Source organism: Pseudomonas allii (genome assembly GCF_055380095.1).
The window spans coordinates 5753783-5810300 of record NZ_AP039450.1 but is presented as its reverse complement, the minus strand read 5'-3'; the positions used below and the strand labels follow the sequence as shown (position 1 = coordinate 5810300).

Below are 56518 nucleotides of genomic sequence, written 5' to 3'. Positions count from 1 at the left end.
CCCCAGGCGGGTGGTCTGGATGACCTGGGCCGGGGTCTGCCCCACATCCTCCACGTAGAGCCGTTCCTGATCGAAGCGCTTGGCATCCCACGCCGGCACCTTCAACCCCAGGGCCTTACACAGCAGGGTCTGGCCGGCGCATAGTTTTTGCGAGGCGCGGGGGCTGCCGTCCGGGTTCGGGTTGTTCAACAACATCTGCGCCAGACTGGCTGGGCCGGATAATTCATCGACCCATGGATAGGCCGATTTGATCAACACGGCATTGCCTGGCCCATGGGCGCTGAAGTTCAGCGAATCGCCACCGCGGGCGTAGTACATGTAGATATGCCCGCCGTCCAGAAACAAAGCCTTACGCTTTTCTGTGTAGCCCAATGAAGCGTGACTGCCTTTTTCCGCCACGTAATAGGCTTCGGTTTCAATAATCCGCGCCGAAAGCCAGGTTTCACCGACGCGATGGCGGATGACTTTCCCGAGCAATTCCTGCGCAAGTATTTGCGCGTCACGGTCGAAGAAGCAGTCGGGCAGGGCGCTGGCGGGGAGTCGGGGTGATGAACTGGGCATGGCGGTCAGGGTAAATACGGCTAAATGTGACGGAATCATAACAACTCCCGCCTTAATTACCGCTGAACCCCAGGTTTTTACAGTTCATTTCGACCATCCGCCCCTCACCGCTGTCAGTCGGGCGGCGTCACAGCTATAATCTGCCGCTTTCCTCCCTGCCAAGACTCCCTGACCATGACTGAGTCCGTTCTTGACTACATGACCCGCCTGGGTCGCGCTGCCCGTCAGGCCTCGCGGTTGATCGCCCGTGCGAGCACTGCGCAGAAGAACCGTGCCCTGCTGGCCGCCGCCGATGCTCTGGATGCTTCGCGCTCCGAGCTCAGCGCCGCCAACGAACTGGACCTGGCCAACGGCCGCGCCAATGGCCTGGAGCCGGCCCTGCTGGACCGCCTGGCCCTGACCCCGGCACGTATCGACGACATGATCGAAGGCCTGCGTCAGGTGGCCAAGCTGCCTGACCCCATCGGTGAAATCCGCGACATGCGTTACCTGCCGTCCGGCATCCAGGTCGGCAAGATGCGCGTGCCCCTGGGCGTGATCGGGATCATTTACGAGTCGCGTCCGAACGTGACCATCGACGCCGCGAGCCTGTGCCTCAAGTCCGGCAACGCCACCATCCTGCGCGGCGGTTCCGAGGCGATCAATTCCAACCGTGCCATCGCGGCCTGCATCCAGCAGGGCCTGGCCGTGGCCGAGTTGCCCGCCGAAGTGGTGCAAGTGGTGGAAACCACCGACCGCGCCGCCGTAGGCGCGTTGATCACCATGCCGGAATTCGTCGACGTGATCGTGCCGCGCGGTGGTAAGAGCCTGATCGAACGCGTCAGCCGCGATGCCAAGGTGCCAGTGATCAAGCACCTGGACGGCGTGTGCCACGTGTACATCGACATCGCCGCCGACATCGACAAGGCGATCCGCATCGCCGACAACGCCAAGACTCACCGCTACGCCCCGTGCAACACCATGGAAACCCTGCTGGTGCACGTCGGCATTGCCGAGCGCGTGCTGCCGCCGCTGGCTGCCATCTACCGCGACAAAGGCGTTGAACTGCGCGGTTGCGAGCGCACCCGTGCGCTGCTCGGGGCGGACGTGATCGAGGCGACCGAGCTGGACTGGTACACCGAATACACCGCGCCGATCCTGTCGATCAAGATCGTCGATGACCTCGACGAAGCCATCGAACACATCAACACCTACGGCTCCAAGCACACCGACGCCATCGTCTCCGAGCATTTCAGCGATGCGCGGCGCTTCCTCAACGAAGTGGACTCCGCTTCGGTGATGATCAACGCCTCGACGCGTTTTGCCGACGGCTTCGAATACGGCCTGGGCGCGGAGATCGGCATTTCCACCGACAAGCTCCACGCCCGTGGCCCGGTCGGGCTGGAAGGCCTGACCAGCGAGAAGTACGTGGTGTTCGGCGACGGTCATGTGCGCACTTGATGGGTAAACGCATCGGGCTGCTCGGCGGTACCTTCGACCCCGTGCACATCGGCCATTTGCGCAGTGCCCTGGAAGTCGCGGATGCCCTCGTGCTGGACGAGCTGCGCGTGATGCCCAACGCGCGCCCGCCCCATCGCGATACGCCGCAGGTGTCACCGCAGCAACGCCTGGAGATGGTGCGCCTGGCGGTGGAAGGCATAACGCCGCTGGTGGTGGACGACCGCGAGCTCAAGCGCGATAAACCGTCCTACACTGTTGACACCCTGGAGCTGATACGCGCCGAGTTGGCCGTAGATGACCAGTTGTTTTTGCTTCTGGGCTGGGACGCTTTTTGCGGCCTGCCCTCTTGGCATCGTTGGGAGGAACTCCTCCAGCATTGCCACATCCTGGTTCTGCAACGCCCGGATGCCGACAGCGAACCGCCGGATGCCTTGCGCAACCTGCTGGCCGCGCGGTCGGTAAGTGACCCCTTGGCCCTGACCGGGCCGAACGGGAATATTGCATTCGTCTGGCAGACCCCGCTTGCGGTGTCCGCCACCCAGATCCGTCAACTGCTGGCCAGCGGGAAGTCGGTACGTTTCCTGGTGCCTGACGCGGTCCTGGCCTACATCGATGCGCACGGGCTTTACCGTGCGTCGAACTGAAAAGGCGCGCTTGAACGCACGAAAATTCGTGCAGCAAGCGCCCGAACATACGAGCAAAACGAGTTTTATATGACGAACAAAGACGTAAGCAAAGTTAAGCGCAAAGGCACCTTCAAAAGCGCGCCGTTGCCGGTTGAAGCCCACGTAGGCCCGGAACTGGCCGGCGAAGAGCTGGTAAAGGTTGCCGTGGCCGCCCTGGAAGACGTTAAGGCCCAGGACATCCAGGTGCTGGACGTGCGCGACAAGCAAAGCATCACCGACTTCATGATCATCGCCACCGGTACCTCGAACCGTCAGATCGGCGCGATGCTCGATAAAGTCCGTGAAGCCGTCAAAGCCCAGGGCGTGAAGCCGCTGGGTGAAGAAGGCAAGGGCGACAGCGACTGGGTGCTGCTGGACATGGACGATGTGATCGTTCACATGATGACCTCCAACGCCCGCCAGTTCTACGACCTGGAACGCCTGTGGAAAGGCGCCGAGCAGAGCCGTGCCGCCGATGGCAAGCACCACAGCCCGGAAGTGGGCCACGCGCACTTCGACAAGCTGAACAAAGACCAGGAATAAGGAACGGCTGTGCGCCTGCGTCTGATTGCTGTCGGTTCACGCATGCCCAAGTGGGTGGAAGAAGGCTGGCACGAGTATGCCAAGCGTCTGCCCGCTGAGCTGTCGCTGGAACTGGTAGAGATACCGCTCAATACCCGGGGCAAGAATGCCGATGTGGCGCGCTTTATCCGTCAGGAAGGCGAAGCCATGTTGGCCAAGGTCGGCTCCAACGAGCGCATCGTCACCCTCGAAGTCCACGGCAAGCCCTGGAGCACCGAGCAACTGGCGGTGGAACTGGATCGCTGGCGCCTGGACTCGCGTACGGTCAACTTCATGGTCGGTGGCCCCGAAGGGCTGGCGCCGGAAGTCTGCGCGCGGGCGGACCAGCGCTGGTCGCTGTCGGCGTTGACGCTGCCGCACCCGTTGGTAAGGATCCTGATCGGTGAACAGCTGTATCGCGCCTGGACAGTCCTGTCCGGGCACCCTTACCACAAATAATCTGCGCCCCTCCCGATGACCCAACCGATCCGCATCAAGGACCACGAGAAAGACGCACGTCTCGTACGCGCACGCGTGGTGTTTGGCGCAATCCTGGTGGTGGCGTTGTTGGGTGTGCTGATCGCTCGCCTGTATTTCCTGCAGGTGATCCAGTACGACTATCACTCCACGCTGTCGGAGAACAACCGGGTGCATGTGCAGCCGATCCCGCCGACCCGTGGGCTGATTTTCGACCGTAATGGCGTGGTGGTGGCGGATAACCGGCCCAGCTTCAGCCTGAGCATGACCCGCGAGCGCTCCGGCGACTGGCAGCAGATCCTTGATGTGATCGTCGAGGTGCTGCAACTGACGCCGGAAGACCGGGTGATCTTCGAGAAGCGCATGAAACAGGGGCGCCGGCCTTTCGAGCCGGTGCCGATCCTGTTCGAGCTGACCGAAGAGCAGATCGCGCGGATCGCGGTGAACCAGTTCCGCCTGCCGGGTGTGGAAGTGGTGGCGCAGTTGGTGCGGCATTACCCGCAAGGGCCGCACTTTGCCCACTCCGTTGGCTACATGGGGCGGATCAACGAGAAAGAGCTGAAAACCCTTGATCCGGTGAATTACAGCGGCACCCACCATATCGGCAAGACCGGCATCGAGCGTTTCTACGAGCCCGAGTTGCACGGCCAGGTGGGTTACGAGGAAGTCGAGACCAACGCCCGTGGCCGTGTGCTGCGGGTGCTCAAGCGTACCGACCCGGTGCCGGGCAAGGACATCGTGCTGAGCCTGGACATCAAGTTGCAGGAAGCCGCGGAGATGGCCCTGGGCGGGCGTCGCGGCGCGGTGGTTGCCCTGGACCCGTCTACTGGCGAGGTTCTGGCGATGGTCAGCCAGCCGAGTTTCGACCCCAACCTGTTTGTGACCGGGATCAGCTTCAAGGCCTACGCCGAGTTGCGCGACTCCATTGATCGCCCGCTGTTCAACCGTGTTCTGCGCGGCCTGTATCCGCCGGGGTCGACCATCAAGCCGGCCGTGGCAATCGCAGGTTTGGACGCCGGCGTTGTCACGGCCTCCAGCCGTGTGTTCGACCCCGGCTACTACATGCTGCCCAACTACGATCACAAATACCGTAACTGGAACCGCACCGGTGACGGCTATGTCGACCTGGACACCGCGATCATGCGCTCCAACGACACCTATTTTTACGACCTGGCACACAAGCTCGGGATCGATCGCCTGTCCGCCTATATGGGCAAGTTCGGCCTCGGCCAGAAAGTCTCGCTGGATATGTTCGAAGAGTCCCCCGGCCTGATGCCTTCGCGGGAGTGGAAGCGCGCCACCCGCCGCCAGGCGTGGTTCCCAGGCGAAACCCTGATCCTCGGTATCGGCCAGGGCTACATGCAGGCCACGCCGCTGCAACTGGCGCAGGCCACGGCGTTGGTCGCCAACAAAGGCATCTGGAACCGTCCACACCTGGCCAAGACCATCGAGGGCGAGAAGCCTCTGGATGAAAACCCGATCCCCGACATCGTGCTGCGCGATCCGTCAGACTGGACCAAGGTCAACCATGGCATGCAGCAAGTGATGCACGGCGCCCGTGGCACCGCACGCAAGGCGGCCATCGGCGCGCAGTACCGCATTGCCGGCAAGAGCGGTACCGCCCAGGTGGTGGCGATCAAGCAGGGTGAAAAATACGACCGCTCCAAGGTTCAGGAGCGCCACCGCGACCACGCCTTGTTTGTCGGTTTTGCCCCGGCGGACGACCCGAAGATCGTGGTGGCGGTGATGGTCGAGAACGGCGAGTCCGGCTCCGGCGTCGCGGCGCCTGTGGTGCGCCAAGTGATGGACGCCTGGCTGTTGGCCGACGACGGCAGGCTCAAGCCCGAATACGGCGGCCCCCCTTCAAGCACCGAGGTTACGGCCCGTGAAGAGTAATTTTGACCGCATCCTCTCCAGTGAGGATGTGATGCGTCGCCGTGCGACGTTGCTGCAACGCATGCACATTGATGGCCCGTTGCTGATCCTGCTGCTGACCCTGGCGGCCGGTAGCCTGTTCGTGCTGTATTCGGCCAGCGGCAAGAACTGGGATCTGCTGATCAAGCAGGCGTCGTCGTTCGGCCTGGGCTTGTTGTCGATGGTGGTGATCGCCCAGTTGGAGCCGCGTTTCATGGCGCGCTGGGTGCCGTTGGGCTACGTCGCCGGGGTGTTGCTGCTGGTGGTGGTGGACGTGATGGGTCACAACGCCATGGGGGCGACCCGCTGGATCAACATTCCGGGGGTGATTCGCTTCCAACCCTCGGAATTCATGAAGATCCTGATGCCGGCGACCATCGCCTGGTACCTGTCCAAGCGCACCTTGCCGCCGCAGCTCAAGCACGTGGGGATCAGCCTGATCCTGATTGGCGTGCCGTTCATCCTGATTGTGCGCCAGCCGGACCTGGGCACCTCGCTGCTGATCCTGGCCGGTGGTGCGTTCGTGCTGTTCATGGGTGGCCTGCGCTGGCGCTGGATCCTCAGCGTGCTCGCCGCCGCCGTGCCGGTGGCCGTGGCCATGTGGTTCTTCTTTATGCACGACTACCAGAAGCAGCGAATTCTTACGTTTCTTGACCCGGAAAGCGATCCGCTGGGCACTGGCTGGAACATTATCCAGTCGAAAGCCGCCATCGGCTCCGGCGGCGTATTTGGTAAGGGCTGGTTACTGGGCACCCAGTCGCACCTGGACTTTTTGCCCGAGAGCCACACCGACTTCATCATTGCGGTGATGGGAGAAGAGTTCGGCCTGGTGGGCATTTGCGCGCTGTTGCTGATCTATCTGCTGTTGATTGGTCGCGGCCTGGTGATCACCGCGCAGGCGCAGACGCTGTTCGGCAAATTGCTCGCCGGCGCCTTGACCATGACTTTTTTTGTTTACGTTTTCGTCAACATCGGTATGGTCAGTGGCCTGCTGCCGGTGGTTGGGGTGCCGTTGCCATTCATTAGCTACGGCGGAACTTCGCTGGTGACATTGCTGTCAGCGTTTGGGGTTTTGATGTCGATTCATACGCATCGCAAATGGATCGCACAGGTTTGAATAAGGTGAAGATGTCAATGCAAGTAATGCGCGGCTGGGCGACTCGGCACGCGTCCTGGATGGGCCTGATTGGGCTGCTGGGCGCGACGCAAGAGGCGCAGGCCGGTGACTACGATGGTTCACCCCAGGTCGCCGAGTTTGTCGGTGAGATGACCCGCGACTATGGTTTCGCCGGTGAACAGCTGATGGGCGTGTTCCGCGAAGCCCAGAAAAAGCAGGCGATCCTCGACGCCATCTCGCGCCCCGCCGAACGTGTGAAGCAGTGGAAGGAATATCGCCCGATGTTCCTCACCGACGCCCGCGTGGCCCGTGGGGTGGACTTCTGGCGCCAGCACGAGGCAGTGCTGGCCCGCGCCGAGCAGGAATACGGCGTGCCGGCCCAGGTCATCGTTGCGATCATCGGCATTGAAACCTTCTACGGGCGCAATACCGGCAGCTACCGGGTCATCGACGCCTTGTCGACCCTGGGCTTCGATTACCCGCCCCGTGCCGAGTTCTTCCGCAAGGAGCTGCGCGAATTCCTGCTGCTGGCCCGCGAAGAACAGGTCGACCCGCTGACCCTCAAGGGCTCCTACGCTGGTGCGATGGGCTTGCCGCAGTTCATGCCAAGCAGCTTCCGCGCCTATGCGGTGGACTTTGACGGCGACGGGCATATCAATATCTGGAGCAACCCCGACGACGCCATCGGCAGCGTGGCCAGCTACTTCAAGCGCCATGGGTGGGTCGCCGGTGAACCGGTGGTGATCCGTGCCGATGTCAGTGGGGAGCTCGCCGATGAAGGCCTGACCCAGGGCATCGAACCGGCCAAGACGGTCGGGGAGTTGCGGGCGCTGGGCTGGTCGAGTCAGAATGCGCTGCCTGAGGATATGCCGGTCACGGCATTCCGCCTTGAGGGCGAAAACGGCCCGGAATACTGGATGGGCCTGAAGAATTTCTACGCAATCACGCGTTATAACCGCAGTGTGATGTACGCCATGGCCGTGCATCAGCTGTCAGACATGCTGGTCCAAGCACGGGGCACTAAGTAATGCGGGCATCGCCGTTCAATCAACCGCTCAAGCTGGTGGCGTTCGTCGCGTTTTCCCTGCTGGTCGTCAGTTGCTCCACCAGCCGCGGTCCGGCAAAGAAGTCCGGGGGCACGGCAGTTCGTTCCCAGCCGGGCCTGGACATCAACCGTGCGCACAAAGACGGCGCGCCGTGGTGGGATGTCGATGTGTCGAAGATCCCGGACGCCACGCCCACCTTGCACACCGGTGCCTACAAGGCCAACCCGTACACCGTGCTGGGCAAGACCTATTTCCCGCTGCAGGAATCCAAGACCTACGTGCAATCGGGCACGGCGTCCTGGTACGGCACCAAGTTCCACGGCCAGAACACCGCCAATGGCGAAGTGTATGACCTGTATGGCATGAGTGCCGCGCACAAGACCTTGCCGCTGCCAAGCTATGTGCGGGTGACCAACCTGGACAACAACCGCACGGTGATCCTGCGCGTCAACGACCGTGGCCCGTTTTACTCGGACCGCATCATCGACCTGTCCTACGCCGCCGCGAAGAAACTCGGCTACGCCGAAACCGGCACCGCGCGGGTCAAGGTCGAAGGCATCGACCCGGCGCAGTACTGGGCCCAGCGCGGCAAGCCGGCGCCGTTGATGCTCAACGAGCCGCAGACACCACAACCGCAAATCACCGCATCGGCGGGCAAGGTCGAGCAGTGGACGCCGCCGCCACAACAGCACGCCCCGGACACCGTGGCTGTGCCGCAGGCCGCCCAGGGTGCTTCGTTGGCCGGTGGCCAATACTTGCAGGTGGGCGCTTTCGCCAACCCGGATGCGGCAGAACTGTTAAGGTCCAAGCTCAGCAGCATGGTCAACGCGCCGGTGTTCATCAGCTCCATCGTGCGTAACCAGCAGACGTTGCACCGTGTGCGCATGGGCCCGATCGGCTCGCCGAGCGAAGTGGCGCAAGTGCAGAACAGCGTGCGCCTGGCCAATCTGGGTCAGCCTAGCGTGGTCACCGCTGAATAAAACAGAATTGATGGTTCTGGCCCGTGCGCGGGCTTGAACCCTGGTTGTTGGCTCGTTGAACAATAAAAACCCAGGGGCAAGGGGTGAGCGGGCAACCGAACACGTGACAGTCTGGTAGCGGGCTGTCTGAATAAGTTTTGCCCGCGAGGGCAAGTTTCCATAAGCAATTTCGAGAGACGGATGAACATCACCACCTTAGCCAAACGCACGTGCCTGCTTCTTTCGCTGATCATCACCCCGGCCGCCTGGGCGGTTGAAATGGTGCCGGCTTCCCCGCAACTGGCTGCCAAGGCCTGGGTCCTCATGGATGCCGCCAGCGGCAACGTGCTGGTCGAGAACAACGGTGACCAGCGCCTGCCACCGGCCAGCCTGACCAAACTGATGACCGCCTACATCGCGACCCTGGAAATCCGTCGCGGCCAGATCGGCGAGAACGACCCGGTCACCGTCAGCGAAAACGCCTGGCGTACCGGCGGTTCGCGGATGTTCATCAAGGTGGGTTCGCAGGTGACTGTGAGCGACCTGTTGCACGGCATCATCATCCAGTCCGGTAACGATGCCAGCGTCGCGCTGGCCGAGCACATCGCCGGCAGCGAAGATGCATTCGCCGACATGATGAACAAAACCGTGGCCGACCTGGGCATGACCAACAGCCACTTCATGAACCCGACCGGCCTGCCGAACCCGGAGCACTACTCGTCGGCTCACGACATGGCGATCCTGGCGCGCGCGATCATTCGTGTCGACCCGGTGCACTACGCGATCTACTCCCAGAAGGAATTCTTCTGGAACAACATCAAGCAGCCTAACCGCAACCTGCTGCTGTGGCGCGACAAGACCGTCGACGGTCTGAAAACCGGCCACACCGAAGAAGCCGGCTACTGCATGGTGTCGTCCGCTGTCCGTGACGGCCAGCGCCTGATTGCCGTAGTCTTCGGCACCAACAGCGAACAGGCCCGTGCGGCCGAGACGCAAAAACTGCTGACCTACGGTTTCCGTTTCTTCGAAACCCAGACCTTCTACCAGAAGGGTGCTGAACTGGCGACCGCGCCGGTGTGGAAGGGCGCTACCTCCCAAGTCAAGGCCGGCCTGGCTGAAGACCTGACCCTGACCATGCCTAAAGGCCAGCTGAAGAAGCTTGCTGCCAGCATGACCATGAACCCGCAACTGGTTGCGCCCATCGCCAAGGGCGACGTGATCGGTAAAGTCGAAGTGAAGCTGGACGACAAGGTGGTGCACAGCGCAGACCTGATCGCCCTGGACGCTGTCGACGAAGGTGGTATCTTCCGCCGCGTGTGGGATAGCATCCGTCTATTCTTCTACAGCCTGTTCAACTGATTGTGTGCACCTGCAAAGCCCCGTGTTGATCCGACACGGGGCTTTGCCCGTCGCCACGGCTTACGCTTACGAGGCCGTTACGCCATGACCGATAAAGAAGTAAAGGCGCCAAAGATCGAATTCCCGGTGGTGGACTATCCCATCAAGGTGATCAGCGATACCGGTGTCGGCCGTAAAGACCTGATCCTCGAGATCGTGCGTAAACACGCCACGATCAACGATCAGCGCGTGGATGAACGCTCCAGTTCAACCGGCAAATACACCACGATCCAGTTGCACATCGTAGCGACGGATCAGGACCAGCTCTACAACATCAACAGTGAACTGCGGGCCACCGGCTTCGTGCACATGGTGCTGTGATGTCACAGGTCCTGGGCTTTCGCGAGCTCGGCCGGATGGACTACGAGCCCGTCTGGCACGCCATGCAGCGCTTCACCAACGAGCGCGGCACCTCGGCCCCCGATGAAATCTGGCTGGTGGAACACCCGCCGGTGTTTACCCAGGGCCAGGCCGGCAAGGCCGAACATCTGCTGCTGCCGGGGGAAATTCCGGTGGTGCAGGTCGACCGAGGTGGCCAAGTGACTTACCATGGGCCGGGTCAACTGGTGGCCTACTTGCTGCTGGATGTGCGCAAGCTGGGGTTCGGCGTGCGCGATCTGGTCAGCCGCATGGAGGCTTGCCTGATCGAGCTGCTGGCCAGTTACGGCGTGAGCGCCGCAGCCAAGCCGGATGCGCCGGGTGTGTACGTTGATGGCGCGAAAATCGCCTCACTGGGGCTGCGGATTCGCCACGGTTGTTCCTTTCATGGCCTGGCCCTGAACGTGGACATGGACCTGGCGCCGTTTCGGCGGATCAACCCGTGTGGTTATGCCGGGTTGGCAATGACGCAACTGAGTGACCACGCCACACCGATTAAATTTGCCGAGGTAAGTGCCCGGCTGCGTGCGCAGCTCGTCAAACACCTCGACTATGCTGAGCAGACGACCCTTACGGGCGGAATCGACTGATTATGACTACTGATGCAGTGCAAACCATGATCCCGACGGTGGACGTTACCGAACGCCCAGCCCCGGCCCCGCGTGCCAAGGTGGAAGCCGGCGTCAAGCTGCGCGGCGCCGAGAAGGTTGCACGCATCCCGGTGAAGATCATTCCGACCACCGAACTGCCGAAGAAACCCGACTGGATCCGCGTGCGCATCCCGGTTTCGCCGGAAGTCGACCGTATCAAGGCGCTGCTGCGCAAGCACAAGCTGCACAGCGTGTGCGAAGAAGCCTCCTGCCCGAACCTGGGCGAGTGCTTCTCCGGCGGCACCGCCACCTTCATGATCATGGGTGACATCTGCACCCGTCGCTGCCCGTTCTGCGACGTCGGCCACGGCCGTCCGAAGCCACTGGACGTCAACGAGCCGGAAAGCCTGGCCATCGCCATCGCCGACCTGCGCCTCAAGTACGTGGTGATCACCTCGGTTGACCGTGACGACCTGCGTGACGGTGGTGCCCAGCACTTTGCCGACTGCATCCGCGAAATCCGTAAGCTGTCGCCGAACGTGATGCTCGAAACCCTGGTTCCGGACTACCGTGGCCGTATGGACGTGGCGCTGGAAATCACCGCCGCCGAGCCGCCGGATGTGTTCAACCACAACCTGGAAACCGTGCCACGCCTGTACAAGGCCGCGCGTCCAGGTTCGGATTACCAGTGGTCGCTGACCCTGCTGCAAAAATTCAAGCAGATGATGCCGCACATCCCGACCAAGTCTGGCCTGATGCTGGGCTTGGGCGAGACCGACGAAGAAGTCATCGAAGTCATGAAGCGCATGCGCGAACACGACATCGACATGCTGACCCTCGGTCAGTACCTGCAACCGTCCCGCAGCCACTTGCCGGTGCAGCGTTTCGTGCACCCGGACACCTTCGCCTGGTTCGCCGAGGAAGGCTACAAGATGGGCTTCAAGAACGTGGCGTCGGGCCCGTTGGTGCGCTCCTCGTACCATGCGGACGAGCAGGCCAAGCTGGTCAAGGCAAGCCTGGTTTCGTAATGCCGAACTGCGTTACACCGCAGGTCTAATGTGGGAGGGGGCTTGCCCCCGATTGCGGACTGTCAGTCAGCACATCTGATACTGATACACCGCTATCGGGGGCAAGCCCCCTCTCACATTCCGTTTTGCGCTTTATAAAGGGAGAACTGTGGATGACCGCTGCCGTACCTGCCCTTCGCTCCGAAGGCACCATCGCCCTGATCGCCCCCGCCGGCCCCGCCACCCTCGACGTCGAAAAAGCCGGCCAATGGATGCGCACCCGCGGCTACGACCTGCGCATTTTCCCGGGTGTCTACGAACGCGACGGCTACCTCGCCGGCAGCGATAAAACCCGCCTCAACGACCTGCACAAAGCTTTCGCCGACCCTGAAATCGACGCCATCTTCTGCCTGCGTGGTGGCTACGGCACGCCGCGTCTGCTCGATAGCCTGGACTTCGAACTGCTGCGCGCCAATGCCAAACCCTTCGTGGGTTACAGCGACATCACCGCGTTGCACCTGGCAATCAGCCGTTACGCCGGCTTCGTGACCTTCCACGGGCCGATGCTCAACGCCGACCTGTTGGGTGACAAGCAACCACCTACCGAGTCTTCATTGTTCGGCCTGCTGCGCGGCCAGCTGGGCGCTGGCAGCGAGTTGATGCACCCGGTGGCCTACCCGCTGACCACAATCGAGCCTGGCATTGCCTGTGGGCGCTTGCTGGGTGGCAACCTGTCGATGATCGCGGCAGTCATGGGCACACCCTTTGAGATCGACGCAGAAGGCATCATCCTGCTGATCGAGGACGTCAACGAGCCGATCTACCGCATCGACCGCCTGCTGACGCACCTGCGCCTGGCGGGCAAGCTGGCGCAGGTCGCCGGCGTACTGGTAGGGGACGTGGCGGGTGTGGATCAGGTTGCGCTGGAGCGCTTGCTCAAGCAGACCTTCGAGCCGTTGCGCATCCCGGTGTTGTCCGGTTGGCGCAGTGGGCATTGTGACCCGAACCTGACGTTGCCGATGGGCGCGTTGGTGCGGTTGGATGCGGGGGAGCAGTGGTTGGTGTTGGAGCAGGATGTAGTGTTCAAAGCCTGAGTTTTTGCGGCCTGTCAGGCCGTCATCGGGGGCAAGCCCCCTCCCAAAATGGAATGCTGTCGAAGTGTGGGAGGGGGCTTGCCCCCGATAGCAATAGCCGCCATAAGCCGATCTAGCGGCTCTGCAACGACTCCAGCAATTTCACTGTCGGATACCCATCCGCCGGCCAGCCCAAGGCCTGCTGCGCCGCACGAATCGCCTTGCGCGTATTGGCGCCGATAATCCCGTCAGGGTTGCCCGCGTCATAGCCATTTGCGCTCAAGGCCGTCTGCAAGTCGATGCGCTGCGAGCGGCTCAATGGCAGCTCATCTTTTGGCCAATCACCCCGAATCACACCACCGCCACCAAAGCGCTCCGACAACAAGCCAACCGCCAGTGCATAGGACGAGGAGTTGTTGTACTTGAGGATCGCACGGAAGTTATCCAGCACCAGGAATGCCGGGCCACGGTAACCGGCCGGTAACAGCAGCGCAGCGGAGAGTTGATCGACGTTGGGTGGCAGGCTGGCACCCGGTGGCAGTTGGATGCCCAGTTTCAGCCATTCTGCGACCGTCTTGCGGATGCCACCATCGGCCAGGGCGTAGTCGAAGTTCGCCGGCAATTGTTTCACCTCAAAACCCCACGGCTGGCCTTTCTGCCAGCCGGAGCTTTGCAGGTAGTGCGCGGTGGAGGCGAGTGCGTCTGCCGGGCTGTTCCAGATATCGCGGCGACCGTCGCCATCGAAGTCCACGGCGTGGGTGTTGTAGGTGGTCGGGATAAATTGGGTCTGGCCCATGGCGCCGGCCCAGGAGCCTTTCATCTGATCGGCCTGGATATCGCCGTGCTGGATGATCTGCAGCGCCGCCAGCAACTGTGCCTGGGCAAATGCCGGGCGACGGCCTTCGTAGGCCAGGGTCGCCAGGGAGCGGATCACCGAGTTGTTGCCCTGGAACTGGCCGAAGTTACTCTCCATGCCCCACACCGACACCAGCGCCTGGCGGTCGACGCCATAACGTTGTTCGATGCTTTGCAGGATGTCGGCGTACTTGACCAGCAACGCCTGGCCGTTGCGCACGCGCACGGGCGACAGGGCGCCGTCGAGGTATTCCCACACCGGGCGGGAAAATTCCGGCTGGCTGCGGTCGGCGCGGATCACCGCCATGTCGGGGGTAACGTTGGCAAATGCGGTGTCGAATACGGCGGCGGTGATGCCGGCCTGCAAGGCTTGCACTCGGAAGGCCGCTTGCCATTCGGCGAAGGTCTGGGTCGGCTGGATATCAAGATTGTCCACGGCCAGCGGGGCCACGACGGCGGGCGCAACCACAGGGGCGGTCTGGAGCTTGGGCAGCGGTTGAGCGTCGGCGGCGGTGGGTTTCTCCGCACAGGCGACAAGCAAAATGAGGCTGGAGGCAGCGATCAGTTGGCGAAGGTGCCAACGACGGGAAAGACTAGAGGGCATGCACAGGTCCAGGGATTACAAATCAGGTACAGACCTTATCATGCCAGAGGGCTGCTTGCCTTCAGGCAGCCAGAAAGTAAGAAGCCTCCCAGCTATTAGACTGGAAGGCTTCGCGGCGGTAGCTGCCTTTGCCCTTGCCGGCGCGTTCCTGACGGCTGCGGAACAGTGGCTGGGCGATGATGGATTTGGCCTTGTTGGGGCCATGCTTGGATGGCTTTTTGCTCATGGTCGTTACTCGCTTGGGATGGGTGGAGTGGCGCAAATGATCTGCCGAAGTTCTGCCGCTGTAAAGCCCGGCGAAGTGTAGGAAAAGTGGGCACGGTCAAAACTGTGGGAGCGGGCTTGCTCGCGAATGCGGTGCGTCAGACCCTGATGTGTTGAATGGCACACCGCCTTCGCGAGCAAGCCCACATTGGATTTGTGGTGTTTTTGAGAGAGGGTTTATTCGGCAGGCAGGGTCAGGCGCTGACCGGCCATCAACAGCGACAACCGGCTCAGGCTCATCCATGGCGAACCCGCCGCCTGGCCCTTGATCTGCGCGTCGATGCGCTGCGCTTCCAGCAGCAATTGTGCCCAGCGTTGCGCCGAGTGCCGTTGCAGCGCTTTGCTCATCAAGGGTTTGCGCTTGTCCCACACCGGTGGCTTGGCCTGGCTGAAGCATTTGTCCAGCGGCGTACCCTGGCTGTATTGCAGGGCAATATTGGCCAGCACCCGCAGTTCACGGGCCAGGGCCCAGAGAATCACTGGCGGTTCCACGCCTTCGCCGCGCAGGCCTTCGAGCATGCGCAGGGCGTGAGCGGGCTCACCGTTGAGGATCGCATCCACCAGCCCGAACACATCAAAGCGCGCGCTATCGGCCACAGCGCCCTGGACGGTCTCGACGGTAATCTGCCCGTCTTCGGCCATCAGCTTGAGCTTTTCGATCTCCTGGGCAGCGGCCAGCAAGTTGCCTTCAACCCGGGCGGCGATCAACTCGACCGCGTCCTGGGTTGCCGACAGCCCCGATTGGGACAGGCGTTGGCGAATCCATTGCGGCAACTGGCTGCTGTCCACCGGCCAGATCTGGATGAACTGGGTCTGTGCGCCTTCTACCAGGGCCTTGCCCCACTTGGTTTTCTGCGCGCTGCCATCAAGCTTGGGCAGGCTGATCAACAACACCGTGTCTTCGGCCGGTCGCGAGCAGTATTCCATCAGGGCGGCCGCGCCCTTGTCGCCAGGCTTGCCTGAAGGCAGGCGCAGTTCCAACAGGCGCTTCTCGGCAAACAGCGACATGCTCGCTCCGGCCTGCAGCAGCGTGCCCCAGTCGAAGCTGGCGTCGGCGCTGAAGACCTGGCGCTCGTCGAAACCTTGCTGGCGTGCCGCCGTGCGAATGGCGTCGGCGGCTTCCTGACACAGCAGCGGATCATCACCGCTGACAATGTAGACAGGCGCAAGGCCACCTTGCAGGTGTTTGGCGAGTTGGGCGGGGGCGAGTTTCATAGGCGGGGTAAACGGGGCGCTTGGGGCGCCCCGTCCGGCTTACTCGACAGGGACTTCAACAGGCGACTGTTTCGGCGTGTTGTCTTCGTACTCTTTGGCGGCTTTCAGCGCGTCGGCGTCGGCCTTGGCCTTGTTGTCAGCCTGTTGCTGCAGGGTCTCCAGTTGTTCCGGAGTCAGCATGGACAAGCGCAGCACCATGCGCTGTACCAGTTCGCGACGCATTTCCTTGCGCACCTGCTGGATTTCGGAGTCCGAACCCACCAGGTTGTTGCCATCGTGGCTGACCACTTTCTGCACCTGGATCTTGTCACCCATCAGCGGCAGATGATCGCGGCCCTGGATTTCGAAGTTGAGCGCAGTGTTCAGTTCGATGTCGGACGCACGCCCGGCGCTGGCGTAACTCAGGTTACGCTGGGTTTCTCTCTCGTCCACCAGGAACAGTTTGTACGTCGCGCCGGTATAGACGTGCACGCCGCTGTTTTCCAGCACCTGACGCAACTGCGTCACCGTATCGCCGTAGGCGTTGCGGGCGCTGACGTCGAGTTCCTTGATAGTCAGGTCATTGGTGCCGGTACCACGCAGCTGGAAGCCGCAAGCGCTCAGCAGCACGGCAAGGCCCATCACCAGCAAATTGCGTTTAATCATTTTGTTGCTCCCCTTGAAACCATGTGGGCCTTATCGAGGCCCTGAAGGCTTTGTTCGACGCAGGGTGTAAGCCCTGCGCCCGATCCGATTAGCTCGCGACGATATTGACCAGTTTGCCAGGCACCACGATCACTTTGCGGATCGTCAGGCCTTCGGTAAAGCGCAGCACGTTTTCGTTGACGCGGGCAGCCGCTTCAACGTCTTCGCGGCTGGCGGTGGCCGGCATGTCGATCTGGCCACGCAGTTTACCGTTGACCTGGATCACCAGTTGCAGCGTGTCCTGTACCAGGGCGCTGTCATCCTGCACCGGCCAGCGCGCATCGATGACGGCGTCGCTGTGGCCCAGACGGTTCCACAGGTCGTGGCTGATGTGCGGCGTGATCGGCGCGAGCAGCAGGGTGACCGTTTCCAGGCCTTCCTGTACCAGTGCGCGATCCTGCTCAGTGACTTGTGGGGCTTTTTCCAGCACGTTCATCAGCGTCATCACCTGGGCGATGGCGGTGTTGAACTTGTGGTTCTGGCCCACGTCCTGGCTGGCTTGCTTGATGGCCAGGTGGGTGCTGCGGCGAATGAGTTTCTGCTCGTCGCTCAAGGCGGCCACGTCCAGCTTGCCCGGCAGGCCCTGGCTGATGTGAGCGTGCGCCAGGCGCCAGACGCGCTTGAGGAAACGGTGCGAGCCTTCGACGCCGGAGTCGGACCATTCGGCGCTCATGTCAGGCGGCGAGGCGAACATCATGAACAGGCGGCAGGTGTCGGCACCGAACTGATCGATCATCGACTGCGGGTCAACGCCGTTGTTCTTCGACTTGGCCATCTTCTCGGTGCCGCCGATTTCCACCGGCAGGCCGTCGGCGATCAGCTTGGCGCTGATGACCTTGGCCTTGCTGTCGCGCTCAAGCTCGACGTCAGCCGGGTTGAACCAGGTGTAGGCGCCGTTGGCTTCACGGCGATAGTAGGTCTCGGCGACCACCATGCCCTGGGTCAGCAGGTTCTTGAACGGCTCGTCGGAGCTCACCAGGCCTTCGTCACGCATCAGCTTGTGGAAGAAGCGCGCGTACAGCAGGTGCAGGATGGCGTGCTCGATACCGCCGATGTACTGGTCAACAGGCAACCAGTGGTCGGCCGCGGATTTCTCTACCAGACCGCCTTCATAGTGCGGCGAGGCGTAGCGGGCGTAGTACCACGAGGACTCGACGAAGGTGTCCATGGTGTCGGTTTCACGCTTGGCAGGCGCGCCGCATTTCGGGCAGCTGCACTCGTAGAACTCGGGCATGCGCGCCAATGGCGAACCGGCCCCGTCCGGCACCACGTCTTCCGGCAGAACGACCGGCAGTTGGTCTTCCGGTACTGGCACGTCGCCACAGCTTTGGCAGTGGATGATCGGGATCGGGCAGCCCCAGTAGCGCTGGCGGCTGATGCCCCAGTCCCGCAGGCGGAACTGGGTGCGCGAGGCGCCGAGGTTTTTCTTGACCAAGGCGACTTCGATGGCGTCGAAAGCACCCTGGAAATCCAGGCCGTCGAACTCGCCGGAGTTGATCAGCGTGCCGTGCTCACCGTAGGCGTCCTGCCACGGGGCCGGGTTGCTGTCGCCCGAGCTGGTGCGCACCACGGACTTGATCGGCAGGCTGTACTTGGTGGCGAATTCGAAATCGCGCTCGTCGTGGGCCGGCACAGCCATTACCGCGCCATCGCCGTAGTGCATCAGCACGTAGTTGGCGACCCACACCGGCAACTTCTCGCCAGTCAATGGATGTTCAACAAACAGCCCGGTGGGCAGACCTTTTTTCTCTTGGGTGGCGACGTCGGCTTCAGCCACGCTGCCGCCTTTGCATTCGGCGATGAACGCCTGCAGCTCAGGGTTGTTCTGTGCAGCCTGGGTGGCCAGCGGGTGTTCGGCGGCCACGGCGACGTAGGTCGCGCCCATCAGGGTGTCCGGACGGGTGGTGAAGACTTTGAGTGCGCCCGCTTGGCCGATCGAGTCGACGTTGTAGGGGAACTGCACTTCCATGCCTTTGGACTTGCCGATCCAGTTGCGTTGCATGGTCTTGACCTGTTCCGGCCAGCCCGGCAGGTCGTCGAGGCTCGACAAGAGTTCATCCGCGTAGGCGGTGATCTTGAAGTAGTACATCGGGATTTCGCGCTTTTCGATCAGCGCGCCTGAGCGCCAGCCGCGACCGTCGATCACTTGCTCGTTGGCCAGGACGGTCTGGTCGATCGGGTCCCAGTTCACGGTGCCGCTCTTTTTGTAGATCACGCCTTTTTCGAACAGGCGGGTGAACAGCCATTGTTCCCAGCGGTAGTAGTCCGGCTTGCAGGTGGTGACTTCGCGGGACCAGTCCACCGCCAGACCCAGGCTGCGCAGCTGGGACTTCATGTAGGCGATGTTTTCGTAGGTCCACTTGGCGGGGGCCACGTTGTTTTTCATCGCGGCGTTTTCCGCCGGCATGCCGAAGGCATCCCAACCCATGGGTTGCAGGACGTTCTTGCCTTGCATGCGCTGGTAACGGGAAATCACGTCGCCGATGGTGTAGTTACGCACGTGCCCCATGTGTAGCTTGCCGCTGGGGTAAGGGAACATCGATAGGCAGTAGTAAGTCTCCTTGCCTGGCTGTTCACTGACTTCAAAGGACTTTTGCTCGTCCCAGAAGGTTTGGGCGGCATTTTCTATTTCACGGGGCTGATATTGTTCGTGCATGGCTACTTTTGAACTGAATAGGGGTGGCCTAATCCTCTTCGGTGCAACATTCAGGTTGATCGACACCAAAAAGCGGCGCGTCCGTGCCCAAACCCTGCGGGAAGTGGAGTTACAGGAAGCGCCGTAGCATACATGACCCCACTCTATCGAGGGAAACCCTGATTGCTCTGGCAGGGCCGTCTGTCGCGGCGCCGGGCAGGCGCAGCCACGGGGGCTACGCTGTTTATTGGGGAGCAAGTCTTTCTTCAATGAGGTGAGGGGATGGTTGAATCGCAGCGAATCGTAACGAAACCGGAAATCTACGAAGGACTGATCGACCGATTGGGTCGTGCATTGGATGCAGCAAGGACAGCGGGCCGATTGCGTGATGAACGGCCTGTGGAGTTGGAACTGCGCGGTTTGACCCGCGCGGAGCTGGAACTGATCAAGGCTTATCTGGAACGGAATGGGCGCGGTGCGCCTCCTCTGGTGGCAACCCCGCCACCCAAGGAGCCCACGCACTCTGCCAAGGTGGTGTGGCTCAAGGACTTGTCGGTCGGTCGCGGCCCGGAAAAGCGCCGCTTCGTACGCTACAAGTAGTTCACTCCCCCAGAGCAACACCTTCGCGTCATGTCACGGTAAAGATTGTCGCTAAACCCCGTTACACCTTAGGCTTCGGGCATCTTTGGAGATGCCCGATGCCTATTCGTTACTTGATCAAACAACTGCTCCTGCCGCCCGGCATCCTCTTGCTGCTGCTGGCCCTTGCCTGGTGGTTTCGGCGTAGTCGGCCACGCTTGGCGGGTTGCTGCTTTGCGCTGGGGTTTGGCGGTATGTGGCTGATCAGCCTGCCGGTGATGGTGGAGTGGGGTGCACGTGCCCTGGAGACCGAGCCGCCGTTGGCGCGGGAAGACTGGTCGACGCTGGCGCAGCGCGCCGATGCGATCGTGGTGTTGGGCTCCGGGCGTGAGCGCGGTGACCCGGCCTGGGGCACCGACCAGCCGACGGGTACCGGCCTGGAGCGCCAGCGCTACGCCGCACGATTGGCCAAGGCCTCCGGGCTGCCGGTGCTGACTACCGGCGGCCTGCATTACGGCACACCGCCCAGCGAGGCGGAGCTGATGGCGGTATCGATGCAGGATGATTTTGGTGTGACCGTACGCTGGAAGGAAGAACGCAGCCGAACCACCTGGGAGAACGCGCAGATGAGCGCAGAAATTCTCTTGCCCGAGGGCATCAAGCGCGTGGTGGTGGTGACCCAGGCCTGGCATATGCCGCGTTCGGTGTGGAGCTTCGAGAAAGCCGGTTTCACCGTGGTGCCTGCGCCGGTGGGCTTCCTGGGCGTGGACAACGCCCGGCCACTGGGTGGCTGGATGCCGGAGTTCGTCTCAGTGTGGCGCAGCGGGCAGTTGATCAACGAAGCGGTGGGGCAGGTGGGCTATCGGTTGTTCTACCGATAACGCGGCAGATCAACATGTGAGAGGGGGCTTGCCCCCGATAGCGGAGTGTCAGTCAGTACATCTGATACTGATACACAGCCATCGGGGGCAAGCCCCCTCCCACATTGGTTTTGGGTTGTCTGTCAGACGGTTTTGGACATGCGGCTCGCCAGCAGCGCCCAGCCGAACAGCCCCAGGCACAGGATGATCAGTGGCCACGAACGCCATTGCAGGTACGGCGTGAGGTTGTGCATCGGCACCACTTCGCCGTAGAGGATTCCACGTTCGAATTGCGGGATCTGCGCCGTGATCTGTCCAAACGGGTTGATCAGGCCGGTCACGCCATTGTTGGTGGCGCGGATCATCCAGCGCCCGGCTTCCAGCGCACGCATTTGCGCCATTTGCAGGTGCTGCAACGGGCCGATGGAGCGGCCGAACCAGGTGTCGTTGCTGATGGTCAGCAGCAGATCGCTCTGCGCCGACAGGCCAGCTGCGAATTCCGGGTAGACCACTTCGTAGCAAATGAACGGCGCAATCTGATAACCCTTGGCCTGCAGCATCGCCTGGTCCGAGGGGCCGCGGGCGAAGTCCGACATCGGCAGGTCGAAGAAAGCAATCAAGCCTCGCAGCATGTCTTGCAATGGCACGTACTCACCGAACGGCACCAGTTTCTGCTTGAGGTAGGTGCCGTCGCCTTCGCCGACTACGGTGATGCCATTGAAGTAGCGCTTCTGGTGGTGCACTTCCTGGCGGATCGGTACCCCGGTGATCAGTGCGGTGTGCCGGTCGGCGGCGAACTTGCCCATCATGCCCAGGTAGCCTTCGACAGACTCCTTGAGCACCGGCACCGCCGTTTCCGGCCATACCAGCAAATCGACACGCTTGGAACTGAAGCTCATGTCGCGGTACAGCGCGAGCTGCGCGTTGAGCTGCTCCGGGTCCCACTTCATGCTCTGTTCAACGTTGCCCTGGATGGCGGCCACGCTCAGCGGCGCGCCGGACGGACTGGTCCAGGCGTGATGCTTGAGCGCCAGGCCGATCGCCCAGGGCGCGACCAGCAACACCAGGCCCGCACCGATAAAGGCGTTGCGCTTGCCGGCCAGCAGGCGCGGCAGGTTGCACAGCAGGGCAGCGGTGAGTGCCAGGGCGAAGGAGATCAGCCACATTCCGCCCAGCGGCGCGAGGCCGGTGAGGGGGCCGTCGAGTTGGCTGTAGCCGGAGTACAGCCACGGGAAACCGGTAAGGAACCAGCCGCGAAACGCCTCCTGGCCGACCCACAACGCCGCGAAGGTCAAGGCGTCAGCCAGCGGCGCTTCATTGCGACGCAACCAACGCGCCCACAGCCAGGCGGGCAGGGCGAAGAACCAGGCGATGGCGGCGGTGAACAACAGCATCAGGAACCCCGCCAGCAACACCGAAGCGCCGCCGAAGTGGTGGATGCTGTAGTAGATCCAGCTGGTACCAGCACCGAACAGGCCGAAGCCGAAACACCAGCCACGGCCCAGGGCCTGGCGTGGCGTCAGTTCTCGCAGCCCGACATAGAACAACCCGACCGCCACCAGCGCAAACGGCCACAGGTCGAACGGCGCCAACGCCAGGGTAGTGATGGCGCCGGCCACCACGGCCAGCAAATTACCGGGCCAGCCGGGGCGGGTCAGACGGCGCATATCAATCCTTAGCGGGCAATAGGGGTCAAGCGGATCAAGTGGATGCGGCGGCTATCAGCATTCAGAATGCGGAAGCGATAGGCGCCGATCTCGGTGGTTTCGTTACGTTTTGGCAGGTGGCCAAACGCACTCATCACCAGGCCCCCGACGGTGTCGAACTCGTCGTCGGAGAATTCGCTGTCGAAGAACTCGTTGAAGTTCTCGATCGGCGTCAGCGCCTTGATCAGGAAGTCACCGCTGGGCAATGGCTTGATGTAGCTGTCTTCTTCGACGTCGTGTTCGTCTTCGATATCGCCGACGATCTGTTCCAGCACGTCTTCAATCGTCACAAGGCCAGCGACGCCGCCGTATTCGTCGATCACAATGGCCATGTGATTGTGGTTGGCGCGGAATTCGCGCAGCAGCACATTCAGGCGCTTGGATTCAGGCACGAAGGTGGCCGGGCGCAGCAAGTCCTTGATGTTGAAGCTGTCGCCGTTCTCCTTGAGGATCAGCGGCAGCAGGTCCTTGGCCAGCAGGACGCCCATGACATCGTCATGGCTTTCACCGATCACCGGGTAGCGCGAGTGCGCCGAGTCGATCACGGCCGGGAGGAACTCCCGTGGGGTCTGGGTCGCCTTGATGCTGATCATCTGCGAGCGCGGGACCATGATGTCCCGTACTTGCAGGTCAGCCACCTGGATGGCGCCCTCGACAATGGCCAGCGCTTCGCTGTCCAGCAACTTGTTCTGATGGGCCTCGCGCAGCAGCTCCAGCAGCTCCTGGCGGTTTTTCGGCTCGTGGGCAAAAGCCTGGGTCAGTTTACCCAGCCATGACTTCTGCCCGTTGCTCGATCGGTCTTCGCTCATAGCGATTACTCTGAATCCTTTATTGTTACAGTTGAGTGTTTTTAAGTTTCGTCGTCGGCATACGGGTCCGGATGACCCAATTCTGCAAGCAACGTTTGTTCCAGTGTTTCCATTTCCTCGGCTTCGTCATCGTCTATATGGTCGTAACCCAAGAGATGCAAGCAGCCGTGGATGACTAGATGGGCCCAGTGGGCTTCTAGTTCCTTGCCTTGTTCCTTCGCTTCGCGCTCCACCACCGCGACACAGATGACCAGGTCGCCCAGCAACGGGATATCCAGCAGCTCATCCGGCACGTCGGCGGGGAAGGACAGCACGTTGGTCGCGTAATCCTTCTGGCGCCAGGTGTGGTTCAGTTCGCGGCCTTCGGGCTCATCCACCAGGCGAATGGTCAGTTCCGAGTCGGCGATGCGCTGGCGCAGGGCCAGGGCGCACCATTGACGGAACTGGGCTTCGCTGGGGGCGGGCGCTTCGGTGGCCAGCTGCAGGTCTAGCTCAAGCATCGCGGCGAACGTCCTTGGACAGCCCATCGTCACGGTGTTCGAAACGCTCGTAAGCCTCGACGATGCGCTGTACCAGCGGGTGGCGCACCACATCCTTGGGCATGAAGTGCGTAAAGCTGATGCCCGGCACATCCTTGAGCACCTCGATTACCTGGCCCAGGCCCGACTTGGTGCCCTTGGGCAGGTCGACCTGGGTGATGTCACCGGTGATCACGGCGGTGGAGCCGAAACCGATGCGGGTGAGGAACATCTTCATCTGCTCGACCGTGGTGTTCTGGCTTTCGTCGAGGATGATGAAACTGTTGTTCAAGGTACGGCCACGCATGTAGGCCAGCGGGGCGATCTCGATCACCTGGCGTTCGATCAGCTTGGCCACGTATTCGAAGCCGAGCATCTCGTACAGTGCGTCGTAGAGCGGGCGCAGGTACGGGTCGATCTTCTGGGCCAGGTCGCCGGGCAGGAAGCCGAGCTTCTCGCCAGCCTCAACCGCCGGGCGCACCAGCAGGATGCGGCGTACTTGCTCGCGTTCCAGCGCATCGACCGCGCAGGCCACGGCCAGGTAGGTCTTGCCGGTACCGGCGGGGCCGATGCCGAAGTTGATGTCGTTGCCGAGGATTTCCTTGACGTACTTCTGCTGATTCAAGCCGCGCGGGCGAATCATGCCTTTTTTGGTACGCAGGGCCACGCTGGCTTCGGCCACAGGGTTGTTGGCCAGGTCTTCGACCGCCGACTCCTGCAGGTACAGGTGCACGGTTTCCGGCGACAGCTCGCTACCCTTGGTTTCGCGGTAGAGGCGGCGCAGCAGGTTTTCTGCAGACGTGGTGTGTTGGGGTTCACCAATGAGCTCGAACTGATTGCCGCGATTGCGGATCTCGATGCTCAGGCGTTGTTCGATCAGGCGCAAGTGCTCGTCGAACTGTCCGCACAGATTGGCGAAACGGCGAGCCTCAAACGGCTCGAGGAGAAAACGATGGGGTTCTGCGATGGGTGCGTTCAAGGTTGTTTTTAGCCGCCCTTTGGCTGTTGAGGTGAAATAGAGAATAACGCCAGCTGCCCGTGTGCGAAAGCACTTACGTCATCGGAATGTTGCACGGTCAAAATGTGGGAGGGGGCTTGCCCCCGATAGCGCCGGTTCAGATAAAACATCTGTGTCTGACACGCCGTCATCGGGGGCAAGCCCCCTCCCACATTGAGTCGGTGTTAATCAGGTCATTATTGCAACAGTGACCCACGCAACGAGTGCGGTTGCGCCGCATCGATATGCACATCGGCAAACTGGCCGATCAGGGTCGGATTATCGCAACGGAAGTTTACGATTCGGTTGTTCTCGGTACGCCCCTGCAATTCGCCCGGGTCTTTTTTCGAATAGTCGGTGACCAGGATGCGCTGGATGGACCCGACCATTTGTCGGCTGATCTCGAAACCCTGTTGGTTCAAGCGGTGTTGCAGCGCATTGAGGCGCTCTTTTTTCAGCGCTTCCGGGGTCTCGTCCGCCAGGTCGGCCGCCGGGGTGCCGGGGCGCTGGCTGTAGACGAACGAATAGGAGAAGTCGAAACCGACGTCTTCGATCAGCTTCATGGTCTGTTCGAAGTCTTTCTCGGTCTCGCCGGGGAATCCGACGATAAAGTCGGAACTGATGCAGATGCCCGGCACCGCTGCGCGCAATTTGCGCAGTTTGGATTTGTATTCCAGGGCGGTGTGGTTGCGCTTCATGGCCGCGAGGATGCGGTCCGAGCCCGATTGCACCGGCAGGTGCAGGTGCTTGACCAGTTCCGGCACTTCCGCGTGGGCCTGGATCAGGCTGTCGGAGAACTCCAGCGGGTGCGAAGTGGTGTAGCGAATTCGCTCGATACCGTCCACAGCGGCGACCACGCGGATCAGCTCCGCCAGGTCGGCCAGGCGGCCATCCTCGGTCAGGCCGCGGTAGCCATTGACGTTCTGGCCCAGCAGAGTCACTTCGCGCACGCCGTTTTCGGCCAGGTGGATGATTTCCGACAGCACGTCGTCAAACGGCCGGCTGACTTCTTCGCCGCGGGTGTAGGGCACCACGCAGAAGGTGCAGTACTTGCTGCAGCCTTCCATCACCGACACGTAGGCGCTTGGCCCGTCGATACGCGGCTCGGGCAAGTGGTCGAATTTTTCGATTTCCGGGAACGACACATCCACCTGCGGCAGCTTGGTGACGCGCGCGGCATCGATCATTTCCGGCAGGCGGTGCAGGGTCTGTGGGCCGAAAACTACGTCGACATAAGGTGCGCGGTCGCGGATCGCGGCACCTTCCTGACTGGCCACGCAACCGCCGACGGCGATCACCATGTCCGGGTTGGCCAGTTTCAATTCGCGCCAGCGGCCCAGCTGCGAGTACACACGGTCCTGGGCCCGCTCGCGGATCGAGCAGGTATTGAGCAGGATCACGTCGGCATCTTCGGCGCGGGCGGTGACTTCCAGGGCCTGGTGTTCGCCCAGCAGATCGACCATTCGCGAGCTGTCGTACTCGTTCATCTGGCAACCGTGGGTTTCGATGTAAAGCTTCTTGGCCATGGGAATCGTCAACTGGTGGTAAAGAACCGCGCATTATAGGGGGCATGCCCATTGGTTCCTAGCGTTGTGCATCGGGTGCCATGCTATAGTTCGCGCCCTCTTTTATATCCCCGATGTGTTGTTCGCCCACCATGACCAAACGTGAAGCTCCAATCTACAAGGTGATTTTCCTCAACCAGGGCCAGGTGTTCGAAATGTACGCCAAGCAGATCTATCAGAGCGATCTGTGGGGTTTCCTGGAGGTGGAAGAGTTCGTCTTTGGCGAGCGCACCCAGTTGGTCGTCGACCCGGGCGAAGAGAAGCTCAAGGCACAGTTCGAAGGCGTGGTGCGCAGTTTTGTGCCGATGCATTCGATTGTGCGCATCGATGAAGTCGAGCGCCTGGGCACGCCGAAGATCAGCGAGGCGCGGGGCACCAGCAATGTGATGCCATTCCCGATGCCAATGCCGGAGAAGTAAGGCGGCTGTCAGGGCAGGGGTGAGAAGGGCGAACGCCCATCGGCGCTCTGCAGTTCCAGAAGGTAATTGCGGAAAATCTGGCCCAGCACCTGGGTCGCCACTTCCAGTTCATCGCGCTGCATGTGCTCGGCGACTTCGTCGGCGGTGTCCAGCGCGTCTTCAGCGCCGTTGACCGCGGCCATTTTCAGCACGATATACGCCTGGACGTTATTGGCCGGCACGCCTTCGCCCTTGAAGAACATGTTGCCCAGTTGGAATTGCGCCTGGGCATGGCCCTGCAACGAGGCTTTCTCGAAGTAGCTCAAGGCCTTGTTGAGGTCGCGGGCAGGGTTCTTGCTGTCGTGGAAGTACTCGCCCAACTCGTATTGCGCCTGCGCATCCCCGCCGTCGGCCTGTTTCTGGCACGCGCTCAGGGCTTCGGCCTGGCTGTCTGGCTGGGTATTGAGGGTGCAACGACCCATCGCTGGGATTAACAACGAGTTGCCGCCTGCTTGTGCATGTGCCAGCAGCGGCTGAAGGAGCAACAGGCAGCCCAGAACCAGGGTGCGGCCGGTGCGTTTCATGGGAATCGACTTACCTCTGACGGGGCACGCGGACCCTCGGGGGATCCAATAAGCGCGCATTATGAAATAAGCAGGCCTCTGCTTACAAAGTCTTTACTCGTTTTTCTGCTGCTTGGGCAAGTTATCTGCCGGATTGCAGGTGAATTCTCGGAAAAACTCGGAAATATCTGTAGGCAAAGTAGCAAATCAGACACCGTTTGCGCGGTGCCTGATGTTCGCAGCCTATTACTTCAGTGCGGCGAAGGCGCGTTCGGCGGCGTCGAGGGTCAGTTTCAGCTCGGCGTCGCCATGGGCGATCGAGGTGAAGCCGGCTTCGAAAGCGCTCGGTGCCAGGTACACGCCGCCCTCCAGCATCAGGTGGAAGAAACGTTTGAACAGATCGGCATCGCTGCCCATCACGTCATCAAAGGTGACGATATCGTCGGCACCGCTGAAGTACAGGCCGAACATACCGCCGGCCTGGGTGGTGACAAACGGAATGCCAGCGGCATCGGCGCGCTGTTGCAGGCCGTCGAGCAGGCGTGTGGTGTAGTCGGTCAGCTCGGCGTGGAAGCCTGGGCGGCTGATCAGGCGCAGGGTGGTCAGGCCGGCGGCCATGGCCAGTGGGTTGCCCGACAGGGTGCCCGCCTGGTACACCGGACCCAGCGGCGCGATGTGCTGCATGATTTCGCGCTTGCCGCCGAAGCAGCCCACCGGCATGCCGCCGCCGATGATCTTGCCGAAGGTGCTCAGGTCCGGCGTGACGCCGTAATGCGCCTGGGCGCCGCCGAGGGCGACGCGGAAACCAGTCATCACTTCGTCGAAAATCAGCACCACACCGTGTTTGTCGCACTGCTCGCGCAGGCCTTCGAGAAAGCCCGGCGCCGGCGGTACGCAGTTCATGTTGCCGGCCACTGGCTCGACGATAATGCAGGCCACGTCCTGGCCCACTTCATTGAGCATCTGCTCGACGGCGGCGATGTCGTTGAACGGCAGGGTCAGGGTGTGCTTGGCGAACGCCGCCGGTACACCGGCCGAGCTTGGCACGCCCTGGGTCAGCAGGCCGGAGCCGGCCTTGACCAACAGGCTGTCGGAGTGGCCGTGGTAGCAACCTTCGAACTTGATGATGCTGTCGCGGCCGGTGAAACCACGGGCCAGTCGGATCGCGCTCATGGTGGCTTCGGTGCCGGAGCTGACCATGCGCACCATTTCCATCGACGGCACGATCGAGCAGACCAGGTCAGCCATCTCGGTTTCCATGGCGGTCGGCGCGCCGTAGGACAGGCCGTGTTCCAGCTGCTTGCGCACCGCGTCCAGCACGTCCGGGTGGCTGTGGCCGAGAATCATCGGGCCCCAGGAACCCACGTAGTCCACGTAGCGCTTGTCATCTTCGTCGGTGACGTAGGCGCCTTCGGCATGCTTGAAGAACAGCGGCGTGCCGCCCACGCTCTTGAACGCACGCACGGGGGAGTTCACACCGCCGGGGATGTGTTTCTGGGCATTGGCAAACAGCGTTTCGGAACGGGACATGATCGGGCTCTCTAAACTGAAATTCTAAGAAGGTCGTTGAACGCACGGGCTCGGCGCGTGACTTCCTGGGTTGTGTCGGCGCCAAACAGGCCGTGCACCACCGCCAGCAGGTCGGCACCGTGGGCCACCAGGGGCTCGGCGTTCTCCAGGGTGATGCCGCCGATCACGCAGATCGGCAGCTGCAGGCGCACACGGGCCTGGGCCAGCATTTCGACGGTGGCGGCCGGCGCGCCGGGCTTGGTACTGGAATTGAAGAAGCGACCGAAGGCGACGTAGCTCGCGCCTTCCCTGGCCGCCTGCTCGGCCAGTTCGATCTGGCTGTGGCAGGTGGAACCGATGATGGCCTTGGAGCCAAGCAGGGCGCGGGCCGGGGTCAGCGGGCCGTCGGTCTGGCCCAGGTGCACACCGACGCCGAGGCGCGCGGCGAGTTCGGCGTCGTCGTTGATAATGAGTTGGGTCTTGTAGCGCGAGCACAGCTCCCGCAGCTTTTCTGCTTCACGCAGGCGCCGGGCTTCGTCGCTGCTTTTGTCGCGGTACTGCAGCAGGGTCACGCCACCGTCCAGCGCCGCTTCGACGTAGGCGAGGAATTTGCCAGCCAACAGTTGGCTGTCGGTAATGGCGTAAAGGCCACGTAGTTTCATCAGGCAGGCCTCGTGCTGTTAAGAGCAGAAATCCAGCGGCAGGCGGCGCGGCACGAACTGGCCCTGGCCGAGTTGTTCAGCGTCACGCAGGGTGCGCCAAGTGTAGTTGAGGGCAGATTGCACGGCGCTCACCAGGCCTTCGCCCTGGGCGATGCGGCCCGCCAAGGCGCTGGCCAGCGTGCAGCCTGAACCGTGATAGCTGCCGGGCAGGCGCTGGCAGGTAAAGGTCTGGCGCGTGCCGTCGCGGCTGTAGAGGCGGTTGTGTACTTCGTGCTCGTCGCCATGCCCACCGGTGATCAGCAGGTGCTTTATAGAGGGCAGCAGCTTCTCGGCGCATTCGTCTGCGGTACCTTCGGGCAGTTCGGCGAGGATGCGCGCTTCAGGCAGGTTCGGCGTGGCGATCAGCGACAACGGCAACAGCCGCTCACGCATCGCATAACCGACCTCGTCCTTGCCCAGGCTGCCGCCGCCACCGGCGCGCAGCACCGGGTCGCACACCACCGGCAGGTGCGGATGCGCCTGCAGCAGTTCGACCACGGTGTCGACCATCGCGGTGGAGCCGAGCATGCCGAGCTTGACCGCCGCCACTTCGGAGTCGCCAAGCACGGCATTGGCCTGGGCCAGCACCCACTCGCGGTCGAGCACGCGGAAATCGCTGACGTTGACCGTGTTCTGCACAGTCAGCGCAGTGACGGCCGGAGCCGCATGGCAACCCTGGGCGAGCAGGGCTTCGATATCTGCCTGCAAGCCGGCGCCACCACTGGGATCATGGCCGGAGAGACAGAGGACAACGGGGCGAGAGCTGTAGATATTCATGGTGCGCGAGCTTACCACCAAACGCTTTTGGCGGGGCTGTTGCGCACAGGAGGATTTTCACCGCGGGTGGAAGGTTTCAGCAACCCAAATGAGTGCATGCGAATTGCTGAAAGCCCCGTTCTAGAGCCTTTCAAAAAATTATTTCAATGGTGTCTAATAGCCTTTAGTGGCTATGCTAGAGTGGATCCAAACGACTAACTGTATTGCCGGTATACGTCTTCTCAAAAGGAATGGGGGGCTTTTTGACATAATCGGACAGGCCACGCTGGGGCTCTATGCGCTATTTGCTGATTTTATTGTTGTGCGGGCTGCCGATGCTCGCCAGCGCCATCGAGTTCAACCAGGACACGCGAAGCCTGCCGTTGGGCCGAGCCCTGCAACTGCTCGAAGACCCGACCGGTGCCCTTACGATCGCCGATGTCAGCGCGCCCTCCGCCATCACGCAATTCAAGCCCCACGACAAAGACACCCTGAACGCCGGCTATTCACGCTCGGTGTTCTGGCTCAAGGTCAATCTGCACTACCTGCCCCAGAATCCTGAAGCCCAACGCACCTGGTTGCTGGAGCTGGCCTACCCGCCCCTCGACCATCTGGACCTGTACCTGCCCGACAGCACCGGCACCTACCGCCTCGCCGGGCGCACAGGGGATGCGCTGCCGTTTGCCGCCCGTGAGATCCGCCAGAATAACTACCTGTTCAAGCTCGACTTCACACCGGGCGAAGCGAAAACCGTCTACCTGCGCTTGCAAAGCGAAGGCTCGATCCAGGCGCCGTTGACGTTGTGGTCCAGTACCGCCTATCTGGAACAACAGCCGCTGCGCCTGTATGTGTTGGGCCTGATCTATGGCGTGTTGCTGGGCATGCTGGTGTACAACCTGTTCATCTATCTCAGCGTGCGCGACACCAGCTACCTCTATTACATCCTGTATATCGCTTCATTCGGCATGTACCAGCTGTCGGTCAATGGCGCGGCAGTGGAGTACTTCTGGCCGGACAACCCGTGGTGGGCGAATGCCGCGACGCCGTTCCTGATTGGCTCGGCAGCGTTGTTCGGCAGCCTGTTTGCGCGCAGCTTTCTGCACACGGCCCAGCACAGTCGCTGGATCAATCGTCTATTGCTGGCGCTGGTGGCCTGCGGTGGTGTGGTGATGCTGCTGTCGTTGATGACCAGCTATGCCCTGGCGCTGCGCCTGGCCACCGGCTTGGCACTGGTGTTTACCGTGACCATCTTTGTCGCGGCCATCAAGGCCTGGTATTGCGGGCAGCGGGTGGCGCGCTATTTCATCATTGCCTGGTCGGCGTTCCTGCTCGGCGGGGTGGTCAATACCCTGATGGTGCTGGGCTACCTGCCGAATGTGTTCCTGACCATGTACGCCAGCCAGATCGGTTCGGCGATCGAAGTGGCGCTGTTGTCCCTGGCCCTGGCCGACCGCATCAATTCCATGCGTGAGCAACAGGCGCAGATCCTGTTCGACGCCAGCCAGAAGCTCGAAGTACTCAACCTGCAATTGGCCCGCAGCAACCGCCTGAAGGATGAATTCCTCGCCACCCTGACCCACGAATTGCGCACCCCGATGAACGGCGTGATCGGCTCCCTCGAACTCATGCAGACGGTGCCGCTGGATGCGGACATGGCGCAATACCAGCAAACCGCCGCCGGCTCGGCGCGGGACATGATGCGCATGGTCAACGGTATCCTTACCCTCACCGAGTTGCAGGCCGGGCGCCTGGTTGCGCAGCCCAAGGTGTTCAGCCTGCGCGGTACGCTCGACACCTTGCGCCAGCAGTTCAGCGCCAGCGCCCAGAGCAAGGGCCTGGCGTTTTCCATCGACGTGGCGGACGAACTGCCGGACCGCGTGCTGGGCGATGCCGACAAACTGCTGCAGTGCCTCGATTGCTTGCTGGATAACGCCTTCAAGTTCACCCACGAAGGTTCGGTGCGCCTGCGAGTGGTTGGCGTGCCCCACAGCGACGGCCTCCTGCGCCTGAGCTTTATCGTCACCGACACCGGGATCGGCTTTGCTTTCCTCGACGAGGCCACGCTGTACCAGCACTTCTTCCAGCTGGATGGCTCCACCACCCGTGAATACGGCGGCCTGGGCATTGGCCTGGCCATCTGCCGGCAACTGATCGAGCTGCTGGGCGGGCGCCTTACCCATCATTCCGAACCGCGCAAAGGCAGCCGCTTCCAGCTGGAAGTGGAGGTCAGCCCGGTCGCGCCCGAGTCCAAGCCTGCGCCGGACAAGCAACGTGCGCCCCAGGAGTGCTCGGTGCTGCTGGTGGATGACAACAGCGTCGGCCAGTTGGCGGTGCGCGGCATGCTGCTCAAGCTCGGCTACCGGGTGAAAACCGTGGACAGCGGCCCGAACGCGCTGGCGGCTCTGCAGGCAGCGGAGTTCGACGCCGTGCTGTTGGATATTCCTGAAGGTGGTTTCTCGTTGTGCTGTCAGATACGTGCGCTGCCGGGCTGTGGCGAATTACCGGTGATTGCCTTGAGTACGTCGCTGAAGGTATCAGAGCGCGAGGGCTGCCATGGCATCGGGATTTCCGAGCGCCTGGCCAAGCCTGTGCGTTTCGAGGCGTTGCAGGCGGTGTTGGAGCGTCGGTTGTTGGGCCCTTTAGAGGGCAAAAGCGCCGGACAATCGGCGGGTATGCCACTTTTTTAAGGGGTATGACGGTGCTTAACTGAAATGCAGGCCTCAACTGAACGTGGCCTTTTTTCTTGGAGGCCCGTCATGAACCTGCATCAATTTGCCGAAACCCACGACGTCACCAACCAGCCGCCGTCCCTGGATGGCGCCAACCTGTACCGTATCGACTTGCCCCTGCAGGAATGGTCGCGCCGCTTTGGCGCCGGCTGGGCGCAGGCGCGTATCGATGCCTACGGTGCGTTGGCCGGCGGGCCATTGATGGACGCCGGGTTCCTGGCCAACCAGAACAAGCCGGTGTTCAACAGCCATGACCGTTATGGTCATCGCATCGACCTCGTGGAGTTTCATCCGGCTTATCACGAACTGATGCGCACCGCCGTCGAACACGGTTTGCCCTCATTGCCCTGGGCCCATCCGCAGTCCGGCGCCCACGTGGCCCGCGCCGCCATGACCTACCTGCACAGCCAGGCCGAAGCCGGCACCGGCTGTCCGCTGACCATGACCTTCGCCTGTGTGCCAGCGCTGCGTTTGCAGCCGGACCTGGCCGATATCTGGCTGCCGAAAGTTCTCAACACCCAATACGATTCGCGCAACGTTGGCATCGCCCACAAGGCCGGCGCCACCATTGGCATGGCCATGACCGAGAAGCAGGGCGGCACCGATGTGCGTGCCAACACCACCCGGGCATATCCGGTGGGCGCCGGCGGGCCAGGGCAGGCCTATGAACTGGTGGGCCACAAGTGGTTCTGTTCGGCTCCGATGTGCGACGCGTTTCTCACCTTGGCCCAGACCGACAAAGGTCTCACCTGCTTCCTGCTGCCCCGGCACCGTCCGGATGACACACGCAACGAGTTCTACATCCAGCGCCTGAAAAACAAACTCGGCAACTGCTCCAACGCTTCCAGCGAAGTGGAATTCCGTGGCGCCCTGGCCTGGATGATTGGCGAAGAAGGCCGTGGCGTGCCGACCATCATCGAGATGGTCGCCATGACCCGCTTCGATTGCATGGTCGGCTCCAGCGCCCTGATGCGCCAGGCGCTGACCCAGGCCAGCCATCATTGTGCCCATCGTTCGGTCGGCGGCCGCGTGCTCAGCGAGCAGCCCTTGATGCAGAACGTGCTGGCGGACCTGGCGCTGGAAAGCGAGTCCGCACTGGCCTTGAGCCTGCGCATGGGGCGGGCACTGGATCATCTGGACGATGAGCAGGAAGCCAAGTTCGCCCGGCTGGTAACGGCGGTAGGCAAATATTGGATCTGCAAGCGAGCGCCGGCGATGATCAACGAGGCCGCTGAGTGCATGGGCGGTGCCGGCTATGTCGAAGACAGCATTTTGCCGCGCCTGTACCGTGAGGCACCGGTGAACTCGACATGGGAAGGTTCCGGCAACGTGCAGTGCCTGGACGTGCTGCGGGCGTTGTCGAAAGAGCCGGGCGTGCTGGAGGCGTTGTTTATCGAATTGGGGGATGGGCATGGCGACACGCTGCTGGCGCGGCATATCGAACAGCTCAAGTCGGCATTCATGGACACCCAGGACATCCAGTACCGTGCGCGGCAACTCACCGAAGACATCGCCGTGGCATTGCAGGCCAAGTTGTTGCTGGAGGCGGGGAATGCGGCGGTCAGTGATGGGTTTATCGCCAGTCGGTTGGGCGAATCGTCCGGCCGGGTATACGGCACCTTGCCGCGTGGTGTGGATGTGGCGGCGCTCGTCGCCCGCGCCACCCCCAATCCATCGGACTAAATGCACTAAAAATGTGGGAGGGGGCTTGCCCCCGATAACGGTGTGTCAGCGATAGATGTGTTGGCTGACAGTCAGTTATCGGGGGCAAGCCCCCTCCCACATTATTGATCGCATTCCAATTCCTCTGTTTCGGTGAGGCCGGGATACAGGCAAGATAAAGGCCTGCAAGTCAGAACACAGGATGCTTACCGTGACCGAAGCTTTTGTTGTCGTTCAAACCGCCGAAGAAGCCGTGGACCGGCTGGCGGCCCTGCATGAGCGTGCCACTGGCGCGCTCAATCAAGCCCTCAAGCAATACCTCAAAGACCGCGTCGAGCCCGACGCCGAGCAACGTGCGCTGTTTCGCTACCCGGAACTGCGCCTGACCTACCACTGCCACGGCGAAGTCCCACAGACCACCCGGGCGTATGCCAAGGTCCAGTTGCCAGGAACCTACAGCGTCACCGTCACCCATCCTGCAGCGTTCCGTAAGTACCTGCTGGAGCAACTGGTGCCGCTGATGCACGACTTCACCGTGACCGTGGAAGTCGGCGTGAGCCAGCAGAACATCCCGTACCCCTACGTGGTGGAGCAGGGCGATGAGCTGGCGGGCTCCGGCGTTACCGCTGCGACCTTGGCTCGCGTATTCCCCAGCACCGACCTGTCGGCCGCCACCGATGGCATCGCCGATGGCCTGTACGACTGGGAAAACACCGACCCGCTGCCGCTTGCGCTGTTCGATGCGGCCCGCGTGGACTTCTCCCTGCGCCGCCTGGTGCACTACACCGGTAGCGACTGGCGCCATGTGCAGCCGTGGATCCTGCTGACCAACTACCACCGCTATGTCGACCAGTTCATCCTGCATGGCCTGGAGCAACTGCGCAGCGACCCGCGCTTTATCCGCATGGTGCTGCCGGGCAATGTGGTGATCGACAAGAGCATGGACCACGGTGAGGCCTCGGCGATTGCCGCCGGCGTGGTGTGGCACCGTTACCAGATGCCGGCCTACCACCTTCAGGCCACCGATGGCCACGGCGTGACCCTGGTGAACATCGGCGTCGGCCCGTCCAACGCCAAGAACATCACCGACCACCTGGCCGTACTGCGTCCACATTGCTGGCTGATGATCGGCCACTGTGGCGGCCTGCGCCAATCCCAGACCATTGGCGACTACGTACTGGCGCACGCTTATATGCGCCGCGACGGCATTCTCGACCGCGTGGTGCCGCCGAACATCCCGATCCCGGCGCTGGCTGAAGTGCAGCTTGCGTTGCAGCAAGCGGCCGCCAACGTTACCGGCGAAAAAGGCGAAGAGCTGAAAAAACGCCTGCGTACCGGCACTGTGTTGACCTACGACGACCGTAACTGGGAACTGCGCTGGGCCCAGGAACGCCCACTGATCAACCTGTCCCGCGCCGTGGCCGTGGACATGGAAAGCGGCACCATCGCCGCGCAAGGCTATCGTTTGCGTGTGCCGTACGGCACCTTGTTGTGCGTGTCGGACAAGCCGCTGCACAGCGAAATCAAGCTGCCGGGTTCGGCCAACGCGTTCTATGAGCGCGCGGTCAGCCAGCACTTGAAGATCGGTATCGAGGCGGTGGACCTGCTGCGCACCGAACTCAACTCGCTGCACTCGCGCAAACTGCGCAGCTTCGACGAGCCGCCGTTCCGCTAAGCGGTTGGGATGGTCATTTAACGGTCAGGCCACTAGCATTGTCGGTCCTGACCGTTAGATGTTCCTTTGCCATGTCCCGTCCCACCCGTCCCGATTCGCGCCGCCCTGGCGTGAAAACCCCGTATTCCGCTGCGCGGCGTGTCGCCAAGGCGCCTCCGGCCGAGCCGAAGTTGATCCTGTTCAATAAACCGTTCGATGTGCTGACCCAGTTCAGCGACGAAGGCGGGCGCGCGACCCTCAAGGATTTCATCGATATCCCCGGCATCTACCCGGCGGGCCGCCTGGACCGTGACAGCGAAGGCCTGTTGCTGCTGACCAACGATGGTCAGTTGCAGGCGCGCATCGCCGACCCCAAGCACAAGCTGGCGAAAACCTACTGGGTGCAGGTGGAAGGCGAACCCACCGAAGAACAGTTGCAACGCCTGCGCAAAGGCGTCGAACTGAACGACGGCATGACCTTGCCCGCCGAGGCTCGGCAGTTGGATGAGCCCGAGCTGTGGCCGCGCAACCCGCCCGTGCGCTTTCGCAAAAGCGTCCCGACGCACTGGCTGGAACTGATCATTCGTGAGGGGCGCAACCGCCAGGTACGGCGCATGACCGCTGCTGTCGGTTTGCCTACCTTGCGCCTGGTGCGCGTGCGGATTGGCGATTGGTCAATCGATGGCCTGGACCAAGGCCAGTGGAAGGAAGTACCGGCGCGCTTATAAGGCGCCGGACTCGATCAGGCCGATCACCACGCTCTTGATGATGAACGCGGCCACGCCCAGGCCCAGCACGAAGAACAGAATGAACGAGCCAAAGCGCCCGGCCTTGGACTTCTTCGCCAGGTCCCAGACGATAAAGCCCATGAAAATGATCAGGATCGTGACCAGGCCGGTCATCATCCATTCTTCGAAGAGGGCGGGGTCGATGTTGTTCATGGGGGATTTTTCCGACAGGGCAGGCGGGCAGTATACGGCAGCGTTACCGACGCAACATTGACCTGGATCGAAGTGCAATCCAAATGTGGGAGGGGGCTTGCCCCCGATAGCGGTGGGTCAGTTGATAAATAACTGGCTGACACTCAGCCATCGGGGGCAAGCCCCCTCCCACATTTGACCTTCACCGATCTTAAGTGCGCAGGTGGGTCAGGGGCAGTTCGGTGCTGTTCAATACCTGATTGAGCACAAAGCTGGAGCGCACGCTGGTTACGCCTTCGATGCGGGTCAGATGCCCCAGCAGCAATTTCTGGTAGTGGTCCATATCTGGCACCACCACCTTCAATTGATAGTCCGCATCCATACCCGTCACCAGGCTGCACTCCAGTACTTGCGGCAGGGTGCGAATGGCCGCCTCAAAATTCTCAAAGCGCTCCGGGGTGTGGCGGTCCATGCCGATCAGCACGTAGGCGGTCAGGCTCAGGCCGAGCATCTTGCGGTCGAGCAGGGCGACCTGGCGGGCGATGTAGCCGTCGTCCTCCAACTGCTTGACCCGGCGCGAGCACGGCGACGGCGACAAGCCGATGCGTTCGGCCAACTCCTGGTTGGAGATCCTCGCATCACGTTGCAATTCCGCCAAAATACTCAGGTCGTATCGGTCAAGCTTGCTCATTGGGTTGGCCTTTGTCGTAACTATTGCGGTGAATTATCCATGAAGGGTTAAAAATTGCGCAAGCACTGTTTATTGACGCAATCTTCGCAATCATCTGTCGGGCGCCTACGGGTATCTTTATCAACAGAATCACCGCCTGGACAACAGTCCACAGCAGCCCGCCCAATCAGGCCCGCTGCGGCCGCCACCCCAGCAGGGTTGAGCCGGCCTCCAGGCTGCACACTGTCCACAAGACGGCGTGAGGTGAGCCAACGTCAAAAGCGTTGAGCACGGACGAAGTTCTCAAGGGGTGGCCGACGGGTCACCCCTTTTCTTTTGCCTGCTGATAACCTGTCCGCGAACCGGGCCTGGCTTTTCCAGTCTCATGGACAGGCCCTAATCCGCAGTGAGGAATAGCATGAAGCGCATCTGGCGTATGGCAGGTGTAGGTTTGCTGATGGTCACCGTTGGCGCCCAGGCAGTGGCCGACGAACGTGACAACGGGCCGCGTGGTGAAGGCGGCGGCCAGCATGAAAGAGGGCCGGAGGGCGGGCGACCCGGGGGTGGGAATGAGCCGCCGCGCCCGCAGAACAATCAGCCTCGGCCGGAAAACAATCAACCACGCCCGCAGAATCAGCATTTTGATCGTGGTGGCCAAAACGGTGGTGGCCAATGGCAAGGGCGCCCTCAAGGTAACGAGCAGGGGCGACCGCAGCCTCAACCGCAGTCGCAGCCGTCGAACAACCTGCCGATCCAGAGTCGCCCCGACACCGTGCGCCAGACCCAGGAACCGCGTCAGGGCTACTACCGCGACATCCCGCGCCGTAATGACGGCAACCCGCATTGGGAAGCCGGCGGCCCCGGCTCGCGCCCCGGCGACAACCGCTGGCCAGGTCGCCCCGACGGTCACGGCAATGGCTGGGGGCCGGGCCCGCAACATCGCCCAGGCTATGTAATCGACCGCTTCCCTGATCGCAACTACCGTGTGCCTTACCGTGGTCAGGATTATTTCTACTCCGGCGGCTATTGGTATCGCCCGCAAGGCCCGCGTTATGTGGTGGTGACGCCACCGTATGGCATCCGCGTGCATTACCTGCCGGACTATGCGCGCGAAGTGTGGGTGGGCAGCGCGCTGTTCTTCCTCGCGGCCGGTGCGTATTACACCTACGAAAGCAGCTCCCAACAGTACGTGGTGGTGCAACCACCGACGCAGGTGCCAGCGCCGCCGCCCGCGCCGCAAGGCAATGGCTATGACGTGGTGGCGTATCCCGCCAATGGGCAGTCGCCGGCCCAGGTGCAGCAGGACGGTTATGACTGCTATCGCTGGGCGGTGCAGCAAAGCGGTTTCGACCCGCAGCAAGTGACCTACGCGCCTGACCCGGCGGTGGTGCAAACCTACCGCCAGGCCCAGGGCAACTGCCTGAGCAGTCGCGGCTATCAGGTGCAGTACTAGGGTTTATTGCCCGTGACCACTTCCCGTGGGTCGGCGTGTACCAGCACTTCGGCACGCGGGTAGGCTTTGTGAATGGCGTCGGCGGCCTGGTCGCTGATGCCGTGTGCCACTGACAGCGTCAATTCCCCCGGCAGTTCCAGGTGCAGTTGCACAAACCAGTGGCTGCCGGAAATCCGCGTGCGCAAATCATGCGCGCCCAATACTCCCGGTACGCCACGGGCCAGTTCCAGCATGTGCTGGCTCACGTCCGGCGGCAGTTCTTCATCCATCAACACCGCAAAACTTTCCCGGGCGATCTGGACTGCGCTCCACAAGATGTAGGCGGCAATGCCCAGGCCGAACCAGGCGTCCACTTGATGGTAGCCAAAGCCCGCGAGCACCAGCGCCACCAGGATGCTGCCGTTGAGCATCAGGTCCGAGCGGTAGTGCAGCGAATCGGCGCGCACGGCGTTGGAGCCGGTTTCGCGGATCACCCGGTGTTGCAGCATCAACAAGGCCACGGTCAGCGCCAGGGAAAATACGATCACGCCGATGCTCAACCACGGTGCGCCGACCGGCTCCGGGTGTTGCAGGCGCTGGTAGGCCTGGAATGCGATCAGTACCGCGCTGCCGCCGATAAACAGCGCCTGGGCCATGCCGGACAGCGACTCCGCCTTGCCATGCCCATAGCGGTGATCGTCATCGGCCGGGCGCAAGGCGTAGTGCACGGCGAGCAAATTCAACAGCGAGGTCACGCCGTCCAACAGTGAGTCGGTCAACCCGGCGAGCATGCTCACCGAGCCGCTGAGCCACCAGGCGATGGCCTTGGTGATAATCAGCGCGCAGGCCACGCCCACCGAAGCGCGGGTGGCCAGGCGCAAGAGCCTGGCGTGTTCGGGACTGCTGGTCATGGACGGTCCTTAGGCAGCGGGTTGCAGGCCCAGGGATGCGAGTTGCTGCACGCTGCCCTTGAACTGGATCATGCGCGGGTCGTCCAGCGGCAGGCGGCGGCCGGTTTCCTTCTGGATGATGCTTTGCAGCTTGGCGTTGTCGACCTTACCGTCGGCGCCGATGGCGTCGTGGAGTTTGGCCGGGTCGACCTGGGCGGTCTTGCCCGGTTCGAAATAGATGGCGCCGGTGGCGAAGTCCACACCGAACGCGATCAGGCCGGGGATCACATAGAACAGCAGGCCCACGGCATCGAGCACGGCGATGGTCGGGTCGATCTTGCCATCGATTTGGCCACGGCGGTCCGGGTAGAAGATCGAACCGCAGGCCGTCAATTGGCTCAGCAGGGTGACGGCGAGGACACCGCCGATGACACGGGAAGCGATACGCATAACATTCTCCTGAACACGATTTAAAGAGGACTATAAGCTAGATCGGCTGAACGACGCCGTTCCAATGTGGGAGCTGGCTTGCCTGCGAAAGCGGTGGTTCAGTCAGAAGTGCATTGGCTGACACGCCGCAATCGCAGGCAAGCCAGCTCCCACCTTTGATTGCATTCGCAATTGAAGTGGGTGGCGTTTCTGAGACCATCGTCGGCACTCGGCAGTTCGCCGTTATACTCGCCGCTCTGCTTTGGAGCCAGTATGAATTCGTTGCCGATTGATGAAGTTTTACCCGCCCTGCGTGACGCCTTGGCGAATCGCCATGAAGCCGTGCTGGAAGCACCGCCCGGCGCCGGTAAAACCACCCGTGTGCCTTTGGCGTTATTGAACGAGCCCTGGCTGGCCGGGCAGACCATCCTGATGCTCGAGCCTCGCCGCCTGGCCGCCCGTGCGGCGGCCGAACGCCTGGCCAGCGAGTTGGGTGAAAAAGTTGGCGAAACGGTCGGCTATCGCATTCGCCTGGACAGTAAAGTCGGCCCCAACACCCGCATCGAAGTGGTCACCGAAGGCATCCTCACCCGCCGTCTGCAAGACGACCCGGCGCTGGACGGTGTAGGCCTGCTGATCTTCGACGAATTCCACGAGCGCAGCCTCGACGCCGACCTGGCACTGGCCCTGAGCCTCAACGGCCGCGAGCTGTTTCGCGACGAGCAACCGCTGAAAATTCTGCTGATGTCCGCCACTCTGGAAGGGGAGCGCCTCGCCAGCCTGCTGGACGACGCGCCGATCCTGCGCAGCCAAGGGCGCATGTTCCCGGTGCAGATGCGCTGGGGCCGTCCGTACCAGCCCGGCGAATTTATCGAACCGCGCGTGGTGCAGACCATCCTCGAAGCCCTGCACGACGAAACCGGCAGTGTGCTGGTGTTCTTGCCGGGGCAGGCGGAGATTCGCCGGGTCAACCAGCAATTGGCGGATGCCTTGGGCGAGCGCAGCGATGTGCTGTTGTGCCCGCTGCATGGCGAATTGGACCTCAACGCCCAACGCGCCGCCATCGACCCGGCGCCTGCCGGTAAACGCAAAGTGGTGCTGGCGACCAACATTGCCGAGACCAGCCTCACCATCAACGGCGTGCGTGTGGTGATCGACGCCGGGCTGGCACGCGTACCGCGTTTCGACCCCGGCAGCGGCATGACCCGCCTCGACACCCAACGCATCTCCCGCGCCAGCGCCACGCAACGTGCCGGTCGGGCAGGGCGCCTGGAGCCAGGCGTGTGTTATCGCCTGTGGTCCGAGGACCAGCATGAAGGCTTGGCCGCCTATGGCAGCGCGGAAATCCTCGCCGCCGACCTGGCCGGCCTGGCCCTGCAGCTGGCGCGCTGGGGCGTCACGCCCACGCAACTGGTGTGGCTGGACGTGCCTCCCACCGCCGCGTATGCCCAGGCCCAGGACTTGCTGGTGCGCCTCGGCGCGTTGAATGACGACACACTCACCGCCCACGGCCAGAAAATGGCCGAGTTACCGGCCCACCCGCGTATCGCCCATCTGCTGTTGCGCGGGCAGGACCTGGGGCTGGCGAGCACCGCGTGCGATGTCGCCGCGCTGTTGGGGGAGCGCGATATTTTGCGTGGCGGCGGTGCGGATTTGCACAGTCGCCTGGCGCTGCTGTCCGGTGAAGAACGCGCGCGCGGTACTCAAGGCGGCGTGCAACGGGCCAAACAATTGGCCCGACAATATCGCGGCTACTTGAGAGGCCAGGCCACGCAACCCGTGGCGGATCCCGATCATCCGCGTTGGCTCGGCGCTCTGTTGGCGCTGGCCTACCCGGACCGCGTCGCCCAGCAACGTCGCCCAGGCGGCGCCGAATACCGCCTGGCCAACGGCCGCGCGGCGCTGTTCGCCGAGGCCGACAGCCTGATGAAGCAACCCTGGCTGGTCATCGCCGACCTGGGCAGCCGCCAGGGCCAGCGTGAAGAACGCATTTACCTGGCGGCGGATTTCGATCCGGCGCTGTTCGACACGGTGCTTGCCGAACAAGTGCGCAACGTCGATCAACTTGACTGGGACGAGCGCGAAGGCGTGCTGCGCGCCGAACGCCAACGCAAAGTCGGTGAACTGGTGCTCAGCCGCGAACCGCTCACCGGCCTCGACGAGTCCGCACGCAGCCAGGCGCTGGTCAACCTGGTGCGTCGCAAAGGTCTGGAGCTGCTGCCGTGGACGCCGGAGCTGCGCCAATGGCAGGCCCGCGTGATGCTGCTGCGCCAACTCGACGCCGGCAAAACCAGCGAATGGCCCGATATCAGCGACACGGCTTTGCTTGCCAGCCTCGAACACTGGCTGATGCCCTACCTGGGCAAAGTCTCGCGCCTGAGTCATTTCGCCAACCTGGATATCTCCAGCTTCCTGCACAACCTGCTGCCGTGGCCGCTGCCCCAGCGTCTGGACGAGCTGGCGCCGCAGCATGTGAAAGTGCCGTCGGGCTCGTCGGTGCGGCTGGACTACAGCGAACAGCCGCCGATCCTGGCGGTGCGCTTGCAGGAATTGTTCGGGCTGGCCGACACGCCGCGCATTGCCGGCGGGCGCCAGGTGGTTAAGTTGCACCTGTTGTCTCCGGCGCGGCGACCGGTGCAGGTGACGCAGGATCTGGCGAACTTCTGGCGCAGTACCTACGCCGAGGTGAAGAAGGATTTGAAGGGGCGCTACCCCAAGCATTACTGGCCGGATGATCCGTTGGTGGCCGAGGCGACGGCACGGATAAAACCTCGCAAGTCGTAACACCACAGGGTCCAAATGTGGGAGGGGGCGTGCCCCCGATAGCGGTCTGGCAGCGAGAGAGGTATTGGCTGACACACTGCCATCGGGGGCAAGCCCCCTCCCACATGGGTTTTGCGGTGTTGGTTATAGCGCGGGGGGTAGCAGGAACCGGGCGATCACCGGCAGGTGGTTGGAGATGCGCAAGGTGTCTTCCTGGCGAACCTTCGCCTCGACCCGCTTGATCCGCGGGCTGTAGAACAGGTAATCCAGTGTTCGGTCCGGCCCTTCCACACTGGGGTCGTTGGGGAAGTGGGTCAGCCACTTTTCACGGTCAATCCCGCTGGATTGGCTGTTGCTCGGGATCATCGGGTATTTGTCCCACAGCAGGTGCAGCTCGCTGTCCGGCGAATACTGCCCGCGTTTGGTGGCGTCCAGGCGCAGGAACTGGCCCAGGGGCAGCAGGTTGAAATCCCCGCCGATCAGCCAGGACGTGCCACGGCCTTCGAATTTATCCAGCAGCTTGACCGTGGTTTGTACCTGCTCCAGCACCGCACTGCGCCCCGGGGCGTCACCGTCCAGGCGCGTGTTGAGCACCGCCAGTTGGCCGCCGTCGCTCAGGGGCAGGTAAGTCAGCAGCAACGCCGGCTTGGGTTGGAACTGGCGGCTGAGGATGTTGGCCTCGGGTGCCGGCAATTGCAGGCGTTCAGCGTGTTCGATCTGGTAGCGGCTGAGCGTCGCCAGCTTGCGGCCGACACTGCCGAAGATATGCCAATCGGGCACGAAGTCGGCTTTCCAGTCGAAGGCCTGGGCACTGCACGGGTAGAGGTCGACCAGGCGTTCTTGCAGCAGGGCAAGTTGGTCCTGATAGTGGGAAGGCTTGGCGTTTTCGTCGAGCTCCTGCAAGAGCAGGATGTCGGGTTGTTCGTCGCGGATCACTCGCGCCACTTCGTCGAGGCTGGCGGCCATGTCCTCAACGGTGGGGCGGTCATCCGGGCCGCTGCCATCGGCCGTGTCGTACCAGAACACGTAGTTCTTGCCGGCCAGGTATTGCACGTTCCAGGTCATGACCTTGAGTGCCTGCCCCGGCAGCAGCGTGGGCGCACGCGGCGCGACGCAACTCACCGGCAGGGTTTCCTTGGGCTCGGGGCGCCAGGTCAGGCTGTAGACCATGGCTGCAAACAGCCCCGCGATGATCAGCAGGCTCAGCAAGGTGATGCGCAATAAACGGGTCATCGGCTCGGCTTATAGCGTTTCAGAGGTGACACGGAGCATATCACCGCGCGTCGGCATCGCCACCGATCAGCATGAATAAACGGAACAGCACCACGCTGGTAAACAACTGCAGGAAGCTGTGGGCACTGTCCAGAAACAGGCCCAGCAGCGGCGCGGGCGTGGGGTAGGCCGCCACACTGGCGCCCTTGAGCAGCCACAAAGGCGTCATCACGCACAGCAGGCACACCAGGATTCGCCAGAAATGCCCACGGCTCAGGCGGAAACTTTCCTTCATTGCTTCCAGCGCCGGCATGCCGCGCAGCACCAGCAGGTACTCGGCAAACGCCAGCACCACCATGAGCCACAGGCCCGGCAGGAAATACAGCGATAGCCCCAGCAGGATCAGCAGCGTGCTCATGGCCGTCAGCAGGGCAAAGCGCGGCCACAGGGTCAGGGCCATGGCCCATACATCCTTGGTGCGCGGCGACTCGCCACGGGTTCGGGCATCCAGAAACAGAATCAACGCCCCGGTGTACAGCGGGTACACCAATAACCCCACCACCACGCTGTAGCCGGGGAATGCATCCTCGCCTACCACGTGATTCAGCACCTGTTGCAGCAGGGCTTCGAAAATCACCAACGGCAAGCACAACTGGACGATGGCGCCCAGGTTGCGTTGGGTGAAACGGAAGGAGTCGCGCAGCACGTCTAACGGATTCATCAAGTTCATCGCAGGCCTGAAAGCAAGGGCAACACTTTAACCGATCATCACCGGCGGTAAGCAAACGTAAACCTTGAGTAAAGACTATTGAAACAACTCGTAACACCCCCATAACTAGCACGGCGCCTGATCACAGGCGACACCACGATTTCTACCGGCAATCTAACGAGGTCGCCATGAACAGCGAAGAGCAAACCCTGATCGATGGACTGTTTTCACGGTTGCAACAAGCCGAAACGGACTCAGCCCCCCGCGACGCCCAGGCCGAAGCGCGGATCAAGGAGCACATGACGCGCCAACCGGCGGCCGGGTACTACATGACCCAGTCGATCCTAGTGCAGGAACATGCGCTCAAGAGCCTCGACGCGCAGAACAAGCAGCAGGCGCAGCAGATCCAGCAATTGCAGGACGAGCTGCAACAGGCCAGATCGGCCGCGCAGCCTGCGCCGGCCAGCGGTGGGTTCCTGTCGAGCATTTTTGGCGGCGGTTCCCGTGACCCGCAACCTGCACAGAGCGCCCCGGCTGCTTCCGGTGGCGGCTGGCGTGAACCGGGACGGCCAGGCTTCAGCCAGCCTGCGCCGCAGCAGAACTACGGCGCCCCCCAGCAGAACTATCAACAACCGCCGCAGGCGCCAGCGGCCCCCATCGGCAGTGGCTTCCTCGGCGGCGCGATGAAAACTGCTGCCGGCGTGGCCGGTGGTGTGTTGCTCGCCGAAGGTATCAGCAGCCTGTTCCATCACAACCAGCAGCCGCAGGTGGTGGAGGAAATCATCGAGCAACCCGCACCCGCCAGCGATCAAGGCGGCTGGGGCAATGACGACCAGAAGTACGCCGGCAATGACAGCTGGGGTAGCGACAACTCGGACAGCTTCGCCGGCAGCGATTATTCCGACGACGGCTCCTCCTTCGGCGACGACGATTCCTTCGTCTGACACACCCAGACCGGGGCGACCAGTCGCCTCGGTCTGATTTTTCCCGGAAACCTTCTCGCGGCTGGCATACTTGCACCCTTTCCGGGCCCTGGCGCCTGGCTGTCATGAGGAAGTGCGGTGAAAAAAATTGCAGTGTTCGCCGATGTACAAAACCTCTACTACACCGTCCGCCAGGCTTATGGTTGCCACTTCAACTATGCCGCTTTGTGGGCTGACATCAGCGCGCGCGGGCAGATCGTCGAGGCGTACGCGTACGCCATCGACCGTGGCGACAGCAAGCAGCAGCAATTCCAGCAGATCCTGCGCAACCTCGGCTTTACGGTAAAACTCAAGCCGTACATCCAGCGCAGCGACGGCTCGGCCAAGGGCGACTGGGACGTGGGCATCACCCTCGACATCATGGACGCCGCCGACCACGTCGACGAAATCGTGCTGGCCTCCGGCGACGGAGATTTCGACATGCTGCTCGACCGGGTTATCCACAAGCATGGCGTCGAAGCCGTGGCCTACGGCGTACCGGGGCTGACGGCCAACTCACTCATACGCGCCGCCAGCCGGTATGTGCCGATTGAAGGCGCGTTGTTGCTCAAATAGATCTTTTACGGAGTTGGAACAGGTTTGGAACGTATAGCGGTCATCGACTTTGAAACCACTGGCATCACCCCGAGCAGCCACTGCCGCGCCACGGAAATCGCGGTGGTCATCCTCGAACGTGGCCAGATCGTGGACCGCTATCAGAGCCTGATGAACGCCGGCGTGCGCGTGCCGGGTTTTATCGAACAACTCACCGGGATCAGCAACGCCATGCTGCGCAGCGCGCCGCCGGCGGAGCGGGTGATGAACGAGGTCAATGAATTCGTCGGGACTACGCCGCTGATGGCGCACAACGCCGCGTTTGACCAGAAATTCTGGGACTACGAGTTGGGGTTGATTCGCCGCACCCGTTTACAGAAATTTGCCTGCTCGCTGTTGTTGGCGCGCCGCCTGATGCCGTCGGCGCCCAATCACAAGCTCGGCACGTTGAACGCCTTCGCTCAACTGCCGCATACCGGCAAGGCTCACCGGGCGCTGGCGGATGCGGAGATGGCGGCCAACCTCACGGCGCACCTGGCCCAGGAACTGCGCCGCACCCACGGTTTGCGCGAACTGTCCCACGACCTGCTATGCACCTTGCAGAAAGTGCCGGCGGCGAAGATCAATGAGCACCTGAAGAAGCATCGCGGGCTCTGACCTCGCCACACGCCCCAAAATACTGAGCTCTGAATGTGAAACTCAACATGTGGGAGGGGGCTTGCCCCCGATAGCGGCCTGTCAGCTACAGATGTATTGGCTGACACACTGCCATCGGGGGCAAGCCCCCTCCCACATGGTTTTTGCGGTGTTTAGCGAGGCTGCACACAGGCCAACGCCCGATCCACCACCCCCTTCGCCATCTCCACCAAATGCATCACCGCCCGTTGCTGCGCCTTCATCGCGTCATTCAGATGTCGACTTTGCGGTTCAGCCACCATTTTTCCCATTCCCCTCCAACTGCCCCAACGGCACACGCCGCTCTATCGCACTCGACAAAATAATCGAGGTCTTGCTGAACCCGAACTTCGCGATCCGGTTGATCAAATTCTCCAGCTCCGGCATCGACCCCACCGCCGCCTGCATGATCACGCACGGGTCGCCGGTCACCCGATGGCACTCCGTCAGTTCGGGGATTTCCGCCAGCGCGTCGTACACCTTCTGACTGCCATGATTGGTCAGCCGCAGTTCAATCACGCACTGAATCGGCAAGCCCACCTTGGATAAATCCACCTTGGCCTGATACCCGGTGATCACCCCGCTGGCCTCCAGCTTGGCCACGCGCTCGGCCACCGCTGGGGCTGACAGGTTCACCGTGCGCGCCAGTTGCGCGTAGGACGCACGGCCGTCTTCGAGCAGGGCGCTGAGGAGCATGCGGTCGTATTTGTCCATGATAAGGCTCCAGTTGCGCGTGGCTTTCGAAAGCACGGGTTATAGCCTTCACAACCATGCTTTGAAAAGTGTATTGGCGTTTTAAACAGGTTTTGTAACTTATGTTTAACGACCTGCCTTTTTAGAATAAGCCTCTCTTCTCTCTGCCTTAGAGCTGCCCAATGCCTGGCCCACGTCGCTTTCCTTTACCGTTGATCGCTGCCTTTTTTGCGCTGTATGTGATTTGGGGGTCCACCTACCTGGTGATCCGCATTGGCGTGGAGTACTGGCCGCCGTTGATGCTGGGCGGGATTCGCTTTCTGGTGGCCGGGTTGGCAATGTATGGCTTTCTGCGCTGGCGCGGGGCGCCGGCGCCGACCTGGGTGCAGTGGAAGGCGGCGGCGAAGATCGGCGTCCTGCTACTGACCTTCGGCAATGGCGCGGTGACGGTGGCCGAGCACACCGGCGTCGCCTCCGGCGTGGCTGCGCTGGCGGTAGCGACGGTGCCGTTGTTCACCTTGTTGTGCGGCTACTTCTGGGGCGCCCGTAATACCCGCCTGGAGTGGGCCGGGGTGGTGCTGGGGATTATCGGCATTGCCATGCTCAACATGGGCTCGAACCTGCAATCAAGCCCGACCGGCGCGATGCTGTTGCTGTTTGCCGCCGCGTCCTGGGCCTTCGGCTCGGTGTGGAGCAAGCACTTGCCGTTGCCGGCGGGCGCGATGGCCAGCGCGGCGGAAATGATCATCGCCGGTGCCTTGCTGTTGGTAGGCAGTGCGTTGACCGGTGAGCGCCTGCACGCGGTGCCTCCGATCAAGGGCTGGCTGGCCCTGGCTTACCTGGCGGTATTCGGTTCGATCATCGCCTTCAACGCCTACATGTACCTGCTCAAGCACGTACGCCCGGCGGCCGCGACCAGCTACGCCTACGTCAACCCGGCGGTGGCGGTATTGCTGGGGATTGTGTTCGTGGGTGAGACCATCGGCCTGGAAGAAGCCCTGGCGATGCTGGTGATCATCAGCGCCGTGCTGTTGATCAGCCTGCCCCAGTGGCGCAAGCCCAAGCCGGAAATAAGGTAAACTGCGGCGCATTGCGACCTTGCGCTGAATTTTTCCTACGGTAAATACATGACTTTCGCCACCCTTGGCCTGATCGAACCTTTGCTGCGCGCCCTTGAGACGCTTGGCTACCAGACCCCGACGCCGGTGCAGGCGCAAGCCATTCCGGCGGTGCTGGCCGGTCGCGACCTGATGGCCGCGGCCCAGACTGGCACCGGCAAGACCGCCGGTTTCGCCTTGCCGCTCCTGCAACTGCTGACGATGGAAGGGCCGAAAGTCGCCGCCAACTCGGCACGGGCGCTGATCCTGTGCCCGACCCGCGAGCTGGCCGAGCAGGTTCACGCCAGCGTTGCCGAGTACGCCCAGCACCTACCGCTGACCACCTACGCGGTGTACGGCGGCGTGAGCATCAACCCGCAGATGATGAAGCTGCGCAAGGGCGTCGACATCCTGGTCGCCACGCCGGGCCGCCTGATCGACCTGTTCCGGCAGAACGCGCTGAAACTCAACCAACTGCAAACCCTGGTGCTCGACGAAGCCGACCGCATGCTTGACCTGGGCTTCTCCGAAGAGTTGGCGAACATCTACCGCATGCTGCCGAAAAAGCGCCAGACCCTGCTGTTCTCCGCGACTTTCTCCGATGACATCCGCCTGCTGGCCGGGCAGATGCTCAACGACCCGCTGAGTATCGAAGTCAGCCCGCGCAACGTCGCTGCCAACACCGTGAAGCAGTGGGTGGTGCCGGTGGACAAGAAGCGCAAGCCGGAGCTGTTTGTGCACCTGATGCGCAAAGGTCGCTGGAAACAGGTGCTGGTGTTCGCCAAGACCCGTAACGGCGTGGATGCGCTGGTGGATAAGTTGCAGGGCCTGGGCATCAACGCCGACGGCATCCATGGCGACAAGCCGCAAGCCACGCGCCAGCGTGCGCTGGACCGTTTCAAATCGAGTGATGTGCAGATCCTGGTAGCCACTGACGTGGCGGCCCGTGGCCTGGACATCGAAGACTTGCCGCTGGTGGTCAACTTCGATTTGCCGATCGTGGCTGAAGACTACATCCACCGTATCGGCCGTACCGGGCGTGCGGGCAACACCGGTGAGGCGATTTCCCTGGTGTGTGCCGATGAAGTGAACATGCTGTCGGCCATCGAGATGCTCACGCGTCAGACCTTGACCCGCAAGATGGAGCCGGACTTCGAGCCGGAACACCGCGTGCCGGACACCGATGCCAGCGGGCAGGTGGTGAAGAAGCCGAAGAAACCGAAGAAGCCTAAAACGTCCGGTGGTGGCGGTAAGCGCAACCTGGGCAAGTGGGTGGACAGCGGGGACGTGGCGCCGTCGGAGCCTTCGATCAAGCCGGTGCGCAAGGTGCCTGTTTTTAATACTGGGCCGCGTAAGAAGAAGTGATTTTTCGGCGCTGCTGATGGCCTCATCGGGGGCAAGCCCCCTCCCACATTTGACTGTATTCACAAATCAAAGTGTGGGAGGGGGCTTGCCCCCGATGGCGGCCTTGAATTCAGCGCAAATCTCAGCGGTTTAGCCACTCCAACATCCCCCGCCCAGCCGCCCGGCCACTGGCAAAACACCCTGTCAGCAAATACCCGCCGGTCGGCGATTCCCAATCGAGCATCTCCCCCGCACAAAACACGCCTGGCAACTGCTTGAGCATCAGCCGCTCATCCAGCGCCTCGAACGGCACGCCGCCGGCAGTGCTGATCGCCTCATCCATCGGCCGGGTCTTCATCAGGGTCAAGGGCAGCGCCTTGATCGCCACGGCCAACTGCGCCGGATCGTTGAAGTGCTCAGCCGGGGCCAACTCGCGCAACAGCGCCGCCTTCACTCCATCCAACCCCAACTGACTGTGCAGATGCTTGCTCATCGAGCGTGAGCCACGGGGTTTGGCCAACGCGGCCTGAACCTTGTCCAACGGCTTGCTCGGCAGCAGGTCGATATGCACGGTGGCCGAGCCGTCCCTGTTGATCGCTTCGCGGATTGGTGCTGACAGCGCATAGATCAGGCTGCCTTCGATCCCGCTGGCGGTGATTACGCATTCACCCAGCCGAGGCTTGTCATCCCCTAAACCAATGGCGACGTTTTTCAACGGCGCGCCAGCGAATTTGCTAACCATCAACTCGCTCCAGGCCGACACCTCGAAGCCGCAATTGCTCGGTTGCAGCGCGGCGCAGGGCACGCCGCGATCCTCCAGCAACTTGAGCCATGCACCGTCGGAGCCCAGGCGCGACCAACTGCCGCCGCCAAGGGCCAGCAGCACGGCATCGCTGTGGACAGTTTTATCGCCTTCGGGACTGTGGATAAGTAAGTCACCCTCGGCATTCCAGCCCACCCAACGATGCCGGGTGTGGATAACCACGCCCTGATCGCGCAGGCGCTTGAGCCAGGCACGTAAAAGTGGTGCGGCTTTCATATCCGTAGGAAACACCCGGCCTGAGGTGCCGATAAAGGTCTCGATGCCCAAGCCATGAATCCACTCGCATAATGCTTCGGCCCCAAACGCCCGCAGCAAAGGTGCGATGTGCGGCGCACGTTCGGCATAGCGCGACAGAAACGCCGGGTACGCCTCAGAGTGGGTGATGTTCATGCCACCCACGCCGGCCAGCAGGAACTTGCGCCCCACCGAGGGCATGCCGTCGTACAGGTCCACTCGTACGCCCGCCTGGCTCAGGACTTCGGCGGCCATCAGCCCGGCCGGGCCGCCGCCGATAATGGCAACGTGGGAGGAAGCAGTAGCGGACATCGTCAAGCCTGGTGAAAACGAAAGGGTGGCCATTGTAAGCAATGCCGCGCCATTACGGGGGGGTAGAAAATCTGTTGTGGCGAGCGGGCTCGCCCCGCGTTGGGCTGCACAGCAGCCCCAAAAACGGCCACCGCGCTCATCCTGAAGAAACGCGGCGGTTGTATAGGGCTGCTGCGCAGCCCAACGCGGGGCAAGCCCGTTCGCCACAGCAAGCCCGCCCATATGGGTCAGGCAAAACCGGTGTTGGCGTAAGGCGGGTACTCATCCTTGCGGTCGGCGTCGGTGATCGGGCCGCCGGTGAGGCCGTATTTATCCAGGGTCGGCACCAGGTTGCCAAAGAACGCGTCCTGTTGTTTTTCCCGCTTCACCACCTCGATGATCGGGAACACAAACGACGTCACGATGCCCACGCCCGCCGCAGCCCAGCCAAGTACGCCGGCGAAGGAGCCGGCAATCGCCGCCGCATCTGCCACGCCGAACAGGCCGGCGCCGCCTTCAATAATCGAAGCCACCGCCGCACCGGTGCCCAGGGCGCCGCTGGTGAGGGAGAAACCGGCGTTGACTTTGTCGCCGGCAAACGCACTGTTGACCCCGCTGATCAGGCCGAACACGCCGCCGATAAAACTGCCGGCGCCGCCGACGATCTTGCCCAGGTTGCCCAGGCGGTTGAGGCCGTCGGTGTTCTGCACCATCTTGCCGGTGGGGAAGTCGCCGATGCCCTGGGGTTTGTTCGGGTCAATCGGCGTGGGTTTCCAGGTCATGCCGTAGCCGGCTTCCTTGGCGTACTTGGTGCCGCCCTCGGTGATCAGCCCGGCGAACTGCATGCCCGCCGCCACACGGCCAGCGTTGTCCGCCGGGCTGTTACCGCCGGTGGCGGAGCGCGCCGCCAGTACGCCACCGGCCAGCAGCGCACTGCCGATATGCAGCAGGCCCTGTTTATAGGCGTCACTGGCGTTGAGCTTCAGCCCATCGACGGCCTTGGGCAGTACGTCGCTGATCTTCTGGCCCTGGCGGTTCACGTCCCACATCGAGCGGATCAACGAGATCACGTCCTGCGGCTTGATCTGCGCACCGCTGGCGTCCTTGAACAGGTCCGGGTCGTCGGCCATGGCTTTGTCGATGATGGCCGTGGTCTTGGCCTCGTCGAAGTTGCCATTGGCGTCGCCGAACGCGCCCTTGAGCACGTCGTCGTTGGCGCCGTTGACCAGGGAGTCGGACACCGCCTGGTTGACGTATTGCTGCACCGTCGACGAATCCTGGGCCGAGACCTTGTCGCCGAGGAACGCCTTGAGCAACTCCGCCTTGGCCGCGTATTGGCCGATGGCGCTCATCGGGTCGGCGTTCGGCTGGGCGAGGGCGTCTTGCAGGTCTTTGCCGTTGAGGATGTGGTCTTTGAAGAACTGCTCGATGTCCCCGGACTTGCCGGATTTTTCGGCAATGACGCTGAGGTCCACATGGCCGTCGCCGCCCAGGGCCAGGTCGGTGAGGGTGGCGTCGGTGCCGGCCAGGCTCAGGGCGTCGATCAACGACAGCGGTTTGCCGTCCGCACCTTTGGTACCCAGGGCAGTGTTGAGCACATTGCCGCTGTTGATCTGGCCGTCCTGGTAGGCCTGCAGTTCGTGCTTGATCGCCGGGTCGCTATTGACGATATCGCGCATGCCGGAGGCCTGGTTCTGCGAGAGGAAGGTCTTCACGTCCGGGTCACTGGAGAGCTTGGCGACGGCGGCGTCGAGCTGGTCGGTGACCTTGGATTTGGTCGGGTTGAGGTGGTATTGGGTATCGGCGGTGATCCCGGCGTACAGGTCGCCATCGCCCACCTTGTCGCTGGCGGCCATGCGGGCGCGGGCGTCGCTGATTTCCATCATCACCGCGGCTTTGGTCTTGCCGTCGTAGTTCTCCGGGTGTTCGAGCACGTCCTTGGTCAGCTTGGAGGTGTCGACATCGGCCACCGAGCTGCGCACCGAGGCGTTGCTGAGCATCATCAATACGCCGTGGTCGTCCTTGGGGGCCTGGTTTTCCAGCCAGGCGCCGATGTTTTTCTGTTGGGTGATGCCGTCAGCCTTCGCGGTGGCGGGCAGGTCGCCGGCCATGTCGAGGGTGCGCAGCATGCCGGGGGTGGACCAATAGCCGGCGGCGCCGGTCAGCTCGGGGCTCAGGCCCGAGTCATCCTTGATCGCCTTGAGGTTGGCGGTGTTCAGGCTGCCGTTGTTGGCGCGCTGGTTGGGGCCCTGCATCTCCGGGCCGGCGCTGCTCACCAGGGAAATGTTGGCCATGACGATGGTGGCGGACTTGGCGTTTTCCTTGGCCAGGCTCGTGGCATCCGGGTTCTTGCTGAGGAAGGTGCTGTAGGACTTTGAAGCGGCCGACAGGTCCTTGTTGGATTGGCTGATGAATTTATCCACATCGGCGTGGGTAATCACCCCGTCGCTTTTGCCCAGGCCGCCGCTGTCCAGGGCGTTCATCAGGCTCGGGCTGCCGGCCAGGTATTTGAGGCAGGCCTGGGCTTCGGGGGGCAGGTCGGCGGGTGGGTTGGAGAAGTCGATGGGGCGGTTGTGCAGGTCCCACTTGTCCCAGTTAGCGCTGAGCATTTTCGACGCGGCGCGCGGGCGGTCGAGGTCGCGTTCTTCCTGGGTCGGCGTGCCGCGGGTATTGCCGACGATCTTGTCCCAGTCCTTGGCGCTGGCGTATTGGGAGTTGTCGATCCAGTTGGTGTCCACCGCGCCGCCGACGCCAAAGATGCCGTTGGATTCCTTGACCACCGAGGCGTACAGGTCGGGACTGATGGCCTGGGACACGATGATCTTGTCACCAGACGCGGTTTCGTAGCGGATCAGCCCGTGGCCGAGTTCTTCCGGCGTGCCCACCAGGCTCACGCTGCCGGCTTCATCGGCCCCAGCCAGGTGGTAGCCTGCGTTTTTGCTGTCGTTGATCAGGCCCCAGGTCTCGCCATCGGACTTCACTTTTTCATACAGGTCGCTGTTGGTTTCCCTGCTGACGACCACCTTGTCGCCCGATAGGGTTTCGTAGCGAATCATCCCCGGCCCCACTTCATCGGCCGGGCCGATGGCTTTGTAGGTGTCCAGGACCGGTGCGGTGTCACCGGCCTGGGCGATGCGGTAGCCGTCGGCCTTGCTGGAGGCGAGGGCAGGGTTGTCGGTCACCGCCAGCACCTTGAAATTGCCGGGGTGGGCGGCGTCCTTGAAGCCGCGCAGGGCGCGGGACATTGCCGCGTCGAAGGTGGCGGCGACTTTCTTCAGGGCGTCGTCATTGCCGGGCGTCGAGCTGCTGCCGATCTTGTAGGTTGCCATCGCTGGGTACTCTGAAAGCGGAAGAAGCCCTCAGGTTGATGGCGGGGTGCGGCAGTTTTGTTGCAAAACCGCCATAAATGCCATGTTCCACAACGTTTCACGGTGGTGGAAAAGATTCTGGTCAAAAAACGTACAGTTTCCTACGCGCTATACCAGGGCTGGCTTTCAGCGCCTTACGCTCAAGTTATCCACAGGTGGTTCCACAGGCATTGTGGGTAACGCCCACGGTTCAGTGACAACCTGATGACGTCCACACCCGCTGCGCGCTGTGGTGCAGGATGCCGTGGCGGCGGGCCAGGGCCGGGCGGTCCTTGCTGTAGCCGCCGCCGATCACGCCCATCACCGGGATGTCGCGGCCAAGGCAGTGGCGCATTACGCTTTCATCGCGGGCAGCCACCCCTTCGTCTGTCAGCTTGAGGTAGCCGAGGGCGTCGTCCTTGTGCACATCGACGCCGGCGTCGTACAGCACCAGGTCGGGCTGGTAGAGCGGCAGCAGGTAGTTGAGGGCATCGTCCACCACCTTGAGGTAGTCGGCGTCGCCCATGCCCATCGGCAGCGGGATGTCCCAGTCGCTCTGGGCCTTGCGGGCGGGGAAGTTCTTTTCGCAGTGCAGCGACACGGTGATGGCGTCCGGCGTGTCGTGGAGGATGCGTGCCGTGCCATCACCCTGGTGCACGTCGCAATCGAAGATCAGCACGCGGTTGACCCGGCCGCTGGCCAGCAGGTAATGGCTGATCACCGCCAGGTCGTTGAAGATGCAGAAGCCCGCCGGGTAATCGTAGTGGGCGTGGTGGGTGCCGCCGGCCAGGTGGCAGGCCAGGCCGTGTTCCAATGCTTGCTCCGCCGCCAGGATGGAACCGCCGACCGCACGCACGGTGCGTCGGGCCAGGGCTTCGTTCCAGGGCAGGCCGAGGCGACGTTGGTCCTCGCGGGACAGCTCGCCGCCCATGTAGCGTTCGATATACCCCGCGTCATGGGCCAGGGCCAGAATCTCTGGCGGGCACAACTGCGGGCGCAGCAGTTGGCTGTCCTCGGTCAGTC

52 protein-coding genes and 1 pseudogene (2 of these 53 cut by a window edge) are annotated in these 56518 nt (G+C 62.4%); 27 read left to right on the top strand and 26 right to left on the bottom strand.

The genetic code is table 11. The features are described 5' to 3' along the window. On the bottom strand, positions 1–561 hold the 5' portion of the coding sequence (locus tag ACZ445_RS26600) for a DNA-3-methyladenine glycosylase (protein WP_310863819.1). Its footprint begins 123 nt before the window's first position; the window shows 561 of its 684 coding nt (coding positions 1–561); it begins with the start codon at positions 559–561; the stop codon falls past the left edge of the window. 174 nt (positions 562–735) lie between these two features. Between ACZ445_RS26600 and ACZ445_RS26595 the strand changes: the two genes are divergently transcribed. The 13 genes from ACZ445_RS26595 (at position 736) to ACZ445_RS26535 (ending at position 13207) form a co-directional block, all read left to right on the top strand. Then, on the top strand, positions 736–2001 hold the full coding sequence (locus ACZ445_RS26595; protein WP_058427776.1) for a glutamate-5-semialdehyde dehydrogenase: 1266 nt from the start codon (positions 736–738) through the stop codon (positions 1999–2001). Continuing rightward, positions 2001–2645 carry a nicotinate-nucleotide adenylyltransferase gene (nadD, locus tag ACZ445_RS26590; protein WP_179029640.1) on the top strand — a complete coding sequence of 215 codons (645 nt, stop codon included), beginning with the start codon at positions 2001–2003 and terminating at the stop codon, positions 2643–2645. Before ACZ445_RS26595 ends, nadD begins: the two co-directional genes overlap by 1 nt. A gap of 69 nt (positions 2646–2714) precedes the next feature. Next, positions 2715–3209 (top strand): ribosome silencing factor, encoded by a 495-nt coding sequence (rsfS, locus tag ACZ445_RS26585; RefSeq protein ID WP_003176298.1) that lies wholly within the window; start codon positions 2715–2717, stop codon positions 3207–3209. A 9-nt stretch (positions 3210–3218) separates the two neighbouring features. Then, positions 3219–3686, top strand: a complete 468-nt coding sequence (gene rlmH, locus ACZ445_RS26580; RefSeq protein WP_464707767.1) for a 23S rRNA (pseudouridine(1915)-N(3))-methyltransferase RlmH — start codon at positions 3219–3221, stop codon at positions 3684–3686. A gap of 15 nt (positions 3687–3701) precedes the next feature. Next, positions 3702–5600: a penicillin-binding protein 2 gene (gene mrdA, locus ACZ445_RS26575; RefSeq protein ID WP_058427774.1), complete on the top strand. Its 1899-nt coding sequence runs from the start codon at positions 3702–3704 to the stop codon at positions 5598–5600. Positions 5601–5631: 31 nt separating this feature from the next. Continuing rightward, a complete protein-coding gene (rodA, locus tag ACZ445_RS26570; protein ID WP_042570827.1) occupies positions 5632–6735 on the top strand; it encodes a rod shape-determining protein RodA in 1104 nt (367 codons plus the stop codon). A gap of 17 nt (positions 6736–6752) precedes the next feature. Continuing rightward, positions 6753–7763, top strand: coding sequence for a lytic murein transglycosylase B (mltB, locus tag ACZ445_RS26565; protein WP_310863800.1), 1011 nt, complete (start codon positions 6753–6755; stop codon positions 7761–7763). Further along, on the top strand, positions 7763–8761 hold the full coding sequence (locus tag ACZ445_RS26560; protein WP_310863799.1) for a septal ring lytic transglycosylase RlpA family protein: 999 nt from the start codon (positions 7763–7765) through the stop codon (positions 8759–8761). Before mltB ends, ACZ445_RS26560 begins: the two co-directional genes overlap by 1 nt. A 180-nt stretch (positions 8762–8941) precedes the next feature. Further along, entirely contained in the window at positions 8942–10099 is a 1158-nt protein-coding gene (locus ACZ445_RS26555; RefSeq protein ID WP_058427771.1) for a D-alanyl-D-alanine carboxypeptidase family protein, read from the top strand. An 84-nt stretch (positions 10100–10183) separates the two neighbouring features. Beyond that, positions 10184–10459, top strand: coding sequence for a DUF493 domain-containing protein (locus ACZ445_RS26550; RefSeq protein ID WP_015886061.1), 276 nt, complete (start codon positions 10184–10186; stop codon positions 10457–10459). Then, a complete protein-coding gene (gene lipB / locus ACZ445_RS26545) occupies positions 10459–11106 on the top strand; it encodes a lipoyl(octanoyl) transferase LipB (RefSeq protein ID WP_058427770.1) in 648 nt (215 codons plus the stop codon). The genes ACZ445_RS26550 and lipB overlap by 1 nt, the downstream gene beginning before the upstream one ends. Positions 11107–11132: 26 nt before the next feature. Next, the gene (gene lipA / locus ACZ445_RS26540) at positions 11133–12134 is read left to right on the top strand and encodes a lipoyl synthase (protein WP_166794335.1); all 1002 of its coding nucleotides are present in this window, start codon (positions 11133–11135) and stop codon (positions 12132–12134) included. Between the two features lie 152 nt (positions 12135–12286). Beyond that, complete coding sequence (locus ACZ445_RS26535; RefSeq protein WP_179029639.1) at positions 12287–13207, top strand: S66 peptidase family protein; 921 nt, start codon at positions 12287–12289, stop codon at positions 13205–13207. Between the two features lie 112 nt (positions 13208–13319). Here ACZ445_RS26535 and ACZ445_RS26530 read toward each other — a convergent pair whose 3' ends face one another. The 5 genes from ACZ445_RS26530 to leuS all read right to left on the bottom strand — a co-directional run bounded on the left by ACZ445_RS26530 (position 13320) and on the right by leuS (position 19464). After that, positions 13320–14645: a lytic murein transglycosylase gene (locus tag ACZ445_RS26530; RefSeq protein ID WP_058427767.1), complete on the bottom strand. Its 1326-nt coding sequence runs from the start codon at positions 14643–14645 to the stop codon at positions 13320–13322. A 61-nt stretch (positions 14646–14706) separates the two neighbouring features. Beyond that, the gene (arfA, locus tag ACZ445_RS26525; protein WP_003176285.1) at positions 14707–14871 is read right to left on the bottom strand and encodes an alternative ribosome rescue factor ArfA; all 165 of its coding nucleotides are present in this window, start codon (positions 14869–14871) and stop codon (positions 14707–14709) included. 215 nt (positions 14872–15086) lie between these two features. Beyond that, entirely contained in the window at positions 15087–16124 is a 1038-nt protein-coding gene (gene holA / locus ACZ445_RS26520; RefSeq protein WP_058427766.1) for a DNA polymerase III subunit delta, read from the bottom strand. Between the two features lie 39 nt (positions 16125–16163). Next, positions 16164–16769, bottom strand: a complete 606-nt coding sequence (locus tag ACZ445_RS26515; RefSeq protein ID WP_071493669.1) for an LPS-assembly lipoprotein LptE — start codon at positions 16767–16769, stop codon at positions 16164–16166. Positions 16770–16857: 88 nt separating this feature from the next. Continuing rightward, positions 16858–19464, bottom strand: a complete 2607-nt coding sequence (leuS, locus tag ACZ445_RS26510) for a leucine--tRNA ligase (protein WP_310863798.1) — start codon at positions 19462–19464, stop codon at positions 16858–16860. Positions 19465–19725: 261 nt separating this feature from the next. Between leuS and ACZ445_RS26505 the strand changes: the two genes are divergently transcribed. Both ACZ445_RS26505 and ACZ445_RS26500 read left to right on the top strand, forming a co-directional pair. Beyond that, complete coding sequence (locus tag ACZ445_RS26505) at positions 19726–20043, top strand: hypothetical protein (protein ID WP_058427763.1); 318 nt, start codon at positions 19726–19728, stop codon at positions 20041–20043. Between the two features lie 98 nt (positions 20044–20141). Further along, positions 20142–20903 (top strand): YdcF family protein, encoded by a 762-nt coding sequence (locus tag ACZ445_RS26500; RefSeq protein ID WP_179029637.1) that lies wholly within the window; start codon positions 20142–20144, stop codon positions 20901–20903. Positions 20904–21025: 122 nt separating this feature from the next. Here the strand turns inward: ACZ445_RS26500 and lnt are convergent, their stop codons facing one another. The 5 genes from lnt to miaB all read right to left on the bottom strand — a co-directional run bounded on the left by lnt (position 21026) and on the right by miaB (position 26438). Then, entirely contained in the window at positions 21026–22549 is a 1524-nt protein-coding gene (gene lnt, locus ACZ445_RS26495) for an apolipoprotein N-acyltransferase (RefSeq protein WP_179029636.1), read from the bottom strand. Positions 22550–22557: 8 nt separating this feature from the next. Beyond that, the gene (locus ACZ445_RS26490) at positions 22558–23397 is read right to left on the bottom strand and encodes an HlyC/CorC family transporter (protein ID WP_010206772.1); all 840 of its coding nucleotides are present in this window, start codon (positions 23395–23397) and stop codon (positions 22558–22560) included. A 41-nt stretch (positions 23398–23438) separates the two neighbouring features. Continuing rightward, on the bottom strand, positions 23439–23897 hold the full coding sequence (gene ybeY, locus ACZ445_RS26485; protein ID WP_310863797.1) for an rRNA maturation RNase YbeY: 459 nt from the start codon (positions 23895–23897) through the stop codon (positions 23439–23441). Continuing rightward, a complete protein-coding gene (locus ACZ445_RS26480) occupies positions 23890–24894 on the bottom strand; it encodes a PhoH family protein (protein ID WP_058427759.1) in 1005 nt (334 codons plus the stop codon). The genes ybeY and ACZ445_RS26480 overlap by 8 nt, the downstream gene beginning before the upstream one ends. Before the next feature lie 215 nt (positions 24895–25109). Beyond that, a complete protein-coding gene (miaB, locus tag ACZ445_RS26475) occupies positions 25110–26438 on the bottom strand; it encodes a tRNA (N6-isopentenyl adenosine(37)-C2)-methylthiotransferase MiaB (RefSeq protein ID WP_058427758.1) in 1329 nt (442 codons plus the stop codon). Positions 26439–26569: 131 nt separating this feature from the next. On the opposite strand from miaB, the gene ACZ445_RS26470 reads away from it, so the two are divergent. After that, entirely contained in the window at positions 26570–26896 is a 327-nt protein-coding gene (locus tag ACZ445_RS26470; RefSeq protein WP_003194436.1) for a DUF1820 family protein, read from the top strand. Between the two features lie 8 nt (positions 26897–26904). Here the strand turns inward: ACZ445_RS26470 and ACZ445_RS26465 are convergent, their stop codons facing one another. From ACZ445_RS26465 to ACZ445_RS26450, 4 genes are all read right to left on the bottom strand, one after another. Beyond that, entirely contained in the window at positions 26905–27459 is a 555-nt protein-coding gene (locus ACZ445_RS26465; protein WP_071489908.1) for a tetratricopeptide repeat protein, read from the bottom strand. 225 nt (positions 27460–27684) lie between these two features. Next, positions 27685–28968, bottom strand: a complete 1284-nt coding sequence (gene hemL, locus ACZ445_RS26460; RefSeq protein ID WP_122727889.1) for a glutamate-1-semialdehyde 2,1-aminomutase — start codon at positions 28966–28968, stop codon at positions 27685–27687. An 11-nt stretch (positions 28969–28979) separates the two neighbouring features. After that, positions 28980–29609 (bottom strand): thiamine phosphate synthase, encoded by a 630-nt coding sequence (thiE, locus tag ACZ445_RS26455; RefSeq protein WP_310863796.1) that lies wholly within the window; start codon positions 29607–29609, stop codon positions 28980–28982. A gap of 18 nt (positions 29610–29627) precedes the next feature. Beyond that, the gene (locus ACZ445_RS26450; RefSeq protein WP_058427755.1) at positions 29628–30425 is read right to left on the bottom strand and encodes a hydroxymethylpyrimidine/phosphomethylpyrimidine kinase; all 798 of its coding nucleotides are present in this window, start codon (positions 30423–30425) and stop codon (positions 29628–29630) included. Positions 30426–30700: 275 nt separating this feature from the next. On the opposite strand from ACZ445_RS26450, the gene ACZ445_RS26445 reads away from it, so the two are divergent. The 4 genes from ACZ445_RS26445 (at position 30701) to ACZ445_RS26430 (ending at position 37177) form a co-directional block, all read left to right on the top strand. Further along, on the top strand, positions 30701–33091 hold the full coding sequence (locus ACZ445_RS26445; protein WP_310863795.1) for a hybrid sensor histidine kinase/response regulator: 2391 nt from the start codon (positions 30701–30703) through the stop codon (positions 33089–33091). A gap of 69 nt (positions 33092–33160) precedes the next feature. Continuing rightward, a complete protein-coding gene (locus ACZ445_RS26440) occupies positions 33161–34816 on the top strand; it encodes an acyl-CoA dehydrogenase family protein (protein ID WP_179030388.1) in 1656 nt (551 codons plus the stop codon). Between the two features lie 181 nt (positions 34817–34997). Next, positions 34998–36470 (top strand): AMP nucleosidase, encoded by a 1473-nt coding sequence (gene amn / locus ACZ445_RS26435; protein ID WP_161630243.1) that lies wholly within the window; start codon positions 34998–35000, stop codon positions 36468–36470. 71 nt (positions 36471–36541) lie between these two features. After that, positions 36542–37177, top strand: a complete 636-nt coding sequence (locus tag ACZ445_RS26430; protein WP_058427752.1) for a pseudouridine synthase — start codon at positions 36542–36544, stop codon at positions 37175–37177. Here the strand turns inward: ACZ445_RS26430 and ACZ445_RS26425 are convergent. Next, positions 37172–37381 (bottom strand): DUF2788 domain-containing protein, encoded by a 210-nt coding sequence (locus ACZ445_RS26425; protein WP_025999909.1) that lies wholly within the window; start codon positions 37379–37381, stop codon positions 37172–37174. The genes ACZ445_RS26430 and ACZ445_RS26425 overlap by 6 nt on opposite strands. Before the next feature lie 199 nt (positions 37382–37580). Next, positions 37581–38060 (bottom strand): Lrp/AsnC family transcriptional regulator, encoded by a 480-nt coding sequence (locus tag ACZ445_RS26420; RefSeq protein WP_003194418.1) that lies wholly within the window; start codon positions 38058–38060, stop codon positions 37581–37583. Between the two features lie 397 nt (positions 38061–38457). Between ACZ445_RS26420 and ACZ445_RS26415 the strand changes: the two genes are divergently transcribed. Continuing rightward, entirely contained in the window at positions 38458–39492 is a 1035-nt protein-coding gene (locus ACZ445_RS26415; RefSeq protein WP_058427751.1) for a DUF6515 family protein, read from the top strand. On the opposite strand, the gene ACZ445_RS26410 is transcribed toward ACZ445_RS26415, so the two are convergent. Both ACZ445_RS26410 and ACZ445_RS26405 read right to left on the bottom strand, forming a co-directional pair. Then, on the bottom strand, positions 39489–40382 hold the full coding sequence (locus ACZ445_RS26410; protein WP_058427750.1) for a cation diffusion facilitator family transporter: 894 nt from the start codon (positions 40380–40382) through the stop codon (positions 39489–39491). The two genes, ACZ445_RS26415 and ACZ445_RS26410, sit on opposite strands and share 4 nt — an antisense overlap. Before the next feature lie 9 nt (positions 40383–40391). Next, positions 40392–40811, bottom strand: coding sequence for a hypothetical protein (locus ACZ445_RS26405; protein ID WP_058427749.1), 420 nt, complete (start codon positions 40809–40811; stop codon positions 40392–40394). A gap of 252 nt (positions 40812–41063) precedes the next feature. Between ACZ445_RS26405 and hrpB the strand changes: the two genes are divergently transcribed. Beyond that, positions 41064–43574, top strand: coding sequence for an ATP-dependent helicase HrpB (hrpB, locus tag ACZ445_RS26400; RefSeq protein ID WP_058427748.1), 2511 nt, complete (start codon positions 41064–41066; stop codon positions 43572–43574). A 123-nt stretch (positions 43575–43697) separates the two neighbouring features. Here the strand turns inward: hrpB and ACZ445_RS26395 are convergent, their stop codons facing one another. Then, a complete protein-coding gene (locus ACZ445_RS26395; RefSeq protein ID WP_464707766.1) occupies positions 43698–44786 on the bottom strand; it encodes an endonuclease/exonuclease/phosphatase family protein in 1089 nt (362 codons plus the stop codon). 40 nt (positions 44787–44826) lie between these two features. Then, on the bottom strand, positions 44827–45486 hold the full coding sequence (locus tag ACZ445_RS26390; RefSeq protein ID WP_058427787.1) for a YciC family protein: 660 nt from the start codon (positions 45484–45486) through the stop codon (positions 44827–44829). 176 nt (positions 45487–45662) lie between these two features. Here ACZ445_RS26390 and ACZ445_RS26385 point away from each other — a divergent pair, with 176 nt between their 5' ends. The 3 genes from ACZ445_RS26385 (at position 45663) to ACZ445_RS26375 (ending at position 47648) form a co-directional block, all read left to right on the top strand. Then, the gene (locus ACZ445_RS26385; protein ID WP_058427746.1) at positions 45663–46418 is read left to right on the top strand and encodes a DUF2076 domain-containing protein; all 756 of its coding nucleotides are present in this window, start codon (positions 45663–45665) and stop codon (positions 46416–46418) included. 117 nt (positions 46419–46535) lie between these two features. Then, on the top strand, positions 46536–47012 hold the full coding sequence (locus ACZ445_RS26380; RefSeq protein ID WP_025858209.1) for a LabA-like NYN domain-containing protein: 477 nt from the start codon (positions 46536–46538) through the stop codon (positions 47010–47012). 24 nt (positions 47013–47036) lie between these two features. Then, positions 47037–47648: a 3'-5' exonuclease gene (locus tag ACZ445_RS26375; protein ID WP_464707765.1), complete on the top strand. Its 612-nt coding sequence runs from the start codon at positions 47037–47039 to the stop codon at positions 47646–47648. A gap of 152 nt (positions 47649–47800) precedes the next feature. Here ACZ445_RS26375 and ACZ445_RS26370 read toward each other — a convergent pair. After that, a pseudogene (locus ACZ445_RS26370) lies at positions 47801–47896 on the bottom strand (DUF3077 domain-containing protein); the annotation flags it as partial. 22 nt (positions 47897–47918) lie between these two features. Next, the gene (locus ACZ445_RS26365) at positions 47919–48380 is read right to left on the bottom strand and encodes an Lrp/AsnC family transcriptional regulator (protein WP_058427742.1); all 462 of its coding nucleotides are present in this window, start codon (positions 48378–48380) and stop codon (positions 47919–47921) included. Between the two features lie 161 nt (positions 48381–48541). Between ACZ445_RS26365 and yedA the strand changes: the two genes are divergently transcribed. After that, a complete protein-coding gene (gene yedA, locus ACZ445_RS26360; RefSeq protein WP_179040875.1) occupies positions 48542–49438 on the top strand; it encodes a drug/metabolite exporter YedA in 897 nt (298 codons plus the stop codon). A gap of 48 nt (positions 49439–49486) precedes the next feature. Beyond that, entirely contained in the window at positions 49487–50821 is a 1335-nt protein-coding gene (locus ACZ445_RS26355; protein ID WP_464707764.1) for a DEAD/DEAH box helicase, read from the top strand. A gap of 121 nt (positions 50822–50942) precedes the next feature. Here the strand turns inward: ACZ445_RS26355 and ACZ445_RS26350 are convergent, their stop codons facing one another. From ACZ445_RS26350 to ACZ445_RS26340, 3 genes are all read right to left on the bottom strand, one after another. Continuing rightward, the gene (locus ACZ445_RS26350) at positions 50943–52169 is read right to left on the bottom strand and encodes a TIGR03862 family flavoprotein (protein ID WP_464707763.1); all 1227 of its coding nucleotides are present in this window, start codon (positions 52167–52169) and stop codon (positions 50943–50945) included. A 227-nt stretch (positions 52170–52396) separates the two neighbouring features. Beyond that, positions 52397–55477 carry a type III effector HrpK domain-containing protein gene (locus ACZ445_RS26345; RefSeq protein ID WP_464707761.1) on the bottom strand — a complete coding sequence of 1027 codons (3081 nt, stop codon included), beginning with the start codon at positions 55475–55477 and terminating at the stop codon, positions 52397–52399. A gap of 229 nt (positions 55478–55706) precedes the next feature. Further along, a protein-coding gene (locus tag ACZ445_RS26340) for a histone deacetylase family protein (RefSeq protein WP_058427738.1) crosses the window boundary here: on the bottom strand, positions 55707–56518 show its 3' portion. It continues 109 nt past the right edge of the window; 812 of the gene's 921 nt are visible here — the last part of the coding sequence; its start codon lies beyond the right edge, outside the window; the stop codon is at positions 55707–55709.

Bases quoted from the DNA above. Each gene is read 5' to 3' on its own strand.
- ACZ445_RS26595 (WP_058427776.1), top strand. From the start codon at position 736: ATGACTGAGTCCGTTCTTGACTACATGACCCGCCTGGGTCGCGCTGCC.
- nadD (WP_179029640.1), top strand. From the start codon at position 2,001: ATGGGTAAACGCATCGGGCTGCTCGGCGGTACCTTCGACCCCGTGCAC.
- rsfS (WP_003176298.1), top strand. From the start codon at position 2,715: ATGACGAACAAAGACGTAAGCAAAGTTAAGCGCAAAGGCACCTTCAAA.
- mrdA (WP_058427774.1), top strand. From the start codon at position 3,702: ATGACCCAACCGATCCGCATCAAGGACCACGAGAAAGACGCACGTCTC.
- rodA (WP_042570827.1), top strand. From the start codon at position 5,632: ATGCGTCGCCGTGCGACGTTGCTGCAACGCATGCACATTGATGGCCCG.
- mltB (WP_310863800.1), top strand. From the start codon at position 6,753: ATGCAAGTAATGCGCGGCTGGGCGACTCGGCACGCGTCCTGGATGGGC.
- ACZ445_RS26560 (WP_310863799.1), top strand. From the start codon at position 7,763: ATGCGGGCATCGCCGTTCAATCAACCGCTCAAGCTGGTGGCGTTCGTC.
- ACZ445_RS26555 (WP_058427771.1), top strand. From the start codon at position 8,942: ATGAACATCACCACCTTAGCCAAACGCACGTGCCTGCTTCTTTCGCTG.
- ACZ445_RS26550 (WP_015886061.1), top strand. From the start codon at position 10,184: ATGACCGATAAAGAAGTAAAGGCGCCAAAGATCGAATTCCCGGTGGTG.
- lipB (WP_058427770.1), top strand. From the start codon at position 10,459: ATGTCACAGGTCCTGGGCTTTCGCGAGCTCGGCCGGATGGACTACGAG.
- lipA (WP_166794335.1), top strand. From the start codon at position 11,133: ATGATCCCGACGGTGGACGTTACCGAACGCCCAGCCCCGGCCCCGCGT.
- ACZ445_RS26535 (WP_179029639.1), top strand. From the start codon at position 12,287: ATGACCGCTGCCGTACCTGCCCTTCGCTCCGAAGGCACCATCGCCCTG.
- ACZ445_RS26530 (WP_058427767.1), bottom strand. From the start codon at position 14,645: ATGCCCTCTAGTCTTTCCCGTCGTTGGCACCTTCGCCAACTGATCGCT.
- arfA (WP_003176285.1), bottom strand. From the start codon at position 14,871: ATGAGCAAAAAGCCATCCAAGCATGGCCCCAACAAGGCCAAATCCATC.
- holA (WP_058427766.1), bottom strand. From the start codon at position 16,124: ATGAAACTCGCCCCCGCCCAACTCGCCAAACACCTGCAAGGTGGCCTT.
- ACZ445_RS26515 (WP_071493669.1), bottom strand. From the start codon at position 16,769: ATGATTAAACGCAATTTGCTGGTGATGGGCCTTGCCGTGCTGCTGAGC.
- leuS (WP_310863798.1), bottom strand. From the start codon at position 19,464: ATGCACGAACAATATCAGCCCCGTGAAATAGAAAATGCCGCCCAAACC.
- ACZ445_RS26505 (WP_058427763.1), top strand. From the start codon at position 19,726: ATGGTTGAATCGCAGCGAATCGTAACGAAACCGGAAATCTACGAAGGA.
- ACZ445_RS26500 (WP_179029637.1), top strand. From the start codon at position 20,142: ATGCCTATTCGTTACTTGATCAAACAACTGCTCCTGCCGCCCGGCATC.
- lnt (WP_179029636.1), bottom strand. From the start codon at position 22,549: ATGCGCCGTCTGACCCGCCCCGGCTGGCCCGGTAATTTGCTGGCCGTG.
- ACZ445_RS26490 (WP_010206772.1), bottom strand. From the start codon at position 23,397: ATGAGCGAAGACCGATCGAGCAACGGGCAGAAGTCATGGCTGGGTAAA.
- ybeY (WP_310863797.1), bottom strand. From the start codon at position 23,897: ATGCTTGAGCTAGACCTGCAGCTGGCCACCGAAGCGCCCGCCCCCAGC.
- miaB (WP_058427758.1), bottom strand. From the start codon at position 26,438: ATGGCCAAGAAGCTTTACATCGAAACCCACGGTTGCCAGATGAACGAG.
- ACZ445_RS26470 (WP_003194436.1), top strand. From the start codon at position 26,570: ATGACCAAACGTGAAGCTCCAATCTACAAGGTGATTTTCCTCAACCAG.
- ACZ445_RS26465 (WP_071489908.1), bottom strand. From the start codon at position 27,459: ATGAAACGCACCGGCCGCACCCTGGTTCTGGGCTGCCTGTTGCTCCTT.
- hemL (WP_122727889.1), bottom strand. From the start codon at position 28,968: ATGTCCCGTTCCGAAACGCTGTTTGCCAATGCCCAGAAACACATCCCC.
- thiE (WP_310863796.1), bottom strand. From the start codon at position 29,609: ATGAAACTACGTGGCCTTTACGCCATTACCGACAGCCAACTGTTGGCT.
- ACZ445_RS26450 (WP_058427755.1), bottom strand. From the start codon at position 30,425: ATGAATATCTACAGCTCTCGCCCCGTTGTCCTCTGTCTCTCCGGCCAT.
- ACZ445_RS26445 (WP_310863795.1), top strand. From the start codon at position 30,701: ATGCGCTATTTGCTGATTTTATTGTTGTGCGGGCTGCCGATGCTCGCC.
- ACZ445_RS26440 (WP_179030388.1), top strand. From the start codon at position 33,161: ATGAACCTGCATCAATTTGCCGAAACCCACGACGTCACCAACCAGCCG.
- amn (WP_161630243.1), top strand. From the start codon at position 34,998: ATGCTTACCGTGACCGAAGCTTTTGTTGTCGTTCAAACCGCCGAAGAA.
- ACZ445_RS26430 (WP_058427752.1), top strand. From the start codon at position 36,542: ATGTCCCGTCCCACCCGTCCCGATTCGCGCCGCCCTGGCGTGAAAACC.
- ACZ445_RS26420 (WP_003194418.1), bottom strand. From the start codon at position 38,060: ATGAGCAAGCTTGACCGATACGACCTGAGTATTTTGGCGGAATTGCAA.
- ACZ445_RS26415 (WP_058427751.1), top strand. From the start codon at position 38,458: ATGAAGCGCATCTGGCGTATGGCAGGTGTAGGTTTGCTGATGGTCACC.
- ACZ445_RS26410 (WP_058427750.1), bottom strand. From the start codon at position 40,382: ATGACCAGCAGTCCCGAACACGCCAGGCTCTTGCGCCTGGCCACCCGC.
- ACZ445_RS26405 (WP_058427749.1), bottom strand. From the start codon at position 40,811: ATGCGTATCGCTTCCCGTGTCATCGGCGGTGTCCTCGCCGTCACCCTG.
- hrpB (WP_058427748.1), top strand. From the start codon at position 41,064: ATGAATTCGTTGCCGATTGATGAAGTTTTACCCGCCCTGCGTGACGCC.
- ACZ445_RS26395 (WP_464707766.1), bottom strand. From the start codon at position 44,786: ATGACCCGTTTATTGCGCATCACCTTGCTGAGCCTGCTGATCATCGCG.
- ACZ445_RS26390 (WP_058427787.1), bottom strand. From the start codon at position 45,486: ATGAATCCGTTAGACGTGCTGCGCGACTCCTTCCGTTTCACCCAACGC.
- ACZ445_RS26385 (WP_058427746.1), top strand. From the start codon at position 45,663: ATGAACAGCGAAGAGCAAACCCTGATCGATGGACTGTTTTCACGGTTG.
- ACZ445_RS26365 (WP_058427742.1), bottom strand. From the start codon at position 48,380: ATGGACAAATACGACCGCATGCTCCTCAGCGCCCTGCTCGAAGACGGC.
- yedA (WP_179040875.1), top strand. From the start codon at position 48,542: ATGCCTGGCCCACGTCGCTTTCCTTTACCGTTGATCGCTGCCTTTTTT.
- ACZ445_RS26355 (WP_464707764.1), top strand. From the start codon at position 49,487: ATGACTTTCGCCACCCTTGGCCTGATCGAACCTTTGCTGCGCGCCCTT.
- ACZ445_RS26350 (WP_464707763.1), bottom strand. From the start codon at position 52,169: ATGTCCGCTACTGCTTCCTCCCACGTTGCCATTATCGGCGGCGGCCCG.
- ACZ445_RS26345 (WP_464707761.1), bottom strand. From the start codon at position 55,477: ATGGCAACCTACAAGATCGGCAGCAGCTCGACGCCCGGCAATGACGAC.